Source organism: Leifsonia sp. Soil_N53 (assembly GCF_057655165.1).
Genome location: NZ_JBDGMM010000035.1, coordinates 1 through 54282, shown reverse-complemented (window position 1 = coordinate 54282; position 54282 = coordinate 1). Strand labels below are relative to the sequence as shown.

General features: G+C 67.4%; 63 protein-coding genes (1 of these 63 only partly in view). 40 read left to right on the top strand and 23 right to left on the bottom strand.

What is annotated here, in order from left to right:
- From AC3A3H_RS03060 to AC3A3H_RS03050, 3 genes are all read right to left on the bottom strand, one after another.
- Positions 1-3184, bottom strand: partial view of an AAA family ATPase gene (locus tag AC3A3H_RS03060; RefSeq protein ID WP_487613072.1) — the 5' portion only. It extends 581 nt beyond the left edge of the window; 3184 of the gene's 3765 nt are visible here — the first part of the coding sequence; its start codon is at positions 3182-3184; its stop codon lies beyond the left edge, outside the window.
- A 67-nt stretch (positions 3185-3251) separates the two neighbouring features.
- Complete coding sequence (locus tag AC3A3H_RS03055) at positions 3252-4523, bottom strand: MFS transporter (RefSeq protein ID WP_487613071.1); 1272 nt, start codon at positions 4521-4523, stop codon at positions 3252-3254.
- Positions 4520-5170 carry an ArsR/SmtB family transcription factor gene (locus tag AC3A3H_RS03050; RefSeq protein ID WP_487613070.1) on the bottom strand — a complete coding sequence of 217 codons (651 nt, stop codon included), beginning with the start codon at positions 5168-5170 and terminating at the stop codon, positions 4520-4522. The genes AC3A3H_RS03055 and AC3A3H_RS03050 overlap by 4 nt, the downstream gene beginning before the upstream one ends.
- Positions 5171-5264: 94 nt before the next feature.
- Between AC3A3H_RS03050 and AC3A3H_RS03045 the strand changes: the two genes are divergently transcribed.
- The 3 genes from AC3A3H_RS03045 to AC3A3H_RS03035 all read left to right on the top strand — a co-directional run bounded on the left by AC3A3H_RS03045 (position 5265) and on the right by AC3A3H_RS03035 (position 8827).
- Positions 5265-6710: an MFS transporter gene (locus AC3A3H_RS03045; RefSeq protein WP_487613069.1), complete on the top strand. Its 1446-nt coding sequence runs from the start codon at positions 5265-5267 to the stop codon at positions 6708-6710.
- Positions 6711-6813: 103 nt separating this feature from the next.
- Positions 6814-7560, top strand: coding sequence for a FadR/GntR family transcriptional regulator (locus AC3A3H_RS03040; protein ID WP_487613068.1), 747 nt, complete (start codon positions 6814-6816; stop codon positions 7558-7560).
- 10 nt (positions 7561-7570) lie between these two features.
- Positions 7571-8827: an alpha-hydroxy acid oxidase gene (locus tag AC3A3H_RS03035; protein WP_487613067.1), complete on the top strand. Its 1257-nt coding sequence runs from the start codon at positions 7571-7573 to the stop codon at positions 8825-8827.
- Positions 8828-8903: 76 nt separating this feature from the next.
- On the opposite strand, the gene AC3A3H_RS03030 is transcribed toward AC3A3H_RS03035, so the two are convergent.
- Positions 8904-9554 carry a class I SAM-dependent methyltransferase gene (locus AC3A3H_RS03030; RefSeq protein WP_487613066.1) on the bottom strand — a complete coding sequence of 217 codons (651 nt, stop codon included), beginning with the start codon at positions 9552-9554 and terminating at the stop codon, positions 8904-8906.
- 170 nt (positions 9555-9724) lie between these two features.
- Here AC3A3H_RS03030 and AC3A3H_RS03025 point away from each other — a divergent pair, with 170 nt between their 5' ends.
- Together AC3A3H_RS03025 and AC3A3H_RS03020 are read left to right on the top strand one after the other, a co-directional pair.
- The gene (locus AC3A3H_RS03025) at positions 9725-10549 is read left to right on the top strand and encodes a DsbA family protein (protein ID WP_487613065.1); all 825 of its coding nucleotides are present in this window, start codon (positions 9725-9727) and stop codon (positions 10547-10549) included.
- Between the two features lie 84 nt (positions 10550-10633).
- Positions 10634-10963, top strand: coding sequence for a hypothetical protein (locus AC3A3H_RS03020; RefSeq protein ID WP_487613064.1), 330 nt, complete (start codon positions 10634-10636; stop codon positions 10961-10963).
- On the opposite strand, the gene AC3A3H_RS03015 is transcribed toward AC3A3H_RS03020, so the two are convergent.
- On the bottom strand, positions 10960-11550 hold the full coding sequence (locus AC3A3H_RS03015; protein WP_487613063.1) for a TetR/AcrR family transcriptional regulator: 591 nt from the start codon (positions 11548-11550) through the stop codon (positions 10960-10962). The genes AC3A3H_RS03020 and AC3A3H_RS03015 overlap by 4 nt on opposite strands.
- Positions 11551-11716: 166 nt before the next feature.
- On the opposite strand from AC3A3H_RS03015, the gene AC3A3H_RS03010 reads away from it, so the two are divergent.
- From AC3A3H_RS03010 to AC3A3H_RS03000, 3 genes are read left to right on the top strand one after another with little or no spacing between them, the layout of a single operon-like run.
- Positions 11717-12313, top strand: a complete 597-nt coding sequence (locus AC3A3H_RS03010; RefSeq protein ID WP_487613062.1) for a DUF6230 family protein — start codon at positions 11717-11719, stop codon at positions 12311-12313.
- Complete coding sequence (locus AC3A3H_RS03005) at positions 12304-12801, top strand: DUF6114 domain-containing protein (protein ID WP_487613061.1); 498 nt, start codon at positions 12304-12306, stop codon at positions 12799-12801. Before AC3A3H_RS03010 ends, AC3A3H_RS03005 begins: the two co-directional genes overlap by 10 nt.
- Positions 12798-13526, top strand: a complete 729-nt coding sequence (locus tag AC3A3H_RS03000) for a hypothetical protein (RefSeq protein ID WP_487613060.1) — start codon at positions 12798-12800, stop codon at positions 13524-13526. Before AC3A3H_RS03005 ends, AC3A3H_RS03000 begins: the two co-directional genes overlap by 4 nt.
- 15 nt (positions 13527-13541) lie before the next feature.
- On the opposite strand, the gene AC3A3H_RS02995 is transcribed toward AC3A3H_RS03000, so the two are convergent.
- On the bottom strand, positions 13542-14141 hold the full coding sequence (locus AC3A3H_RS02995; RefSeq protein WP_487613059.1) for a DnaJ family domain-containing protein: 600 nt from the start codon (positions 14139-14141) through the stop codon (positions 13542-13544).
- Between the two features lie 72 nt (positions 14142-14213).
- Here AC3A3H_RS02995 and AC3A3H_RS02990 point away from each other — a divergent pair, with 72 nt between their 5' ends.
- Entirely contained in the window at positions 14214-15296 is a 1083-nt protein-coding gene (locus tag AC3A3H_RS02990; protein ID WP_487613058.1) for an epoxide hydrolase family protein, read from the top strand.
- 197 nt (positions 15297-15493) lie between these two features.
- On the opposite strand, the gene AC3A3H_RS02985 is transcribed toward AC3A3H_RS02990, so the two are convergent.
- On the bottom strand, positions 15494-15697 hold the full coding sequence (locus AC3A3H_RS02985; RefSeq protein ID WP_370054345.1) for a cold-shock protein: 204 nt from the start codon (positions 15695-15697) through the stop codon (positions 15494-15496).
- Between the two features lie 90 nt (positions 15698-15787).
- Here AC3A3H_RS02985 and AC3A3H_RS02980 point away from each other — a divergent pair, with 90 nt between their 5' ends.
- Positions 15788-16048 (top strand): helix-turn-helix domain-containing protein, encoded by a 261-nt coding sequence (locus AC3A3H_RS02980; RefSeq protein WP_487613057.1) that lies wholly within the window; start codon positions 15788-15790, stop codon positions 16046-16048.
- A gap of 15 nt (positions 16049-16063) precedes the next feature.
- On the opposite strand, the gene AC3A3H_RS02975 is transcribed toward AC3A3H_RS02980, so the two are convergent.
- Entirely contained in the window at positions 16064-16210 is a 147-nt protein-coding gene (locus tag AC3A3H_RS02975; RefSeq protein ID WP_487613056.1) for a hypothetical protein, read from the bottom strand.
- 282 nt (positions 16211-16492) lie between these two features.
- Between AC3A3H_RS02975 and AC3A3H_RS02970 the strand changes: the two genes are divergently transcribed.
- Positions 16493-16888: a hypothetical protein gene (locus tag AC3A3H_RS02970; RefSeq protein WP_487613055.1), complete on the top strand. Its 396-nt coding sequence runs from the start codon at positions 16493-16495 to the stop codon at positions 16886-16888.
- Positions 16889-16924: 36 nt separating this feature from the next.
- Here the strand turns inward: AC3A3H_RS02970 and AC3A3H_RS02965 are convergent, their stop codons facing one another.
- The 5 genes from AC3A3H_RS02965 to AC3A3H_RS02945 all read right to left on the bottom strand — a co-directional run bounded on the left by AC3A3H_RS02965 (position 16925) and on the right by AC3A3H_RS02945 (position 21187).
- Positions 16925-17266: a YciI family protein gene (locus AC3A3H_RS02965; protein WP_487613054.1), complete on the bottom strand. Its 342-nt coding sequence runs from the start codon at positions 17264-17266 to the stop codon at positions 16925-16927.
- A 52-nt stretch (positions 17267-17318) separates the two neighbouring features.
- Positions 17319-17846 (bottom strand): hypothetical protein, encoded by a 528-nt coding sequence (locus AC3A3H_RS02960; RefSeq protein WP_487613053.1) that lies wholly within the window; start codon positions 17844-17846, stop codon positions 17319-17321.
- Positions 17847-17950: 104 nt separating this feature from the next.
- Entirely contained in the window at positions 17951-18736 is a 786-nt protein-coding gene (locus AC3A3H_RS02955; protein ID WP_487613052.1) for an SDR family NAD(P)-dependent oxidoreductase, read from the bottom strand.
- Positions 18737-18788: 52 nt separating this feature from the next.
- Positions 18789-20237, bottom strand: a complete 1449-nt coding sequence (locus AC3A3H_RS02950) for an FAD-dependent monooxygenase (RefSeq protein ID WP_487613051.1) — start codon at positions 20235-20237, stop codon at positions 18789-18791.
- A gap of 23 nt (positions 20238-20260) precedes the next feature.
- Entirely contained in the window at positions 20261-21187 is a 927-nt protein-coding gene (locus tag AC3A3H_RS02945; protein ID WP_487613050.1) for a patatin-like phospholipase family protein, read from the bottom strand.
- 214 nt (positions 21188-21401) lie between these two features.
- Here AC3A3H_RS02945 and AC3A3H_RS02940 point away from each other — a divergent pair, with 214 nt between their 5' ends.
- Positions 21402-22127: an SDR family NAD(P)-dependent oxidoreductase gene (locus AC3A3H_RS02940; RefSeq protein ID WP_487613049.1), complete on the top strand. Its 726-nt coding sequence runs from the start codon at positions 21402-21404 to the stop codon at positions 22125-22127.
- Between the two features lie 12 nt (positions 22128-22139).
- On the opposite strand, the gene AC3A3H_RS02935 is transcribed toward AC3A3H_RS02940, so the two are convergent.
- Positions 22140-22274, bottom strand: coding sequence for a hypothetical protein (locus tag AC3A3H_RS02935; RefSeq protein WP_487613048.1), 135 nt, complete (start codon positions 22272-22274; stop codon positions 22140-22142).
- Between the two features lie 287 nt (positions 22275-22561).
- Here AC3A3H_RS02935 and AC3A3H_RS02930 point away from each other — a divergent pair, with 287 nt between their 5' ends.
- The 5 genes from AC3A3H_RS02930 to AC3A3H_RS02910 are packed head-to-tail and all read left to right on the top strand — an operon-like array spanning position 22562 to position 25879.
- Positions 22562-23431, top strand: a complete 870-nt coding sequence (locus AC3A3H_RS02930) for an alpha/beta fold hydrolase (RefSeq protein ID WP_487613047.1) — start codon at positions 22562-22564, stop codon at positions 23429-23431.
- A 46-nt stretch (positions 23432-23477) separates the two neighbouring features.
- The gene (locus AC3A3H_RS02925) at positions 23478-23996 is read left to right on the top strand and encodes a SixA phosphatase family protein (protein WP_487613046.1); all 519 of its coding nucleotides are present in this window, start codon (positions 23478-23480) and stop codon (positions 23994-23996) included.
- Positions 23997-24027: 31 nt separating this feature from the next.
- Positions 24028-24591, top strand: coding sequence for a dihydrofolate reductase family protein (locus AC3A3H_RS02920; protein ID WP_487613045.1), 564 nt, complete (start codon positions 24028-24030; stop codon positions 24589-24591).
- A 45-nt stretch (positions 24592-24636) separates the two neighbouring features.
- Positions 24637-25338: a VOC family protein gene (locus AC3A3H_RS02915; RefSeq protein ID WP_487613044.1), complete on the top strand. Its 702-nt coding sequence runs from the start codon at positions 24637-24639 to the stop codon at positions 25336-25338.
- A gap of 13 nt (positions 25339-25351) precedes the next feature.
- Positions 25352-25879: a DUF1990 family protein gene (locus AC3A3H_RS02910; RefSeq protein WP_487613043.1), complete on the top strand. Its 528-nt coding sequence runs from the start codon at positions 25352-25354 to the stop codon at positions 25877-25879.
- A gap of 22 nt (positions 25880-25901) precedes the next feature.
- Here the strand turns inward: AC3A3H_RS02910 and AC3A3H_RS02905 are convergent, their stop codons facing one another.
- Positions 25902-26129, bottom strand: coding sequence for an RNA-binding S4 domain-containing protein (locus AC3A3H_RS02905; RefSeq protein ID WP_487613042.1), 228 nt, complete (start codon positions 26127-26129; stop codon positions 25902-25904).
- A gap of 119 nt (positions 26130-26248) precedes the next feature.
- Here AC3A3H_RS02905 and arfB point away from each other — a divergent pair, with 119 nt between their 5' ends.
- Positions 26249-26686, top strand: coding sequence for an alternative ribosome rescue aminoacyl-tRNA hydrolase ArfB (gene arfB / locus AC3A3H_RS02900; protein WP_487613041.1), 438 nt, complete (start codon positions 26249-26251; stop codon positions 26684-26686).
- A gap of 212 nt (positions 26687-26898) precedes the next feature.
- On the opposite strand, the gene AC3A3H_RS02895 is transcribed toward arfB, so the two are convergent.
- Positions 26899-27786, bottom strand: a complete 888-nt coding sequence (locus AC3A3H_RS02895) for an alpha/beta hydrolase (protein WP_487613040.1) — start codon at positions 27784-27786, stop codon at positions 26899-26901.
- A 43-nt stretch (positions 27787-27829) separates the two neighbouring features.
- Positions 27830-28333 carry a beta-class carbonic anhydrase gene (locus AC3A3H_RS02890; protein ID WP_487613039.1) on the bottom strand — a complete coding sequence of 168 codons (504 nt, stop codon included), beginning with the start codon at positions 28331-28333 and terminating at the stop codon, positions 27830-27832.
- A 264-nt stretch (positions 28334-28597) separates the two neighbouring features.
- On the opposite strand from AC3A3H_RS02890, the gene AC3A3H_RS02885 reads away from it, so the two are divergent.
- The 7 genes from AC3A3H_RS02885 to AC3A3H_RS02855 all read left to right on the top strand — a co-directional run bounded on the left by AC3A3H_RS02885 (position 28598) and on the right by AC3A3H_RS02855 (position 37052).
- Positions 28598-28843 carry an SRPBCC family protein gene (locus AC3A3H_RS02885; protein WP_487613038.1) on the top strand — a complete coding sequence of 82 codons (246 nt, stop codon included), beginning with the start codon at positions 28598-28600 and terminating at the stop codon, positions 28841-28843.
- Positions 28840-29028 (top strand): SRPBCC family protein, encoded by a 189-nt coding sequence (locus AC3A3H_RS02880; RefSeq protein ID WP_487613037.1) that lies wholly within the window; start codon positions 28840-28842, stop codon positions 29026-29028. Before AC3A3H_RS02885 ends, AC3A3H_RS02880 begins: the two co-directional genes overlap by 4 nt.
- A 242-nt stretch (positions 29029-29270) precedes the next feature.
- Positions 29271-30362 carry an SRA domain-containing endonuclease gene (locus AC3A3H_RS02875; RefSeq protein WP_487613036.1) on the top strand — a complete coding sequence of 364 codons (1092 nt, stop codon included), beginning with the start codon at positions 29271-29273 and terminating at the stop codon, positions 30360-30362.
- A gap of 457 nt (positions 30363-30819) precedes the next feature.
- Positions 30820-31089, top strand: coding sequence for a hypothetical protein (locus tag AC3A3H_RS02870; RefSeq protein WP_487613035.1), 270 nt, complete (start codon positions 30820-30822; stop codon positions 31087-31089).
- Between the two features lie 192 nt (positions 31090-31281).
- On the top strand, positions 31282-33393 hold the full coding sequence (locus tag AC3A3H_RS02865; protein ID WP_487613034.1) for a site-specific DNA-methyltransferase: 2112 nt from the start codon (positions 31282-31284) through the stop codon (positions 33391-33393).
- The gene (locus AC3A3H_RS02860; protein WP_487613033.1) at positions 33393-35951 is read left to right on the top strand and encodes a DEAD/DEAH box helicase; all 2559 of its coding nucleotides are present in this window, start codon (positions 33393-33395) and stop codon (positions 35949-35951) included. Before AC3A3H_RS02865 ends, AC3A3H_RS02860 begins: the two co-directional genes overlap by 1 nt.
- 84 nt (positions 35952-36035) lie before the next feature.
- Positions 36036-37052, top strand: a complete 1017-nt coding sequence (locus AC3A3H_RS02855; protein WP_487613032.1) for a hypothetical protein — start codon at positions 36036-36038, stop codon at positions 37050-37052.
- 7 nt (positions 37053-37059) lie between these two features.
- On the opposite strand, the gene AC3A3H_RS02850 is transcribed toward AC3A3H_RS02855, so the two are convergent.
- Positions 37060-37635, bottom strand: coding sequence for a hypothetical protein (locus AC3A3H_RS02850; protein WP_487613031.1), 576 nt, complete (start codon positions 37633-37635; stop codon positions 37060-37062).
- A 519-nt stretch (positions 37636-38154) separates the two neighbouring features.
- Positions 38155-38391: a hypothetical protein gene (locus AC3A3H_RS02845; protein ID WP_487613030.1), complete on the bottom strand. Its 237-nt coding sequence runs from the start codon at positions 38389-38391 to the stop codon at positions 38155-38157.
- A 555-nt stretch (positions 38392-38946) separates the two neighbouring features.
- On the opposite strand from AC3A3H_RS02845, the gene AC3A3H_RS02840 reads away from it, so the two are divergent.
- From AC3A3H_RS02840 to AC3A3H_RS02830, 3 genes are all read left to right on the top strand, one after another.
- A complete protein-coding gene (locus AC3A3H_RS02840; RefSeq protein ID WP_487613029.1) occupies positions 38947-39261 on the top strand; it encodes a hypothetical protein in 315 nt (104 codons plus the stop codon).
- A gap of 281 nt (positions 39262-39542) precedes the next feature.
- The gene (locus AC3A3H_RS02835) at positions 39543-39959 is read left to right on the top strand and encodes a DUF7144 family membrane protein (RefSeq protein WP_487613028.1); all 417 of its coding nucleotides are present in this window, start codon (positions 39543-39545) and stop codon (positions 39957-39959) included.
- Positions 39960-40180: 221 nt separating this feature from the next.
- Entirely contained in the window at positions 40181-40414 is a 234-nt protein-coding gene (locus tag AC3A3H_RS02830; protein ID WP_487613027.1) for a hypothetical protein, read from the top strand.
- 47 nt (positions 40415-40461) lie between these two features.
- Here AC3A3H_RS02830 and AC3A3H_RS02825 read toward each other — a convergent pair whose 3' ends face one another.
- Complete coding sequence (locus tag AC3A3H_RS02825; protein ID WP_487613026.1) at positions 40462-40614, bottom strand: hypothetical protein; 153 nt, start codon at positions 40612-40614, stop codon at positions 40462-40464.
- 364 nt (positions 40615-40978) lie between these two features.
- On the opposite strand from AC3A3H_RS02825, the gene AC3A3H_RS02820 reads away from it, so the two are divergent.
- The 4 genes from AC3A3H_RS02820 (at position 40979) to AC3A3H_RS02805 (ending at position 46898) form a co-directional block, all read left to right on the top strand.
- Positions 40979-41224 (top strand): hypothetical protein, encoded by a 246-nt coding sequence (locus tag AC3A3H_RS02820; RefSeq protein ID WP_487613025.1) that lies wholly within the window; start codon positions 40979-40981, stop codon positions 41222-41224.
- 643 nt (positions 41225-41867) lie between these two features.
- A complete protein-coding gene (locus tag AC3A3H_RS02815; protein WP_487613024.1) occupies positions 41868-44474 on the top strand; it encodes an AAA family ATPase in 2607 nt (868 codons plus the stop codon).
- 506 nt (positions 44475-44980) lie between these two features.
- Positions 44981-46144 (top strand): site-specific integrase, encoded by a 1164-nt coding sequence (locus AC3A3H_RS02810; protein ID WP_487613023.1) that lies wholly within the window; start codon positions 44981-44983, stop codon positions 46142-46144.
- A gap of 157 nt (positions 46145-46301) precedes the next feature.
- Entirely contained in the window at positions 46302-46898 is a 597-nt protein-coding gene (locus AC3A3H_RS02805) for a hypothetical protein (protein ID WP_487613022.1), read from the top strand.
- On the opposite strand, the gene AC3A3H_RS02800 is transcribed toward AC3A3H_RS02805, so the two are convergent.
- Together AC3A3H_RS02800 and AC3A3H_RS02795 are read right to left on the bottom strand one after the other, a co-directional pair.
- Positions 46834-47136, bottom strand: coding sequence for a DUF2399 domain-containing protein (locus AC3A3H_RS02800; protein WP_487613080.1), 303 nt, complete (start codon positions 47134-47136; stop codon positions 46834-46836). The two genes, AC3A3H_RS02805 and AC3A3H_RS02800, sit on opposite strands and share 65 nt — an antisense overlap.
- A 291-nt stretch (positions 47137-47427) precedes the next feature.
- Positions 47428-48240, bottom strand: coding sequence for an alpha/beta fold hydrolase (locus AC3A3H_RS02795; protein ID WP_487613021.1), 813 nt, complete (start codon positions 48238-48240; stop codon positions 47428-47430).
- Between the two features lie 227 nt (positions 48241-48467).
- Here AC3A3H_RS02795 and AC3A3H_RS02790 point away from each other — a divergent pair, with 227 nt between their 5' ends.
- Positions 48468-48848 (top strand): DUF5655 domain-containing protein, encoded by a 381-nt coding sequence (locus tag AC3A3H_RS02790; protein WP_487613020.1) that lies wholly within the window; start codon positions 48468-48470, stop codon positions 48846-48848.
- A 73-nt stretch (positions 48849-48921) separates the two neighbouring features.
- On the opposite strand, the gene AC3A3H_RS02785 is transcribed toward AC3A3H_RS02790, so the two are convergent.
- Positions 48922-49302, bottom strand: coding sequence for a hypothetical protein (locus AC3A3H_RS02785; protein ID WP_487613019.1), 381 nt, complete (start codon positions 49300-49302; stop codon positions 48922-48924).
- 217 nt (positions 49303-49519) lie between these two features.
- On the opposite strand from AC3A3H_RS02785, the gene trxA reads away from it, so the two are divergent.
- From trxA to AC3A3H_RS02750, 7 genes are all read left to right on the top strand, one after another.
- Complete coding sequence (gene trxA / locus AC3A3H_RS02780; protein WP_487613079.1) at positions 49520-49909, top strand: thioredoxin; 390 nt, start codon at positions 49520-49522, stop codon at positions 49907-49909.
- A gap of 77 nt (positions 49910-49986) precedes the next feature.
- The gene (locus tag AC3A3H_RS02775; RefSeq protein ID WP_487613018.1) at positions 49987-50259 is read left to right on the top strand and encodes a metal-sensitive transcriptional regulator; all 273 of its coding nucleotides are present in this window, start codon (positions 49987-49989) and stop codon (positions 50257-50259) included.
- A gap of 4 nt (positions 50260-50263) precedes the next feature.
- Positions 50264-50617, top strand: a complete 354-nt coding sequence (locus AC3A3H_RS02770; RefSeq protein WP_487613017.1) for a DsrE family protein — start codon at positions 50264-50266, stop codon at positions 50615-50617.
- 150 nt (positions 50618-50767) lie between these two features.
- On the top strand, positions 50768-52288 hold the full coding sequence (locus tag AC3A3H_RS02765) for a multicopper oxidase family protein (protein WP_487613016.1): 1521 nt from the start codon (positions 50768-50770) through the stop codon (positions 52286-52288).
- 569 nt (positions 52289-52857) lie between these two features.
- Positions 52858-53106, top strand: a complete 249-nt coding sequence (locus AC3A3H_RS02760; RefSeq protein WP_487613015.1) for a hypothetical protein — start codon at positions 52858-52860, stop codon at positions 53104-53106.
- A 111-nt stretch (positions 53107-53217) separates the two neighbouring features.
- A complete protein-coding gene (locus AC3A3H_RS02755) occupies positions 53218-53706 on the top strand; it encodes a hypothetical protein (protein WP_487613014.1) in 489 nt (162 codons plus the stop codon).
- A 27-nt stretch (positions 53707-53733) separates the two neighbouring features.
- Positions 53734-54114, top strand: coding sequence for a VOC family protein (locus AC3A3H_RS02750; RefSeq protein WP_487613013.1), 381 nt, complete (start codon positions 53734-53736; stop codon positions 54112-54114).
- Positions 54115-54282 lie beyond the last annotated feature (168 nt).

Genomic DNA, 54282 nt, shown 5'->3' with positions numbered 1-54282 from the left:
AGAACACCACGCGGTCGCGGCTCTGGCCGACGGACTGCTCCAGCGTCACCACGCTGAACGGCTCCGGCCGGTCGCCGAGGATGAAGTCGGCCAGCTCGGTGCGCTTGGCGAACGCGGACAGCACCGCCTGGTTGACGCGCACCGCGTGCCGCTCGCTCGCGGTGATGACCATGAGGGACTCGCGCGGCCGCTCGGTCGCGTGCCGCAGCACCAGCTCGACCACCTTCGCCACCTCGGCGTCGGTGCTCTCGACGGCGCCGGTGTCGCTGTCCGGCATGCCCTGCCCGCCGGTCACGTAGTGGAGGGCGAGGCTGCCGTGGCCGAGGTAGGTGCCGGCCCAGGGCAGCGAGTCGATGTTGCCGCCGTAGAACCGGCGGTTGACGAGCTCGGCGAGGTCTTCGCCACCGGCCCGGTAGCTGCGCGCGAGCGTGTACACGGGCAGCAGCTCGGAGAGCCGGGCGAGGGCGGAGTCCGCGTGCAGGGCGTCGACGTCGGCGGCCTCCACCGTCGTGCCGTACTCGTGCACGCCGACATCGAAGCGGGACGGGGTCTGGGTGACCGGGTCGCCGAACGCCACCACCTGGCGGGCGCGGCGCAGCACGGGGACGTTCTCGGCCAGGCTGGACGCGCCGGCGTCGACGAGGACGACGGTGTCGAACGCGACCTCCGCGTCGATGGCGGGCACCTCGTACGGCGAGATCAGCCAGACCGGCGCGAGCGGGCGCGCCAGGTGCGGAGCCACCGCGTTGAGCGTCGCCGCGGTCGGCGTGGTCGTGGTCAGCAGCTTCTTGAGGGCCTTGGCCTCGTCCGGCCAGTCGACGATGCCGATCTTCCAGGTCTCGGCGAGCATCCAGGCGAGCTGCTTGCCGGTGGCGGAGGCGTGCGCCTCGTCCACCAGGCGGAAGTCGGCCTCCAGCCGGTCGAGCACGCTGGTGTTGCCGCTGAGCAGGGCGCGGTCGGAGGCCAGCAGCGCCTCCAGCACCGACTGCCACCAGGCCAGCTCCAGCTCGGCGCTGACCTGCGACTCGGGCACGTGACGCACCGACAGGTCGGACAGCAGCGGGTCCAGCCCGCGATCGCGGAGCTGCCCGAGCAGCGCGGTGCGCTCCTGCAGGTTGGCGAGCACCTCGGACTCGGCGGCGAGGCCGGCGATCTGGCGGGTCAGCTCGTCCACCGGCAGGGCGGCGAGCGACTGCGAGGTCCCGACCCGGCGCAGCGGGATGTCCAGTCGCGCCAGATCCTCAGCCACACGCTGGTAGGCCACCTGCACGTCGGCGATGCCCACGGGCACCTCCGGCACCACGCCGGCGACGGCGAACCGGTTCCACAGGATGCGCTGCTGCTGGATGCGCCGCAGCGCCTCGTTGAGGTCGGTGACGTGCACGCCGGGGCGCACGTACTCCAGGGCGAGCTTGCGCAGGCGGCGGCGGTTCGCCCCCGACATCGCCGGGGACTCGCGGCGGGAGGAGGTGGCGGCGATCAGCTCGGCGATCGAACGGTCGAAGACGGCCGGCGTGAAGCGGTCGAGCGTCTCCCGGACGTCGAGCAGCAGCCGCAGGTAGACGCCGAGTTCGGCGATCGACTCGAACGGCCGCATCCTGGTCTGGCCCATCAGCGCCTTCGCACGGTCGAGCAGCCGGGGCAGCTCGGCGCGGCTGAGCTTCTTTGCGAGGTCGTGGGCGGCCTTGCCCTCCTCGGTGGTGGCGAACGAGGCGCCGTACCAGGGCGAGTCGTTGGGGCCGTAGCGGAACTCGCCGAGGCGGGCGGCGCGGATGAGCGCGTCGGCCGCGGCGTCGCGGCCGGACGCCAGCACCTCGATGGAGGCCCGGCTGAGTCGCGCGGTCGTGGACGGCGGCGACGGCAGCAGCGCGAGCCGGGACAGCTCGCGCAGCGCGTCGAGCACCGAGACGTGCAGCACCGGGTCGCGGCGCGCGAGGGCGCTCCGGTAGTCCAGGAGCACCTTGCGCAGGCGCACGAGCGCGTCGTCGACATCGGTGACGCGCGGCTGCTCGGCCTTCTCGTTGCGGCCGATCGACTGGATGAGGTCGCGGCGGAGGCTCCGCGGGGTGACGGCGACGCCGGGGAGCCCGACCTTGGCGAACCGCTGGGCGATGTCCTCCAGGCTGGAGCGGCGCGGACCGACCACAAGGACGCGCTTGTGCTGGGCGACCAGGGCGCCGACCGCGTTGACGATGGTCTGGGTGCCACCGGTGCCGGGGAGGGTCTTGACGACGAGGGAGTTGCCCGCGGCGATCTGCGCGACCACGTTCTCCTGCTCCTCGTCGGCGTCGAGCAGCAGGGAGTCGGTGGCCGGCGGCCGCTCGTCCTGGCGGATCGGCTGGGCGGGGCTGAAGGCGCTCTCGATGGTCGTGCGGGCGGTCGGGTTGCCGGCCAGGGCGTCCAGCAGCGGGGCGTCCAGGTCGTCCGCCTCGGCGCGCAGCGCGGGGGCGACGTCCACGAACGACGACACCACCAGCCGCGGCTGCACGTTGAACCACGGCAGGTGCGAGGTGAGCCCGCGCAGCCGGTCGATCACGGGCTGCGGCTTGAACGCGCCGTTGTCGAGTGCGAGGGCGACGAACGCGCTCGCGTCCAGGGTGATCTGGAACTGCTCGGCCAGGGCCCGCGACAGCTCCGGGTTGAGGAACGGCTGGCCCTTCAGCTTCAGCTCGAAGTCCCGGCCGTAGCGGCGGATCGCCATCGGGCGCAGCAGGATCGGCGCCAGGAACTCGTCGGGGCCGTGCCGCCACTGGGCCAGCCCGATCGCGAGGTGCACGGACTCGATCCCGCGGACCGAGCGCAGCTCGATCCCCTTGGCCGTGATCGCGTTGGCCGCGGCCCGCGCGGTGCGCAGCGCGAGCTCGTCGCGGATCAGGCTGGAGAGCAGCGTGCTCTGCCCGGTGATGAACTGCGGGAGCCCGCCGGGATGCGTCGTGCTCAGCTCGATCCGGGTCCGCGGGCTGTCCTCGAAGTGCAGCAGCGGGGAGGCGCCGCCGATCGCAGCGATCTCGTCGCGCCAGCGCGTCCAGACCGGTTCGGCGATGTTGCCGGCCACGAGACCGGCCTCGCCCAGGCTGAGCGTGTGCGGCGAGGTGGTGTTGGCGGCGGGACGCAGCGCGTCGCCCTCGGGCACGTCGGACGTCATGTCGTCGTCGTCCTCGCTCTTCCTATCCAGTCGCCACACACCGACACCCTACGTGCCGAACGACCAAACTCCCGGCAATCGGCCGGGTTTCGCGCCAACTCGCCGATCAGGAGGGCGTCGCCCGGGAGGCGGCCGGCTCGGGCACGGCCTCCCTGCCTCCGCGGGCGCCGCCGAGGAACACCAGGGCCAGCACTCCGCAGAGCAGATAGAGGGAGGCCTGCGCGTCGAGGACGTGCACCGTCCCGGCAGACGAGGCGATCAGCCCCGCCAGCAGGAGGCCGACGCCCTGGGCCGCGCCCGACAGCGTCTGCACCGCCGCGATCACCCTGCCGAGCGCCGCCCGCGGCGTGACCGTCTGCACGAGGGTGATCTCCCCCGTCGCCGTCGCCACCGCGGGCAGGCCCATCGCGATGAAGAGCCCGGCGTAGACCCAGACGGCCGTGGTGACCGGCGCGAGGTTCCAGGTCAGCAGCGACAGGGCGCCGAACACCAGGTAGCCGCCGCCGATCAGCCAGCGCGGCGCGAAGCGGTGCACCAGCAGGCCGGCGAGGAGGCCGCCGAGCACGCCGCCGATCGCCTGGACCCCGCGCAGGAGGCCGACTTCGGTGTCCCCGGCGTGGAGGTTTTCGGTGACGTAGACGATGAAGAGGACGAGGAACACGCCCTGGGCCACGCTGCCGATGACGGCGATGACGGCGACCGTCGCCAGTTCGCGGCTGCGGACGATCGTGGCGATGCCCTCCACCCACTCCCGCAGCAGCCGGCGCTCGACGGCGGGCGCCGGCTCCTCGCCCGGATCCGGGACGCGCGGCGGCAGCGGCCGGGTGAAGGCGACCAGGACCGCGGTCACCGCGAACGACACCGCGTCGACGATCACGACCCCCGGGAGGCCGGACACCGCGAACGCCAGGCCGCCGAGCGGTGAGCCGATCAACCGGGCGAGGTTGTCGCTGATCGCGAGGAGCGCGTTGCCGCGGCCGAGCTCCTCCCGCTTCAGCAGCCGCGGCACCATGGACTGCCGGGCGGGGTTCATGATCGCGCCCAGGCAGGACTGCACGGCGGCGACGACGTAGACGATGGCGATACGGTCGGGCGCGGCGGCGAGCAGCGGCAGCAGCGCCACGCCCTGGAGCAGCGCGACGACGATCATGGTGCGCCGCGGATCCCAGCGGTCGACCAGCACGCCGAGGAACGTGCCGGCCAGCAGCATCGGGATGAGCTCGGCCAGGAACACGGTCGACGCCCCGAGCGCCGAGCCGGTGACCGAGAAGGCGAACAGCGGGAGGGCGATCATCAGCAGCCAGTCCCCGGTGTCGGAGACGAGGCCGGCCGACCAGATCAGGGCGTAGTCGCGGCGCAGCAGCGGCGAGCGGGTCACGGTTCGCGCACCTCCGTCTCGGCGGGCTTCTCGGCGGGCTGTTCGTCCGGATGCCGGAACGCGTTGAGGTTCAGCACCACAACCGCACTGTCGTCCGGGGCGTCGGAGCGGGTGAGCGCGATGTACGGCCGGATGAGCGCGTCGAGCCGCTCCCCCAGCTCGCGCAGTTCCTCCGGCGCGATCCGCAGCGCGTAGCCCGACAGGATGCTGGCCTCGCGCCACTCGGGCGGAACGCTGTCGCGCTGGGCGATCGCGCGGTGCAGGCGGGCCGCGTCCTCGTCGATCTGGTGGTCGGCGAAGAAGCGCTCGACCGTGTCGACGCCGAACTGCATGGCCGGGTCCTCGGTGCGGCCCAGGGTGAGGCCGGTCGCCGTGGACTGCCAGGGCCGTTCGCGCCCGTCCTCGGCCTCCACCCGCTCCACGAGCCCGAACCGGGCCAGGGCGCGCAGGTGGTAGCTGCAGTTGGACGGGGTGGAGCCGACCGCGTCCGCGCACTCGCTCGCCGTGCTCGCGCCGAATGCCATCAGGTGGTCGAGCAGCGCCAGCCGGAGCGGGTGCGCGAGCGCCCGGAGCGCGCGCGGGTCGGTGACCGTGCGGCGGTCTTCGCGCCGGCCTCGCGCGGGTTGCTCGTCCGATGTGAAAGACATGTTTCAGATTGTGCGCCCTCCGCTCTTTCACGTCAAGTCGCACGGATCCGTCCCGGACGGGAATGAACCCGACCAAGCGATGTTGTTCACATGGATGAACGAAATCACCCGGGCGAGCGTCGGCTTCCGCTCCGAGCGCGGACCGATCCTGATCGCACTGATGCTGACCACCGGACTCGTCGCGATCGACGCGACGATCCTGGCCACCGCCGTCCCCTCGATCGTGCGCGACCTCGGCGGCTTCGCACAGTTCCCGTGGCTGTTCTCGATCTATCTGCTGGCGCAGGCGGTGTCGGTGCCGGTCTACGCCAAGCTCTCCGACACGGTCGGCCGCAAGCCGATCGTCCTGGCGGGCATCGGCCTCTTCTTCCTGGGTTCCGTGCTCTGCGGTTTCGCCTGGAGCATGCCGGCGCTCATCGCGTTCCGCGCCCTCCAGGGCCTCGGCGCCGGCGCCATCCAGCCGATGTCCATGACGATCGCCGGCGACATCTACACGGTCGCAGAGCGCGCCAAGACGCAGGGCTACCTCGCCAGCGTGTGGGCTGTCTCCTCGGTCGTCGGCCCGACGCTCGGCGGGCTGTTCTCGCAGTTCCTGACCTGGCGCTGGATCTTCTTCGTCAACGTGCCGCTCTGCATCCTGGCGGCCTGGATGCTCATCCGCACCTTCCACGAGAGCATCGAGCGCAAGCGGCACCGCATCGACTACGCGGGCTCTGCGCTGCTCACCGCGGGGATGTCGCTGCTCATCCTCGCCGTGCTGGAGGGCGGCCAGGCCTGGGCGTGGGACTCGGTGTGGAGCATCGGCGCGTTCGCGCTCGGCGCGCTCCTGCTGGTCGTGTTCGCGTTCGTGGAGCGCCGGGCGGCGGAGCCTGTGCTGCCGCCGTGGGTGCTGTCGCGGCGGCTGCTGGTGACGACGACGCTCGTCTCGCTGGGCATCGGCGCCATCCTGATCGGCCTCACGTCGTACGTGCCCACCTACCTGGAGTCCACGGTCGGGGCGCCTCCGCTGCTCGCCGGCCTGGCGGTCGCGGCCCTGACGCTCGGCTGGCCTCTCGCCGCGAGCGTCTCCGGACGCTTCTACCTGCGCATCGGCTTCCGCAGCACCGCACTGCTCGGCACCAGCATCGCGATCGTCGGGACGATCATCCTGGCCGCCACGAGCGTGCACCCGAGCGTGCTCTTCGTGGCGCTGAGCTGCTTCGTCGTCGGGCTCGGGATGGGCCTCGTCGCGACTCCGACGCTGATCGCAGCGCAGTCGAGCGTCTCGTGGAGCGACCGCGGGGTGGTCACAGGGACCAACTTGTTCGCGCGTTCGATCGGCAGCGCCGTCGGCGTCGCCGTCTTCGGCGCCATCGCGAACGCCATCATCGTGTCGAGCGTGGGCGGGGCGCACTCGCCCGCGGCCGTGCAGGGCGCGTCCACGGCGGTGTTCACGGCCGTCGCCATCGTGGCGGCGCTCACCATCGTGGCGGGGCTGGCGATGCCGCGCTCGCGGGTCGAGGACGTCGAGTTCGGGCGCGCGGCCCCCGCAGTCGACTGATCGACCCGTCCTCCTCTGCGCGCTTCTCCGCGCTTGGGGGCGCGTGCTATCGTGTGGTCTGACCATATGGTCTGACCACACGCGATGAGCGGGAGCGGACGCGATGACGACGGAGCCGAAGGCGTGGGAGAGCGTGCTCGCCCGCATCGAGGAGCGCCTCGTCGACGGCCGCCTGCGACCCGGCGACCACCTGCCGCCCGAGCGGGCGCTCGCCGCGGAGTTCGGCATCGCGCGCTCCAGCGTGCGCGAGGCCGTGCGCGTGCTGGAGGCCATGGGCCTGATCCGCACGCAGACCGGATCCGGACCGAGCTCCGGGGCGATCATCGTCGCCCGGCCGCTCGGCGGGATGCAGGCGCTCATGCGCCTCCAGGTCGCCGCGAGCGGCTTCCCGGTCGAGGACGTCGTCAGCACGCGTCTGCTGCTGGAGTCGTCGGTCGCGGGCGTACTCGCCGAGCGCTCGCCCGACCTCGCCGACGCCCGTCAGCTCCTCGACGCCATGGACGACCCGGCCCTCACCGCCCCGGAGTACCTCGCGCTCGACGGGCAGTTCCACCTCGCCCTCGCCCTGGCGGCGGGCAACATGGTCGTCGCCACCACCATGGCCGGCCTCCGCAGCTCGATCGAGGGCTACGTCCTCGCCGGCGCGGAGCGACTGCCCGACTGGGCGGCCATGGCCGCCCGGCTGCGCGCCGAGCACCGCGGAGTGATCGACGCGATCGACGCCGGCGACGCGGCGGCGGCGCGCATCCGCATCCACGACCACATCAGCGGCTACTACCGCGATGCCGCACCATCCCCGTCCCACCCGTCCCTGCCCCACCAATCCCCGTCCGCCACCGACGCACGTTAGGCACACGAACATGGTCACCCGCCAATTCCCCAAGCCCGCCGAGCTGTTCGAGCTCATGTCGTTCAAGAAGCCGGAGTTCGACGCGAAGAAGCGCCGGCTGAGCGCGGCCCTCACGATCGAGGACCTCCGCGCGATCGCCAAGCGCCGCACGCCCAAAGCCGCCTTCGACTATACGGACGGCGCCGCCGAGGGCGAGCTGTCGCTGGACCGCGCCCGCCAGGCGTTCCAGGACGTCGAGTTCCACCCGTCGATCCTGCGCGACGTCTCCACCGTCGACACCTCGTGCGAGATCTGGGGCGGCCCGTCCGCGATGCCGTTCGGGATCGCGCCGACCGGGTTCACCCGGCTGATGCAGACCGAGGGCGAGACCGCCGGAGCCGGCGCCGCAGCTGCCGCCGGCATCCCGTTCACGCTGTCGACGCTCGGCACGACCTCCATCGAGGGCGTGAAGGCCGTGAACCCGACGGGCCGCAACTGGTTCCAGCTCTACGTGATGCGCGACCGGGAGATCTCCTACGAGCTGGTCCGCCGCGCCGCCGCGAACGGCTTCGACACCCTGTTCTTCACCGTCGACACCCCGGTCGCCGGCGCCCGCCTGCGCGACAAGCGCAACGGCTTCTCCATCCCGCCGCAGCTCACCCTCGGCACCGTGCTCAACGCGATCCCGCGGCCGTGGTGGTGGTACGACTTCCTCACCACGCCCAAGCTGGAGTTCGCGTCGCTGTCCTCCACCGGCGGCACCGTCGGCGAACTGCTCGACTCCGCCATGGACCCCTCGATCAGCTTCGCCGACCTCGACATCATCCGGAGCATGTGGCCGGGCAAGATCGTCATCAAGGGCGTGCAGAACGTCGAGGACTCGCGCAAGCTGGTCGACCTCGGCGTCGACGGCATCGTGCTCTCCAACCACGGCGGCCGCCAGCTCGACCGCGCGCCCATCCCCTTCCACCTACTGCCGCAGGTCGTGGAGGCCGTCGGCGACCGCACCGAGGTCGCGATCGACACCGGCATCATGAACGGCGCCGACATCGTCGCCGCGTACGCGCTCGGCGCGAAGTTCACCCTGATCGGCCGCGCCTACCTCTACGGGCTGATGGCGGGAGGCCGCGCCGGCGTCGACCGCACCATCCAGATCCTCAGCGACCAGGTCGTCCGCACCATGAAGCTGCTGGAGGTGCCCACCCTGGCCGACCTCACCCCCGCCCACGTCACGCAGCTGCGCCGCCTGGTCCCCGTCGAGTCCGCCGCCGCCCCGGCGCGGGTCTGACGCCGCCAGCGAGCCGGCAGGACGCGCCGCCTCCACCTGACGGGAGGCGGCGTGCCCTGCCGGCTGGCTGCAGGGCTCAGCGCGGTGCGCGGGCGAGGAAGACGAACTCGTTGTAGAGGAAGGCCTTGCCGGCGGCGCGCGGGAACGGGAAGCTGTACTGCCGCACGGGCGCGAGCCCGGTCGCCCGGGAGAGCCGGTCGAGGTCGGCGAAGTCGGTGAACGTCACGTGCGTGGCGTCGCTGGCGTAGCCGCGCTCCTGCGGCGTGATGAAGCAGACGGTGCCGCCCGGCTTGGCGTAGGGCAGGTAGTCGCGCACGAGCTGGACGGCGTACTCGCGCGAGACGTGCTCGATGACGTGCGCGAACAGCAGGGAGTCGAAGGCGCCCGGAACGGCGTAGCCGCTCGACGGGAACTCGTCGCTCGTGAACGCGGTCAGTCCCCTCCCCCGCGCGATCGCGATGGACCCGGCGTTGTGGTCGACCCCGACGCTGTCGTTCGCGAGATGCGCGAGGTTGCGGCCGAGCCCGCAGCCGACGTCGAGCACGCGGCCGAGCTTGAGGTGCCGCACGTTCCAGCGATACGGGGCCTGCACGTTGAGCACCCGGCGCCAGCGGGACTGGTCGAGGCGGGCGAGCCTCGCCGCGTACTCCGCTCCGGCGGTCTCGGACCCGGCGCTGCGCGCACCGTCGTCGACCGTCATCGTGCGCTCTCGCTCTTCATCACCCATCCCACGCTAGCCGGGTGTTCGGCACTTCCAAAGCTTTTGCCCATACGCTTGCACCTGGAGACTTGACCACTTTCTCGAATGGAATGACCTGAATGGCTGCTACGGGCAGAGGCGCGACGACCCCGACGAAGAACGATCGCCGAGCCGAGGCGCGCGAGACCGCTCGCCGGATGCGTGAGGAGGCCGCCAAGAAGGCCAAGCGGCGCAAGATCATCGTGCAGAGCTCGGTGATCGTCGGCATCATCGCGGTGCTCACGGTCATCGGCGTCATCATCTTCACCAGCGTCGGCGCGTCCAGCAGCGTCGCCAACCCGAAGAACATGCTCAGCGGCGGCATCCTGCTCACCAAGGCCGACACGGCCGTCACGACCCCGGCGATCGCGCAGGGCGCCAAGCCGACGCCGACCAAGCAGACCCTGGACGGCAAGACCGCGCACATCCAGATCTGGCTCGACTACCAGTGCCCGTACTGCGACCAGTTCGAGACCACGAACTCCGCCCAGATGAAGCAGTGGATGGCCGACGGCTCGGCGACGCTCGAGATCCATCCGATCGCCATCCTCGACTCCCCCACCAACAACACGTACTCGACCCGCGCCGCGGCCGCCGCGTCGTGCGTGGCCAACTACGAGCCCGACAAGTTCTTCGACGTCAACAGCGCGCTGTTCGCCAACCAGCCGGACGAGCAGACCGGCTCCGGCCTGACGAACGCGAAGATGCTGTCGCTGTTCAAGAGCGCGGGCGTCAGCTCCTCGGCGATCACGAAGTGCGTGAACGACCAGACGTTCGCGAAGTTCGTCACCGACCGCACGAACGAGGCGGTCGCGAACTCGCAGCTCAAGAACCCGTCCACCGGCAGCTTCGGCACCCCGACCGTGTTCGTCAACGGCGAGCGCTACCAGGGCGGCTTCACCGACGCCTCGCAGTTCGCGGCGTTCACCTCGTCGGCGGTCAAGGACGCCGGCTCGACCGGCACCTACACCTTCCCGAAGTAGTCCGTTCCCCCTCTCCTGCGGCACCCGCGTCCGGGTGTACGTTCGGCGCGGACAGCCCTGACCGCCGCAGGAGAGGAGACGCGCATGGACGACCGCATTCCCGAGGACGGCGCCGACGACCCGGCGATCGGCGACTCCGACGCGGGCGACACCGCCGGCTGGATCGACCCCCGCGACGGCGAGGTCGACTACGCCCTGGACGACCCGATCGCGGAGGCGGACTTCGCCGACGAGCTGGTGACGAACGACAGCGTCGGTGGCGAGACAGTGTGGGACGGGCCGGGCGACGGCAACTACGGGCCGACCGGCGGACAGCCCAGGGAGGCCGAGCCCGACTACGACGAGCACGACCCCGAGGGCAACCCGGACGACGGCATCCTGACCCAGGACGATGTCGACGAGGAGGGCATCTAGCCCGGAACGGCCGCCGCCACGCCGTTCGCGCTGCGCTCCAGGAACGCGACGATGTCCTCCGACGGGAGGTCGGTGCCGATCGCGCTGGCGACCAGCACGTCCTCGGCGAACGCGATCCACGAGCGCAGGCCGATCCGCAGCAGCGGGGTGTCCTCCGCGCCGAGCTCCAGGAACACGGCGAGGATGCGCTCCGCCTGCTCCGCCCTGGCCTCCTCGATCACCACGCGCACCTCCTGGTCGCCGCTCGCGACGCCGCGCACCAGCGAGTAGAACGTGCCGCTGTGGTCGCGCACGAACCCGACGATGCGGGTCAGCGTGTCGTGCAGCCGTTCGCGCGGCGGCAGCTCGGGGATGGGCTCGGTGGCGTGCAGCATGCTGTCGCGCGCGGTGCGGACGACCTCGCGGTGCAGCCCCTGCTTCGACCCGAAGTAGTGGAACAGCAGGGCGCGCGACACCCCGGCCTGCGCCGACAGCTCCTCGATCGTGAGCGCGTCCAGCGGGTGGTCGGCCAGGTGCGCGACCCCGAGCGCGACCAGCTGCGCCCGGCGCTCGTCCGGGGTGAGCCGGGTGCGCCGATCGGTGTCCATGGATCGAGCCTAGGCGCTACTCCCCTGGGTCGGCAGGCGCGGCGCGAGGGCCGGAACGGTCTTTCCGTCCCCCTTTCGGCCGACTATTGACAAGAGGTCAATAGCGTCTACTCTCGACCTGGGACCGACCGCACCGTCGCTGTCAAGCCCCCGAACAGGAGGATCGATGAAGTTCCGCAAGCTCGCCGGCTCGCACGCCGGACGCATCGTGCTCGCCGCCGTGCCCGTGGCCGTGGTGTCCACCGTGCTGATGACCGGGGTCGCTCAGGGGGCCGTGCCCGTGTCGTTCGCCGTCTCCGGCAGCCAGTTCCAGATCAGCGCATCCAAGCTCGACGGCACCGGCTTCTCGCAGTACGCCGGCGTCGCCCCCGACACCGCGGGCAAGCAGCACCAGGTCGCGATCGCCAACATCAAGTCGGCCACGCTCGCCGACCTGTGCCAGTCGGTCATCACCGACACCCCGCTCGGCAAAGTGGGCATCCTGATCACCGCGGGCGGCGGCGGCAACCCGGCGAGCGCCTCCGACCTCCAGATCGGGATGACGGACCTCGCCGGCGACGCCGAGTTCCACAACATCCGCATCGGCGTCGACGCCTCGACAGTGAACACGGCCGCGAAGGGCAGCGCGGGCGACTTCGCGCAGGACTCCGACACGGTGACCATCTCGCACCTGCAGCAGACCGCGTGGAGCACGCAGGCCTCGGTCTTCACGCTCACCGGCATGCACGTGCAGCTCACGGACGGGTCGAAGGGATGCTTCTGAGCGAGGAGGCTGTCGCCGAGGAGCGCCGCACGAGCCGGGAGCGGTTCCGCGACTGGCGCCGGCGCCGCCCGTTCGTCGGCGGACTGCTGACGGCGCTCGGCGGCGTCGAGATGTTCTTCTCCGGGCAGCTCGACGTCGGCCGGATCCACGTCCAGCTCGGCATCGAAGGGCTGCAGGCGACGATCATCCCGCTGCTGCTCGTGCTGCTCGGGGTCCTGGCCGTCGCCATGCCGGCGCACCGGATCTTCTACGGCGTGCTCGCACTCGCCATCGCGGTGTACTCCCTGGTCGGCGTCAACCTCGGCGGCTTCTTCATCGGGATGCTGCTGAGCTCGATCGGCGGCATCCTCACCGTGGCGTGGATGCCGCCGGAGCAGCGTGGCGAGCGCCTTCCCCGCGGTCGGCGCCGCCGTCGCGCCGCGAGCGAAGAAGAGTCGGACGAGGAACCAGCGGAGCCGGACGAGAACACAGCGGAGCGGACCGCGTGACGGGCCGCAGACGCGCTTCCGGCGGTGCGCTCGCGGCCGGCCTGGCGCTGGCCGGCGCGCTGACCGGGCTGGGCGCGGCCCCCCTACCCGCCGACACGGCGCGTACCGTCGCGCCGGCCGCGCTCTGCATCCCGATCGTCACCTCGTGCGACGCACCGTCGTCCACGCCGAGCCCGTCGCCGTCCTCCAGCGCGCCCTCCCCCGGACTGCCGCTGCCCGGCCTCCCCGCTGTGCCCGGCACCCCCGGCACCCCGGCGACCGGGCCCTCGACCCCGGCACCCGCGCCGACGCCGGCCACGCCGGACGGCTCCGCGCCCGTGTTCACCCAGCCGCCCGCGCAGCTGGGCAGCAACTCGCTGTCGTTCACCGGCCTGAAGGGCGTCAGCCCGGTGACGGTGCCGCTGGCGGACGGCAGCCGCGTCCCGGTCCTCAAGATCTCGGCGGACTCCATCACGATCCAGGGGTTCAGCCTCAACGTGCGCAAGCAGACCGGACCGGTGCTGCTCACGACCGCCGACACGATGACCCTGAGCGGGAACGTCCAGGTCTACCTCGACTCGGCGACCGCCACCCTCCCGGACGGCACGCCGCTCACCCTCGGCGCCTCGACGCCACCGCCGAACAGCGGCCTGCCGGCCCAGCTGCTGCGCGTCACGCTCGGCCTCGTGGGCGCCACCGCCGACTCCATCGTCTACACGAACACCAAGCAGCACCTCTCGGAGTGAGGGCGCGGGCTCCGCTCAGCGGCCCTTGCGCAACCGGCGGCGTTCGCGGCGGCCGAGCGCGGCCATCGCCTCGGCCTCCGCGCGCCGCGTGGCCTCGGCCTCACGGAGGCGGGCAGCGCGGCGCTCCGCCCAGCGCGCGACCTCCTCCTCCGCGTCGCGCGTGGGGGTGACGACCGGAGGTCCGCCCTGGAGCTGGCGCCGGGCCTCGACCACCCGGCGGTTGAAGTCGGCCACGTGCTCGCGCACCGCCCGCTCGGACGCGAGCCGGTCGAGCTTCGCCTCGAACTCGGCGTGCTCGGTGCGCAGGGTGAGCGCGGGCGGCCCGAGGCCGGTGAGCTGCTCGCGCTCGATCTTGCGGCGGATCCACCAGTCGGGGTCGTGGGTGCCGGTGAGTCCGGGCAGCGGCTTTCCCGCGCCGGGGAGGTCGTCGAACTCACCGCGCCGGATCGCCTGCTGGATCGCGTTCTCGATGACGTGCGCGCGCTGGTCCATCGTCGGCTGGCCCGCGTTGGCCTCCTCGACCTCCTCGCCGCGCTCCTGGGCGTCGCGGCGGAGACGATAGCGCACGGCCTCCAGCCGCGCGTCGGGCTCGGGGCGCGGGCTGTCGTCGGCCATGCCGCCAGCCTACGCCGCGAGCGGGCCGCACACCCCTGGCCGGACGTTGGCGGCGCACCGTAGCGTGGGCCCATGGAGCCGTTCCGCATCGCCGTGCCCGACGCCGTCCTGACCGACCTCGACCGCCGGTTGCGGGCCACGATCCTGCCAGGCAAGACCCCCGGGGCCGACTGGTCCAACGGCATCCCGCCCGAGGTGCTGGGCGGCCTGGTCGAGCGCTGGCGCGACGGTTACGACTGGCGGGAGGCCGAGCGGCGCCTCAACCGCTTCGAGCAGTTCATCGTGCCCGTGGCCGGCTGCGATGTCCACGTCGTCGTGGCCCGCGCCCGGAAGCCCGGCCGCCTCCCGGTCGTGGTCACGCACGGCTGGCCGTACTCGTTCGCGTCGATGCTGCCGCTGGTCGACGCCCTGGGCGGCGAGGTGGACGTCGTCGTGCCGTCGCTGCCCGGCTACGGCTTCTCCGGGGTGCTCCCCTCCCGCTTCTCCTCCGCGGCCGTCGCCGACCGCTGGGATGCCCTGATGACCGGCCACCTCGGCTACGAGCGCTACCTGACCTACGGGGAGGACGTCGGCGCAGGCGTGAGCGACTGGCTCGCCGGCGCGCACCCCGCGGTCGCGGGCATCGTCGCGAGCCACGCGTCGTTCTCCGGCCGGAGCCGACCCGGCGTGGAGCTCGACGCGGCCGAGCGGGCGTTCCTGGCCTCGGTCGCGACACCGGCCGAGTCCGGGTACGCGCACCAGATGGGCACGCGGCCGGACACGCTCGCGGCCGCGTTGATCGACTCCCCGAGCGGACTGCTGGCGTGGATCGGCGAGAAGGTCGCGGCCTGGAGCGACGGCGACGGGCTGACGGCGTTCGACCAGGACGACGTCCTCACGAACGTCATGGTCTATTGGGTCACCCGCTCGATCGGCACCAGCTTCCGGCCGTACAGCGAGTCGCCGGACGACGACGAGCTGCACCCGGTCGTGGCCGTGCCGGCGAGCATCCTCATCCAGACCCACGAGTCCGCCTACCCGCGGTCGTTGGCCGAGAAGAGCTACGCCGACATCCGCGCGTTCCAGCGGCTCGCCCACGGCGGCCACTTCACAGCGTGGGAGAACCCCACGGCGGTTGCGGACGCGATCCTGGCGCTGGAGGCCGTGGTCCGCTGATGCCGGCCCGGCTGCGGGTTGACAACCACAGCCAGCCGGATAGTGTGTGCACTAAGCGACCGGATGGCAGGCCGAACCGTATGGGGACGGGCGGCAGTACTGCGTTCCCGGTGGGTGATGGCCCGGCCCGTGGCAGGTCGGGCCGTCGCCCGGCTTCCCCCGCTACGGAGGGAAGCCGGACGCTCTCGTTGTCCGGCCTAGAGCGGGCGGATGTTCGAGGCCTGCATCCCCTTCGGGCCCTGGGTCAGGTCGTACTCGACCTTCTGGTTCTCCTCCAGCGTGCGGTAGCCCTGCGAGGCGATCTCGCTGAAGTGGGCGAAGACGTCGGCGCTGCCGTCATCCGGGGCGATGAACCCGAACCCCTTCTCCGCGTTGAACCATTTGACGGTGCCTGTAGCCATCGTGTCTTCCTTCGTTTTCTTCAGCCGCGTGCTCGATCGAGCGCACGGCACTGCCAGGCTACTCTCCGACGGCTTGTTAGCATTCATCGCGTGCAGTCCGAGACCAATGCGATCGCGGCGCGGATCGGCGAGAACATCCGCGGGAGACGCGAGCGGCTCCTCTATTCGCTGGACGAGCTCGCCCGGCGAGCCGACCTGCAGGAGCACACGCTCTGGCGCATCGAGCGGGGCACGACGATGCCGACGGTGCTCAACCTCGTGCACCTCGCCGACGTCCTGGAGTGCGGACCCGGCGACCTCCTGGACGGCGTGTCCGCGGCGCTGGCCGACGACGCCGACCGGCGCGGCTGAGCGGTCGGTCCGGGCTCAGTCGTAGCCGAGGATGACCACCTCGGCGTCGCCGCGGAAGCCGCCGTGCCCGCCGACGCCGAAGACGCCGCCGAGGGGCGCGCCGCTGTGCGCTCCGTCAGCGGGGCTCACCCAGGCACGGTCTTCGTCGACGATCGCGGTCATGTCATGGATGCTAGGCGGGCGGCGACAGCGCGAGCATCGACGCCGTGTCCAATCCGGATCCGTCGATCGACACCGCGTCCATCCCCTCCGGGCGTCGAGAGCGCCAGCCTGGAGACCCCGGTCACTGGGTCTGCGCCAGCGGTTCCATCAGAATTTCCCGACATTCCCGAATACCCCCTTCCTGGGGGTGGTCCAGTCGTGCCAGAATCACGGAACCCGCCGCTCGTCGGCGGTGCACCAAGGCCCGATCACGCTGACAACGACGCCACGAAGGAGAGCCTTATGACGGACATCATCGCCCCCGCGGCCGTGCGCGCCGCCCTGGATCACGCGGTCACCGCGGCCGGAGCGCGCCATCGGTACGCGTTCCCGGCCGACGGTCTCGTGCGGTTCACCTGGGACGCCGACGGCACCGAGCGCGGCGACCTCATCGGCGAGGCGCTGCGCGAACTGGCTCCCGACGTCTACGAGCACCTCGCGACCGTCGAGACCGCCGACCCCGGCCAGCCGGTGGAGTCGGTGCTCGACCTCGCCGCCCACGGGCTGAGCGTGCCGTTCGCCACGGTGGCGGCGCTCGACGAGGCCCGCGCGATCGAGGACGCCGGCGGCACGTGGGAGGAGGCGCTCGCCTGCTTCGACGAGGCCTACTTCCTCGACGCCGAGGCGCTCGCGGGCTGAGGCCGCTCTCGCGGGTCGGCCAAACGAGCGGTTCGGCTAGACGAGCGGGTCGTACTGGAACTCGCGGACCTCCTGCGCACAGCGGCAGGCCGTCGCGATCTTGGCGGCCCACTCCAGCGCGGCGTCGCGGGTGGGGAGGTCGAGGATGGTGAAGCCGCCGTCCATCAGGCGGGTCTCGGGGTAGGTCCCGGCCGCGATCGACCCGTCGGCGGACACCATCACCGGGCCGACGCCCTCGTCGATGCCGCCGCCGAAGACGTAGACGCCGGCCTCCTGGGCCTCCCGGATCACCGAGTGCGCCGCGTCGGACACCGCCGGCAGCTCCTCCTCGGTGACGTGCATGGCGCCACTGGGGAACGAGATCATGAATTTGGTCATCGCACGACTCCCTCTGGTCGGGACTACGGTCGAGACTCTACTCGCGGCCGGCTCAGGCCCGCGATTCCCGGGAGACCCGGCGGAGGGTGGTGAAGCAGCCCAGCACGGCGAACAGCAGGGCGAGCAGCACGGTGGGCAGGTAGGCCTGCCACATGTCCCCGTTGGTGAGGACGTTGTCGAAGAACAGCCGCCAGACTCGCGGGTCCGTGAGGGCGTCCCCGAGCGGGATCTTCAGCGTGGAGACCAGGTCGGTGAAGATCCCGGCGAGCAGCGACAGCACGACGGTGACGGCGACGATGGCGATGATGCCCCAGAACGCGCCGCGCGTGACGCGCGCCTTCGACCCGAGCCGGTACAGCCACACCGTCCCCAGCGCCACGCCCCAGGAGACGATGGAGGCGATGAAGCCGACGTTCCAGAGGACCGTCCAGACGATGACGCCGGCCGGGATGATCAGCAGCGCGAGCGCGATCCCGCGAGCCACCCGCTCGGCCTGGGTGAAGGGTGGCGGGCCGACGGGGACGTATGGCTCGGCGCCCTCCGGCGCAGGTTGGACTCGGTCGTCGGTCGCGTCGGTCACGCTGGTTCCCCCTCCGCGCGTCACCGTGGCGCGCGCTGGACAGCCTGGCACGGCGGGCCGGCGGAAATCGATCGCGCTGCGTCCCCCAGTTCGGGGCGCGCGCCTCACATCGTCGGCCGCATCCCGCCGTCGATGACCACATCCGACCCGGTCAGGTTGCCGAGGACCGGGCTTGCGAGCATCGCGACGAGCGCGCCGACCTCTTCGGGCGTGGTGAACCGCCCGGTGACCATGGCCTGCTCGGCGCCGTGCCGCACCTCCTCGGGAGTGCCTCCGCCGGCCGCCGAGACGGTCTGGGCGACTCCACCGGCGCCGAGCCAGAGCGCGGTCGCCACCGGGCCGGGGCTGACCGAGTTGACGCGGATCCCGCGCGGACCGAGCTCCTTCGAGAGCGACTTCGTGAAGCTGAGCAGGGCCGCCTTGGCCGCGCTGTAGTCCATCACCAGCGGGTCGGCGAGGATCGCGTTCTCGCTGACCACGTTGACGATCGCGCCGCCGTCCGGGATCAGGTCCAGCAGCGCTCGGGTGACCCGCACCGCGGCGAGCGCGTTCAGCTCGTAGGTGCGCAGCCAGTCGTCGTCCGTGATGGAGGCGAAGCCGCCCGGCCGCGGCGGAGCCGAGCCGACGTTGTTGACCAGGACGCCGACACGGCCTCCGGAGGTCGACGCGAGCTCGTCGCGCAGACGCCCGATCGCGTCGGGGTCGGACAGGTCGGCGGACTGGAAGCGGAACCCGCTCGAGTCCTCGAGCGCGCGCGACTCGTCGGTCGGGGTGCGCGCGACACCGATGACGGTCGCCCCCTCGTCGAGCAGGGCGCGGGCGGCCGCCAGGCCGATGCCGCGGCTGGCGCCGGTGACGACGGCGAGGGTGTCGGTGAGTCGAAGGTCCACGGCCGAAACGTAGCGCCTCCACGCCACCGGCCGCCAGGGGTGACCGTCGCCGTCAGTCCGTTCCGAACCAGCGCTGCAGCCGCTGTTCCAGCTCCTGCTGGTCGTCCCCGATCCACGCGACGTACCCGTCCGGCCGGAGCAGCACCGCGGCCTCCCCGATCGGGAGGGCGTCATCCGCGACGAGCCCGACCCGGTCGGTCCAGCCGGCGACCGTGAGCCGTTCCGTCCGGTCGAGCAGGAGCCCGCGACCGTCACGCAGCTGCTCGTAGAGCCGGCCGTGTGGCAGCGGGAGGTCGCGGAGCCGTCGGCCGAGGAGCTCCGGCCCCGCGCCGAGGTCGTAGCGGATGCCGGTGCCGCTGACCTGCTCGGCGAGGAACAGTCCGACTCCGTCGACCTCCATCAGCTCGGCGAGCAGCGTCCGCACGGCCCGCGGCCCCGGCTCGGGGTCGACGAGCACGCTCTGCGCCCGGGTCAGCGTGAGCACCTGCTCTGCGACCGGGCGCCGCTCGGTCTCGTAGCTGTCCAGGAGGCCCTCCGGGGCGCGCCCGGCGACCTCCGCCGCCAGCTTCCAGCCGAGGTTGAAGGCATCTTGGATGCCGAGGTTGAGCCCCTGCCCCCCGAGCGGCGGGTGCACGTGCGCGGCGTCGCCGGCGAGCAGGACCCGTCCCGCCCGGTAGTGGTCGGCGAGCCGGGTGGCGTCGGTGAACCGGGACAGCGCCCGCGGCGAGCGGGCGCCGAAGTCGGTGCCGGCGTAGGCGCGCAGCTGCGCCCGGAACTCGTCCAGCGTGGGCGGCACGGTGCGGTCCTCGGCGACGGAGGCCGCGGGCACGACCGCGCGGAACAGCCCGTCGGCGGCCGGCCCGATGCCGAACCCGCGATGCGTCCGGCGCACCTCCTCCGAGATTGCGGTCACCTCCTCGGCGCTCATCGTCACCTCGACCTCGCCGAGCAGCCATTCGGTGCGGGCCGCGTCGCCCGGGAACCCGACGCCGAGGAGCCCGCGCACCAGGCTGCGCCCGCCGTCGCAGCCGACCAGCCAGCGCGACCGCAGCCGCCCGCCGTCGGCGAGCTCGATCGTGACGCCGTCCGCGTCCTGTTCGAAGCCGGCGACCGCGACCCCGCGGCGCACTTGCGCGCCCAGCTCGACCGCGTGCTCCTCCAGCAGCCGATCCGTGACGGTCTGCGGGATGCCGAGGATGTACGCGTGTGCGCTGTCCAGCTGCACGGGCCGCGCCGGCGCGATCCCGGCGAACGTGCCGACACCGCCGGGATACCGCTGGCCCAGCGCCAAGAACCGGTCCAGCAGACCACGCGTGTCGAGGATCTCGACGCTCCGCGGGTGCAGGCCGAGCGACCGGACGAGCGGGCTCCGCGCCTCGTCGCGCTCCAGGACGACGACATCGACGCCGCGCAGCCGCAGCTCCGCCGCGAGCATCATCCCGGTCGGGCCGCCGCCGGCGATGGCGACGTCGTGCGTATGCTGCTGCGTCTGCGGACTCACGCCCCGACTCTACCGACACCCCTTCAGACTCCGAGCGTCGTCTCCCTCCAGAACGCCGCGAGCCCCACGACCGCTGCCCTCCCCTGGTCGTATCCCGCGCGTGCGGCGGCCGGCCGCCGCGAGAGGTCCATCATGCTGTCGCCGAACGCGTCGAGCGACGCCTGGTCGGGGACGATCGTCTCGACGCTGCTGCCACCGGCGGTCAGCTCCTCGACCTGCGCCGAGAGCTGCATCCCCCACTCCAGTGGATGCCGGGTGCGGCCGCCGAAGGGCGACAGCACGAGCACCCGCCGGTAGCCGGCCGCCAGGTCGGCGTTCTCGTTGCGCCGGTAGCCGCCGTCGATGTACCGCTCGTCGCCGAGGGCATAGGCGAACCCGCTGGAGCAGCTCGCGGCGACCGCGTCGGCCAGCGGGACGCCGCTGTCCCGGTCGAAGGTCACGCCCTCGCCCGTGCGCGCGTCGACCGCGGTGATGACGACGTGCTGTTCCGGCCACTCCTGACGGGGCAGGCGGGAGACCACGGTCGCGCGCCACTGGGACTGACGCTCGGGGTCGGCCCCGTCGGCGAGCCCGATCGCCCACGCGCCCATCCGCCGGCGCATGTCGGCGGCGTCGGAGGACTCGGCGATGATGCGGCCGGTGACCTCCAGCTGGCCGGCGACGGAGCCGGCCACGCCGCGCGCGACGCCGTCGCCACCGGGCCTCCCGGCTCCGGGCCGCTGCGGCGGCGGAGCATCGACGATGGCGGCGAACAGCTCGCCGGGCGGCGCGCTCGTGATCTGGGCGGCGGCCGTCGATCCGGCCGACGTGCCGACGATCAGGTCTGCGCGGGTGACGTCCAGCCCGCCGTCGAGGAGGCCGGCGATCACGCCGAGCTCCCAGGCGTTGCCGGAGGACCCGCCGCCGTGGAGGACGAGCGCGCGGGCCGAGGGAGAAGTGTGTGCGTTCATGGGAGTCGCCTTTCGCGAAAATGCCTGTCGGGCGCTCCCGGCGCCGGCTAGCGGCGTCGCGCGATCGTGTGCTGCAGGGGAGCACCCACTGCGGTTGTTGCGTTCATGGGTCTCACCTCCTGCGTTCGGATCACGATCGGGAGAACGTTAGCACGCCCAAGGTGGTAACGGCGGGGCCTGGTTCGTCCGCGCGCCTCGCCGCAGCATGGAAGGCGTGAACACCACCACCACTGCACTCGTGACCGGAGCGACCAGCGGCATCGGGAAGGAGATCGCGCGACAGCTCGTCGCCCTCGGCTGGACCGTGCTGATCGGCGCCCGTGACCCCCGCCGCGGCGAGGACACGGCCGCCGAGCTCGGCTGCACCGCCCTCCCGCTCGACGTCACCGACTCCGCCAGCGTGGAGGCCGCCGCGGCCGCCGTGCCGGAACTGGACGTGCTGATCAACAACGCCGGCATCTCGCTCGACACCGAGAACCTCGTGACCGACGTCGAGGTGGAGGTGTTCCGTCGGACCTACGAGACGAACGTGTTCGGCGTGGTCGCCGTGACCAACGCGTTCGTGCCCGCTCTGCGCCGCTCCGCGCATCCCCGCGTCGTGAACGTCTCGAGCGGCACCGGCTCGCTCACCTGGAGCACGGGCCCGAACCCGCAGTTCGACCACCAGGCCGCAGCCTCCGGCCGGGGCGCCGCCTACCGCTCGTCGAAGGCCGCGCTCGACGGCCTGACCATCTTCTACTCGCACGCGCTCGCGGCCGACGGGGTGAAGGTCAACGCGCTCGCCCCTGGCCTGCGCGCCACCGGGCTCAACGCGCGCGCCGCCGCGGCGGGCGGGGACCCGGCGGAAGCGGCTGCGGGCGCCGTCCGGCTCGCGACGCTGCCCGACGACGGTCCGACCGGCCTGCTGTTCTCCTGGGATGGAACCGTCGCGCCCTGGTGAGCGGCGGCGCCGTCAGAGCACGCCGTACTGCGAGCGCCCGAACAGCTCCACCCACTCCGCGTAGGTGTGATCGTGACCGATCGGGCACGAGCAGCCGACGCTGATCGTCCTGCTGTCGCCCTCGCCCGACCCGGGGATCGTCTCCACATGCGCGACCGGCGCCGGCGTTCTGAGGGGGGTTATCGCTGCACCCATGGTCATTCCTGTCTCACTCGATTCCCCCGTCTTCGGAAGCGTAGGTCGGCGACCTTGGATGGGAGCTGTGGATCAGCGAACTCGAAGCCTGGGCCTCGCCCCAGTTGTCGGGTAGACGGACGGGCATAGCCTCGGGCGGGCGGCGCGCGAAGGCGGGATCGGCGGACGGCGGTGCGCGTCCCGTGCCGTGCGCGTAGCATCCAGTGCGGGAATCGTTCGCCGACGGAGACGAGTCAGACATGGAAACGCACAGCGTCAGCACGCCCGGAGCCGAGGTCGTCTACGACATCGCCGCTGCGGAGACCGAGGCGGGCGGGCATCCCCCGCTGGTGATGATCGGCCAGCCGATGGACGCGAGCGGCTTCCGCGCGCTGGCGTCGCACCTGCCGGAGCGCGTCGTGGTCACCTACGACCCACGCGGCCTGGGGCGGAGCACCCGCAGCGACGGCGACGTCACCAACACCCCGATCGTCCAGGCCGAGGACGTGCACGCGGTCATCCAGGCGCTCGGCGCCGGTCCCGTCGACCTGTTCGCCAGCAGCGGCGGAGCCGTGACCGCGCTGGCGCTGGTGACCGCCCATCCCGGCGACGTGCGGACCCTCGTCGCCCACGAGCCGCCGCTACCCGGCGTCCTCCCCGACGCGGAGGCGGCCGAGCGCGCCCTGGCGGCGGTGCACGCCGCCTACGACGCGCACGGTTTCGGGCCCGGCATGGCCGCGTTCATCGGGATGACCTCCTGGCGCGGAGAGTTCACCGACGACTACTTCGCGCAGCCGGCGCCCGATCCCGCGATGTTCGGGATGCCTACCGCCGACGACGGCTCGCGCGGCGATCCCCTCCTGTCGCAGCGCTCGGTCGCGATCACCGACTACCGCCCGGACGTCGCCGCGCTGAAGGCCGCGCCGACCCGCATCGTGGTCGCCGTCGGCGAGGAGTCGGAGGGCATCTTCACCGGCCGCACCTCGGCTGCTGTCGCGGCATTGCTCGGCACGGAGCCGGTCGTCTTCCCGAGCCACCACGGCGGTTTCGCGGCGGAGGACTCGGGGTATCCGGGCAAGCCGAGAGAGTTCGCGCAGCGGTTGCGCGAGGTGCTCGACGAGCGCGGCTGACCCGTCGCCCCTGGCCGAGGCGGCGCGACGGGCATAGCCTGCGGGGGTGGACGACGACCCGGTAGTGAGCAATCCCGAGCAGCGCACTCTCCTCCTGCTCCGCCACGCCAAGTCGGACTGGTCGGGGTCCGTCCCGGACTTCGACCGCCCGCTGGCCGAGCGCGGCCGGACCCAGGCTCCACTCGCCGGCCGCTGGCTCGCGAGCCGTTCGCGGATCGACCTCGCGATCGTCTCCCCCGCCCGGCGCGCCCGTGAGACCTGGGAGCTGGCCTCCGCCGAGTTCGAACCCGCGCCGCCCACCCGCTTCGACGACGGCGTTTACGCCGCGCCCGCGGGTCGACTCGTCGACATCGTGCGCGACCTGCCGGACGACGTCCGCACAGTGCTCCTGCTCGGCCACAACCCCGGCATGGAACAGCTGGCGTCCCTCCTCACCGGCGGGGATGTGATCATGCGCACCGCAGGCATCGCCGAGCTCGCCATCTCCGGACCGTGGGCCGACCTCGACGCCGCGACCGCGCGGCTCCGCGCCGCGGGACGCTCCGACGGCCACGACCTCACCTGAACCGCGCCGCAGCCATTCACGGGAGAACGAGATGAGACCCCTGCGCTACGCGATCAACGTCACACTCGACGGCTGCTGCCATCACGAGGCGGGCCTCCCCGCCGACGAGGAGTCGATGCGCTTCTGGACCGCCGAGCTGGAGCGATCCGACGCACTCCTCTTCGGCCGGGTCACGTACGGGATGATGGAGTCGGCCTGGCGTCGGCCGGCCTCGGGCACGTGGCCCGAGTGGATGGGCGACTGGCAGCTCCCCTTCGCGGAGGCGATGGACACCGCGAAGAAGCACGTCGTGTCCCGCACCCTGACCGCCGTCGACTGGAACGCCGACCTGCTGCAGGGCGACCTCCACCAGGCGGTCGAACGTCTCAAGCAGGAGCCCGGCGAGGGCGTGTTCGTCGGCGGGGTGACCCTCCCCCTGGCTCTTGCGAACCTGGGCCTGATCGACGAGTACACGTTCGTTGTGCAACCGGTGCTCGCCGGCCACGGGCCGACGCTGCTGGCGGGCCTGCGCGAGCGGGTCGAGCTGGAGCTGGTGGAGCGGCAGGAGTTCCGGTCGGGGGTGACGGCGCTGCGGTTCCGGCCGCGGGCCGCGTGATCGAGCCTGCTTGCCACCCGCCACGGGAGGGATACTCTCCCCTTCATGGGCCTTCGTTTCCACTCCGTCACCTTCCTCTCCGCCGACCCGGACGGGCACGCCTCCTTCTGGGGCGCGGTCCTGGGCCGGTCGCCGCGTGAGGACGACGGCGGCATCCTGCTCCCGGGCGACGACAGGCAGGTCGGGCTCCGCTTCGCCGCCGGCGCCTCACACGGCGCGGAACGGAATCGGCTCCATCTGCACCTGAGCCGCGCGGAACGGCGCCAGGCCCAGTCGATCGCGGCCTGCGTCGAGCACGGGGGTCGGCTGCGCGGCAACGGGCACGTTCCGCCGGGCGGCTATGCGGCCATGGCCGACGTCGCCGGGGACGAGTTCTGCGTGATCGCGGACGAGGACGCCTACCTGGCGGGGTGCGGGCCGCTGGGAGAAGTCACCTGCGAGGGGACGCGGGCGACCGGGATGTTCTGGAGCCACGCTCTCGGGTGGCCGGTGGTCTGGGACCAGGACGAGGAAGTGGCCGTCCAGGCGCCTGCCGGCGGAACGAAGCTCGCCTGGAGCGGCGAGCCGATCACCGCAGGCAAACCCACAGACCGTCAGTTCTTCACCCTGACCGCGCCGAAGGCCCGGCTCGACGACGAGCTCGACCGGCTGGTGGGACTCGGAGCGACGGACGCCGTCTCCAACGGATCGGGCGCGGCGACAGCCCTCGATCCCGACGGAGTCCCGTTCGTCGTGCAGGCTCGTTGACGGGAGCGGGTCAATGGCAGAACGCGGGCCGGCACGGGGTCGGGATGACTCTCCACGGGAGACGGCAGCGCCCCTTCCACCCGCCTGGAGCGCAAGCGATCCGACGTTCCGTCGATCCGAGCTCTCCGCGGTGGTCGGGCGTGGCGAGGACACCTGGCGTCGCGTGGCGGACGACGTCCTCCACTGGCGGGTGAAGACGCGCAGCGGATTCCTGGTCGACTCCGACACGCCGGTGCGAGCGGGTCAGCGCGAGCGGATCCGGGTCCGGGTGCTCGGCGTGACGATCGTCGAGCCGGTGGAGGTCGTCGCGGTCGTCGAGGACTCCGACCGGGTCGGCTTCGCGTACCGGACCCTGCCCGGGCATCCCGTCGACGGCGAGGAGGCGTTCGTCGTGCACCGCGACACCGCCGACGGCGACATCCTGCTCACGGTGCGCTCGCTCACCCGTCCGGCGCCGCAGCAGCCCTGGCGCGCGCTGCATCCGCTGCTTCGCATCGCGCAGGTCGTGGCGCGACGCCGCTACCTCCGCGCGCTCCGCTGACCCGTCACGTCACGCGTCATCCTTACGGGCGGACGCGGACCCGGCGTCCTTCGAAACCGACGACATCGCCGAGCTGGAGCTGCCGTCCGCGCCGGCGATCGACCTCGCCGTTGACGGTCACGTAGCCGTCGATGATGGCTTCTTTCACGTTCCCGCCGGAGTCGAGGAGCCCGGCGAACTTCAGGAACTGCCCGAGCCGAATGACGTCACCACCGATCGGGACGTCTTCGATCGGAGCCGAGTTCGTCATCCCGAAAGGCTATCCCACGTGAACAGCCATCGAGCTGTCGCCATCGATGCCCCCGCTCTCCAGGCTTGTCGAGTGACGACCTTCTGCGGCGAACTCGACCGTGAGAGGATGATGGACCCATGCCCACCGTCCACCGCCCCGGCCTTCGGATCGACTCTGGACTCACCATCCCCGAGTCCGAGCTGTCGTGGCGGTTCTCGCGGTCGTCCGGTCCCGGCGGCCAGGGCGTGAACACCGCCGACTCCCGGGCGGAGCTCGCCTGGGATGTGGCGGGCTCCACCGTTCTCTCGACGGTGCAGCGAGACCGACTGCTCGATCGCCTGAGCGGTCGCGTCGTCGACGGAGTGCTGACAATCGCCGCATCCGAGCACCGCGCGCAGTTGCGCAACAGGGAGGCCGCGCGCCTCCGGCTGGCCGAACTCGTCGCCGACGCCCTCCGGCCGCCCGCGCCACCGCGACGGCCCACCCGGCCGACCAACGGCTCCAAGCAACGGCGTCTGAAGGCGAAGCAGAGGCGCACCGAACTCAAGCGATTGCGCCGCCCGCCCCAGGACTGAGCGCCGAACGAGCACGCCCGCGTGAGCCGCCCCCTAGCGGCTGACGGTGATTCGCCGCCGTCATACCTCCGCGCACAAGGCCATCATGATCGTGACCTCTGGACACGGCGAGTCGCGGCGGCCGCCCACGGCAGCTGCACCCCACAACCGGGCAGCTCGGCGACGCGACGAATCCGGCGAGCCGGCAGGGAAGCCACGAAGCTATCGCGGAATCACTGCACCCTCTCGCGCAGGAATCGTCCGATCCGCTCCGTCGCGTCGGCTGCCTCCGGCGTGCCGAGCATGAGTTGGTACACGTGGGGCAGCCCCTCGCCCACCTCCAGCCGAACGTCGACGCCGGTCGCCACCGCGGCTTCCGCCAGGCGCTCGGCGTCGCTCAACAGCAGATCGGCCGTCCCGACCTGCACGAGCATCGGGGGCAAGCCGCCGAGCGTCGCGAACAGCGGGGAGGCGAGCGGTGTCCTCGGGTCGACCCCGTCGAGATAGTCGGAGGCGAGCTGGCGGAGCAGGTCGGGAGTCGAGATCGGATCCTGGTCGACACGGTCCGTCATCGACGACCCGGAGCTCGTCAGGTCGACGGTCGGCGACATCAACACGGCGGCCGCGGGGAGAGCTCCCCCGGCGTCGCGGGTGGCGACGAGCAGGGCGACGGCAAGTCCCCCGCCCGCGGAGTCGCCGGCCACTGCGATCGAGTCGGCTGCCGTTCCCTGCTCATCGCGGAGCCACTCCCAGACCGCGCGGACATCGTCGATCGCCGCCGGGAAGGGATGCTCCGGCGCCAGCCGGTACTCCGGAAACAGCACCCGCATCCCACCCGCCCGTCCCAGCCGGGCGGCCAGCTCGCCGTCACTGGCAAGAGACCCGAACTGGAATCCCCCGCCATGCAGGAACACCAGGACACGGCCGGTGTCGGCGCCCGGAGCATCCAGCCAGTGCGCCGGCACTCCGGCAGCCGAGACCTCGGTCACGCGCACGTCGTCCGGTATCGGATGCACGGGCCCGGCGGGTGCGAAGCCGGCTCGCGTCTCCGCCACCGTCTCGGCCGGTTGCTCGGCCGCGGCGCGCTGGCGTGCGTGGAGCGATTCGATCAGTTCGTCCATCGCGGGACTCGGCATCGTGACTACCTCCTCAGCCGCGACGACGTCAGTCCGGGACGACTTCGCTGAGCCGACCGGTGTGGACGTCGAAGACGAATCCTCTGACGGGGAGGTCGGCTGAGATCCACGGATGGGTCTTCACCTTGGCGATCTGCTCTTTCGTGTTCTGCTCCACATCGGTGAAGCTGTAGAACCGGGCGGGTGCGATCGGCGTCGCTCCGGTCTCGGCTCGCAACCGGGCCTCCAGTTCCTGGTCGGTGAACTTCGACATCCCGCAGTCGTTGTGATTGATGATCATGATCTCCTGGGTGCCGAGGAGACGGGTGGAGACGACGAGGGATCGGACGGAGTCGTCGTCGATCACGGTGCCCACGTTCCTGATCAGGTCGACGTCCGCATCGGCCAGGCCGAGCATCCTCACGATGCCACTCAGCCGCGGATCCGCGCAGGTGACGATCGCGATCTTGGGCGCCGGCGGAGCCCCGTTGCGCGCATCGTAATCGCCGACGTTCGCTGCGATGGCGCTGAGCGCCTCATCGATGATGGTCATGACCCGTCCTCAGATTGTCGAAATCAACTCTTCACGCACGACGAAGGTCGGTGACTGGGCAGATCCGAGGAGGCGTCGCGATCGCAACGGCGACCGACGTCGACGACGGGTGGGACAGACAGGGCTGATTCGCTGAGCGTGCGAATGCGCGCAGTTCCCTTTCGCGCGCGTGCTCATGGTAGAGGTGGGCGGGTGATCGATGCCACCCCGTTTTGAGCAGTGGCAGACTGGACCGAATATGTCGAGGACCGAGAGACGACACGAATGGCACACGCCCAGAACAGCATCGCGATCGACCGCTCGCCGGCAGACGTCTTCGCATTCCTCGCGGACGGCCTCAACAATTCCAAGTGGCGTGAGGGCGTCCGGACGATCGAACTGACCAGCGGCGAGCCCGGCCAGGTCGGTGCGGTTACCGGCAGGTCCTCGCGGGCCCCGGCGGACGCCCCATCGACGGCGACTACCGGATCACCTCCGCCACCGCCGGCTGGGAGCTGTCCTTCCAGGTGATCGCCGGGCCCGCCCGACCGACCGGCACATACACGCTCACTGCGAACGGCGACGGGACGACGGTGCTGTCCGCACTGGACCTTGCGCCGAAGGGCGTGATGAGGCTGATGAACTCGATGATCACCAGGACGATGGAGATGGAGGTCGCTCAGCTCGGTGCGTTGAAAAGGACGCTCGAAGCCTGACGCGATGGCTCGGCGGCCACGAAGGATGACCGACGGTCCGTCAGCATAGCCCGGTCGCGCCTGCGGCAGTGGGTAGCCCCCCTGAAATTGCCCCTGACCGGCAATCTCATCTCACGGCGGCTGCTGCCACGGCGACGCAAGTCTCCCGGCACGGCGCCGGCCGGCGACGGGCATGGCCCGTCCGAATCGGTGACCCGCTGTGGGGATTGTTTGCAATGCTTGCATTTCAGTACCTTCAGGGCATGCCCGAGATCACGCCTGCGCAACTTTCGCTCGAACTCAGTGTCGATCAGAGACGCATTCGAGAGGCGCTGAGATCGCGGTATAGAACCCTTCCGATCGGAGTTACGCGCTGGCGTCTAACCCATGAGCAGGCCGATGACGTTCGGGCCCAGTTCCACAGCGGAGGCGTTCCACAGCGTGTTGCCTGGACGCTAGAGCCTGGCGACACGGTTCTGAGGCGAGAGTTGCACGCGGCCTACGGCGGAAGCCAGCAGAACGGGATCGTGACTCTGAAGTCCCTGCCCGACATCATCGCATTCACGGACCCAAAGAGCGGTGCCGCCTATGGCTACGGCCTGTTCGAAGGTTTGCAGCCAGACGGCTCGTATCACTACACGGGTGAGGGCCAGCAAGGAGACCAGGAGTTTGTCCGAGGGAACCGAGCGATCCGTGACTCGAGCAAGACCGAACGCCCGATTCGCTTGTTCACCGTTCAGGGCACTTCCGTAACGTACGTCGGCGAATTTGCGACGGGAAAGCCAACCTACTGGGAAAAGTCGATTCCGGGCAGAGACGCCGTTCCACGGAAAGGCATCATCTTCAATCTCGTGCCAGTTGAGGCGGACCTGTCCGTCTTGGGACCGGCGCTTCCGGCCCACGCGTCGCCCGCCGTTATGACGTGGTCACCCCCAGACGCTTCCGACGTCGTGATTGCGGGCCAATCGTCAGAGACCACGAACGGCCGATCCGTGTCCCGCCTCGAATTCGCGCTCCAGGCCAACTTTGGCGAGTGGCTGAAGGCGCAGGGTCACGAACCTAAACGACTTCGGCTTCCCTGCGATGGGACAATCATCGAGCCTGACCATTTCGTGGAGTCCCTGGGATGGATCGTCGAAGCGAAGAAGTCGATAGCGCGCGAATACATTCGGGAGGCCATCGGCCAGGTGCTCGATTATGTGCACGTGGCCGAGAGTTTCAGGATCATTGCCGCCCCCGTGATTCTTCTACCCGGTAGGCCGAGCACGGATCTCGTCGACCTGTTGCATAGGCACGGCGTCACTCTCGCCATTCGCGACGGCGACGGATTCGAAACCCTCTCGCCGGCCCGCTAGAACTGCGGCACTGTGGTGCCCCTGGAGGGACTCGAAAACTGCGACCACCCTTTAAGCGCCGTTCGCGTAATGCTAAAACCCGCGGAATTCCGCGGGTTTCGACCCCATTGAAATGACTGCGATCACATAGGAACTCACTCGATTGTGGGCAAAATGTGGGCAAATTTGGTCATCTGTCAAACCTGACATCTAACCTTTGTCCGATGAGCCACTCTGCATAAGCGTTTCGATGCTACGTCCGCCGCGCAATTCCTGGCAGTACCCGCAACTTCCGCTGGTGGGCGAGCAAGTCGGCTACGAACGGGTGAATGTGCGCAAATCGGGGATATGCCGTCTGGCAGCTTACCGATAGGGCGTCGGGGTCGATAGGGATTTGTGGCAGCACGAGCAGCTATTCTCTATCGACAAGGCGAGCGTGAAACTAGCATTTCTAAAGACCCTTCCGCAGACACTCGGCATGGTCCTCCTCATCTTGTCGATGTTCGTTCTACTCGCAACCCTTCGGTCCTCGCCGATCACCAAGGACAATGTCGCCCACATCCTCGTCGGGTTCGCCATTTTCACCGCTTTCATCGGCGCCGCCCTCGGCGCAATGAGCTTGGCCCTTCACGGCCGGCCGGGAAAGTATCGGGAGAGTCTCGCCAAGCACTACGCGGTTGGCAGTGGCGCATACTTGCTCATCAGCGCCACTATCGTCGTCGCAAACTGGTTTGTAGGCGCTCAATGACTACTCGATTCGACATTGGCCCTTTCGGCCGTGTTGTCGCGTCGAGAGCACCATGGCGCCTAGCGCAGAACACAAAGGAGCCTACTGCGGCGCGCTGTAACCCGTATGTACTCGGCGCCGATAAGCTGAGCCGAAAGTTCGCCGTCCACTTGCATGGGGCGGCGAACTCTCATTGTGTGAAGGAGTATCAGCGTGTCGCGGCTAACAGACTTGCTCCGAGCTGCGAAGCAACTGGATCCACAACTCGGCGAAGATCTCGAATCCGAACTACGCCCCCTTCAGAAGCGGTTGCCGTTCGGGCTCAACTTTGAACGGCACGCGCCCGAGGCGGTCGAGCTAGCTGGCCACCGGATTCGAAGGACAAGCAAGGTCAGGGTTCTGCCTCCGAGGGGCTCCACTTCGCGCGGGGACCAGCGCGTCTGGCGGGTTGAGTCGATAACAGGAGATAACGCGACGATATCCGTTCTCGATGGAACCGACGATGAGACCAAAACAGTCGCCCTTGATGATCTGATCCTGGTTGCCGAGTTCCGTGATCGCATCTATCCAGGCCTACGACCCGATGGCACCGTGGAGCGCGGCGGAGCCAAGCCTTTTCACACCGTTATCAACGGCGAGAACTTTCACGTGCTCGAGCAGCTTACGTTTACCCACGAGGGTTCGGTCGACGCGATCTACATCGATCCGCCTTACAACACCGGGGCTCGTGACTGGAAGTACAACAACGACTACGTCGAAGGGGACGATCTTTATCGCCACTCCAAGTGGTTAGCATTCATGGAACGTCGACTGAAGATTGCAAAGCGACTTCTCAAACCCGAGGATTCCGTTCTTATCGTCACGATCGACGAGAAGGAGTACCTCCGACTCGGCCTTCTGCTTGAACAGACCTTCCCCGAGTCACGAATCCAGATGGTAAGTATCGCCATCAATCCGGCAAACGTAGCTCGGCGTGGCGCATTCGGCAGGTCCGACGAGTATTGCTTCTTTGTAATGATGGGTGAGGCCGCACCTCAAAGAGTTCGGCTCGGTCAGGAATGGGTCTCCGCCAAGGGGCGCACATTCACCGGATCTGCGCGATGGGACCTTTTGCGGCGATCAGGTACCAATGCCCTGCGCTCAGACCGACCAAATCTGTTCTATCCGATCGTCGTCGATCCAGCTCGAGGACAGGTTACCTCGGCTGGCGACTCCATCGCCTTGGCAGCAGAGCCAGATACGACTGCCGAGAAAGGCAGTGTGGTGGTGTGGCCCATCCGAAAGGATGGGACGCACGGCACCTGGCAGCTGGGTCAGACCGCTCTGATGCGGCACGTCGACGAGGGAAGGGTGCGCCTCGGCGGTAGTGCCGAGAAGGGATATGTCGTCTATTACCTAAAGGGCGGCGAGTACGCGAAGGTATTGAGCGGCGAATACGCGAGTCGCGGACGAAAGCCTGACGGCTCATTAGACCTGGAGGAAAGCACGCAGCTTGACCACCTCCTGGTGCCGGGAACGCAGTGGCGGATCCCAGGCCATGATTCGACGCAGTATGGCTCTCGCCTGCTATCCCAATTCCTGCCAGGTAGAAGGTTCCCGTTTCCGAAATCGCTCTACGCAGTGGAGGACGCGCTGCGCTTCTTCATCAAAGAAAAGCCAAACGCTGTGGTGCTTGATTTCTTCGCCGGGTCTGGCACCACTGCTCACGCCGTAATGAGGCTCAACCATCAAGACGGAGGTCGAAGGCAGTGCATTTCCGTCACGAATAATGAGGTGTCCGCCGACGAGCAAGCAGTTCTCCGAGCTAGAGGATTGCGCCCCGGAGACGAGGACTGGGAGCTTCACGGCATCTGCGAGGACATCACAAAACCGCGAATCAAGGCGGCAATCACTGGTGAAGTGCCAGCGGGGATGCCCATAAAGGGTGAATATAAGTTCGTCGACGAGTTTCCGATGGCTCAGGGTTTCGAAGAGAATGCTGCGTTCTTCACTCTGACCTACGAGTCACCGTGGATTGTGGGCACTGACCGCGCTTTTGCTGCAATCGCTCCAATGCTCTGGCTACGTGCAGGAGCTGTTGGAAACCGCATCGACGAGCTCTCGGGCGGCTGGGCTATCGCCGAGGCGTATGGAATCTTGAAAGAATTGGATCAAACATCAGATTTCGCGGCGGCCATGATCGCCTCCAGTAGCGCGCGCATGGCATTCATCGTTACGGACGACGAAGGCCGCTACCAGCAGGTTGCGAACGAGTTGCAGGGCATCGAGACAGTTCGCCTCTACGAGGACTATCTCCGCAATTTCGAGAGCACAGGTGACTTCTAATGCGGTTTACGCTCAAGGACTACCAGTCCGATGCTGTAGGAGACACGCTTCGTGAGCTCGCGGATGCAAGAGAGATCTATCAAGGCTCACGAAAGCGTGTGAGCTCGGTTGCGCTCACAGCAGCTACTGGCTCGGGCAAGACCGTCATGGCAGCGGCAGTGATTGAATCCTTGTTCTGGGGAAGTGACGAATTCGAGACCGAACCTGACGCTGGGGCGGTCGTTCTATGGTTCAGTGATGACCCATCGCTCAACCAGCAGACCAGGCACCGGCTCGAACAAGCCTCAGACCGACTGCGTAACCGGCTAATTACAGTGGAGCACCCCTTCCGCTACCCAAAGCTTGTAGCTGGGAACGTGTACTTCCTCAATACATCCAAACTGTCTCGGAACAGCCTTCTGGTACGTGGACATGACGATTCGAACGTCCTAGCCGGCATCGAATCGCATCCAGACTCCGTTCCATTCACCTTCTGGGACACACTTCAAAACACCATCGAGGATCGCAACCTCACTCTGTACATGGTTCTCGACGAAGCCCACCGCGGGATGGGCAAAGGCGCGTCCGACACGCCAACGATCGTGAAGCGACTAATCAACGGGCACGCAGGGGTCCCACCTATGCCGATCGTTTGGGGTATTTCGGCGACTGTGCAGCGCTTCGAGGAGGCAATGCACGCCGCCCAAGTAGAAGAGAATCGGCTACATCTCCGTACGGTCGCGGTCGATCCGGTGCGCATTCAAGAGTCTGGGCTGCTGAAAGATGACATCGTGCTCGATTTCCCAGAGGAAACGGGTGATTTCAGCACGGTGCTGCTTCGCAGGGGTGTTCGCAAGGTCAAGGCTTTGTCTGAGGCATGGAAGGCGTATGCGCGCGCTCAGGGAGAGGCAGAGGCGATTAAGCCTCTTCTTGTCCTTCAGGTGCCGAATAAGCCGGCACCAACTGAGGTTGCGGCTGCGATCGACGTGATTCGGGACGAGTGGCCCGAGTTAGAAGCCGACTTCATTGCACACGTATTCGGCGAGCATACGGCTCAGGCTTTCGGTCCATACAGCGTTCCATACATTTCGCCAGAACGCGTGCAGGATGCGACCTATGTTCGGGTGCTACTCGCCAAGGATGCGATTAGCACCGGCTGGGATTGTCCCCGCGCTGAGGTAATGGTGTCGTTCCGCACGGCAAAGGACGAGACGCATATCACGCAGTTGTTAGGACGAATGATTCGCACGCCGCTTGCACGTCGAATCGAAGGCAACGACGTGCTGAATAGCGTTGAGTGCATATTGCCGCGCTTCAACAAGGCAACGGCGAGTCTCGTTCTCGAGAAGATCATGGGCAACGACACGCTCGATGGTGAGTCGGGAGGTGGGCAGCGAGTGCTTGTCGACCCCAAGACCATGCTCCCAAACAACGCTGTGCCGACCGAGGTTTGGCAAGTCTTCGCCCAGTTGCCCGCGGAAACGCTTCCGCGAAAGCATGCTAATCCGATCAAACGAGTCACCTCGCTCGCCCACGCACTGGCCGGAGACGGGCTCGTTGCGGAAGCCGGGCAAATCGCGCACGAGCGTCTCCATGGAGTCCTCAACGGGCTAGCTGCTCAGTATCCAAAGGAGGTCGCGAAAGCCCAAGATGACGTCCTAACGGTCGAGGGTGGGACAGTCCGAGCGAGGCGCGGCCTGATTGCTGACGGCTCCTGGACTGAGCTGGCAGATGATCGCGCAATTCAGGATGCGTACCGTCAGGGCGCCCGAACCATAACGCCGGATATCGCTCGCACGTATGTAGACCATCTCGCCAGCGAATCGGAGGACGAAGAGGTTCTCCGCGAGGCACACGTGCGCGTTGCCGCCCTCGCTATGCTGCCGCAAACCCGGCCAGCCTTGGATTCCGCCGCAGATCAACTTGCCAAGGAATGGCTCGATCATTTTCGCGTCGCCATGAAGTCGCTACCGGAATCGCGGCAAAGTCTCTACGCCGATATCACGGCGATGAGCACCGATCCTCAGTTGATCTCGATGGCACTACCAAGAAACCGTCAGGAAGAGACTAAGCGTGCCGTCGGGGCTTTCGAGCAGCTAATGGAACGAAGGCCCTTGCATCTTCTTGCAGACGAAGAAGGCATGTTTCCGGTCGGGAAACTCAACCCTGACGAGCTGCAGGTCCTGGACGCCGAGAAGGCTCGCGGGGACCTACTTGCCTGGTATCGCAATCCAACGGCCGGCAGGGATTCAATGAGCATTGCCTATCAGGACAAGCACGGCGATTGGCGAACGCTTCGTCCCGATTTTCTCTTTTTCGTGCACAGCAACGCCGGCGTCAAGGTCAACATCGTGGACCCCCATGGCTCGTGGCTACCTGACGCGATCGCCAAGCTGCGCGGGATGGCTCGCTATGCACAGGTCTATGGAGAGAACTTTCATAGGATCGAATCCATCTCCCGTATTGATGGAGAGCTACGTGTCCTAGATTTCACCCTGGCGGAGGTCCGCGAGACGGTATTTGGCGCCGTTGACGCCGACACTGCTTATCGGCAAGCATCGCTCGCGTTTGACGGGTAGAGCGCAGGGTCGCTTATGACTGCGATACTCTCTCTAAATGCTCGAAGCAGCGGAGGCCTCCTTGCAGATCGCTCATACTTTCGCATGTCCCCTGCGCAGTTTGGCGATTGGGTTCGCGAACACCACCGCACTCTCATCTCTTCGCTAAAACAAGCCGGGGTTTCCTACGACGCCTTGGGCCCAGCGCTCGTCCCATCAACTGGCAATCGCCACGAAATGGCGCTGCTGTTCAATATCGACATGATCGATTCTGGCTTTTATGGCAGGGCCGTGGCGAAGAAGTTATTGCCCCATTTGGGTAGAAATTCGACGCTGAGTGTCCTTTCCGGAGATATTGGACTGGCTCCGTCCACGACTCGTGCAATAGCGCGACTCTCCGGTCTCGTGCCCGGCATGTTCGACGACTGGGGCCAGCAATATATCTACTGCGTATATTTGACGAACATGTCGCCCTCGCAGCGCGAGGGTATGCACAATGCCTTTCTGGCGGAGAGGTCGTACCTGGGATACGTTCCTACGACGTACAAATCGCATTTTCGAACCGTCGTAAGCACAATGTTGCCAACCGCATTTATCAAGCACAAAGGAATCGTTATCCTCGACCACGGATCCGACGAGCCCTGGGTCAGCAACCAAAACGAGATTGGCTACCCGTTCCCGAATTTCGGGCTGGAGGTCGTGAGCGTAAACAGCCAACTGCATTCGCCCTTGCTTTCATACAAGATCCAGTCGGAGCTTCTGCCGTCGTACCAGGACGACGTTCTGATATCGCTAAATGCGATATCGGACGAACCGATGGCGCTTGACGACTTCGAAGTCGTCTTCCCCGACGGCAAATTCGAGTATCTTCACCGTGAATCGAAAATCGGCCTTCTACAGCTCGCAGGTCTAGACCGACTAAATGATGTCGAATTGGCAGCAGTAATCCGTGCCGAGATCAACAACGACTACATCTATCGGCTCCAGCAAAACGTTGATGGGACCGTTCAGTTCAACATCGTGCTCGAGCTCAAGCGCTCTGGCAATCCGGCAGTGAAGCTGGCAGTAGGTCTGAAGTATTTCCCCGAAACGTCTTCTCTGAACTTCGTTACCTTGGCTTAGCTGGCAATCAATTGCCCAGGGCGCGTCTCCAAGCCCAGCGAAATATGGCCACGCCACCGATCATTACCCCCGTGTCGCGGAACTGGTGCAACCATCGCTTGGCGACAACGCTCTTCGGTACAACGAAGTCGGGCTGGAATGGGTCCCTGGCTAGCTCGGCCGAAAACCATTCACGACCACGGCTTCCTTGGTGCCACTCGGCGAGCTGGAGTGCCAAAGAATGAGCGACGCCAAGCGCGCCCTTATCGGTCGGCTGTAGTTGCATGCGCTGAACTTGGCGCGCGACCCAAATCGCGATGGCTTGATCGCTAGAATCCAGCTCCAGGATCAGTCGCGGAAGGACCAAGATGACTTCCATTTCCGACCGAGTCCAGAGCCTGCTGAGTGGATATAGAGCGTAAGCGCGCGATGCCCGCTCGACAGTATCGAGCACCCGCGATACAACCTCTTGCCGGGCCGCAAGTCGAGCTTCCTTCCTCTGTCGTACCCACTGGAGCTGGAACAGCGCGACCGTGACGATCACGCCCAGGCCGGTAACAATCACTCCGAACGCGGGCGCATTCGCGACGAGATAGTCAAACATCGCCATCCTTCTGTTACCCGTTGCGGCTATTACCTTTCTCAGGCGCAAACGTATCTGTTGCCTCAGACACATCCACTAGAAGTGGAGCTGCCACGCCGACGCCCCAGCAGGAATATCGGTTCAGCCGGGATCGCGCGGACCAAGGAGATAGAGACCAGCCAACAAGGAGACGAAAGGACTGAGACGAGACAATAAGTCAAGAGCAAAGACGTGAAGGGCCAAGGCCAAAGGAAGAAGGGGCCCCAAGAGATCGAAGCCAAGAGCGATGCACGTAGGCACTTAAGTGGAATGGCTTTGTTATGCCTCAGGACATAGGTGACGAATCTGCCTCAGGACATCGGTGACACAAGGGCTCTGTTTGGTGGTGACACTTCTCCTCGATCTTTGAGGAATGAGCCGTGTCGAACCCGTTGATCCCCGTGTCCGTCTCGCGATCACCCAGTGGCCACCGGATGCACGGCGCGCGACGAAGACCGGCTTCTGCCGGGCGCCGAGCTCCAGAATTACCGTGGGCGCCGCTCAATGATCATTCGTGGCGAGCTCGACAAGCTTGCTAACCGCTTCAGGAAGCGTGGAAGCGATGATCGTCAGTCCCGGTTTCCACCAGGCCGTCACAACGAACCCCGTGTCCGATCGCGTGATCGTTCCCAAGCCCTCTGCCCCGTCGCCATCCTCCTCAAACAGGATGAAAGAACCGCCCTCGTAAAGAGTGAAGCGTCTTCCTTGCACCTCGAATTCATCAACCTTGCTCAGCATGAGTCCCCGCCTTGCTGTTCACGTGCACGGCTGGGCCGGATGAGGGGACTCTCGCGGAGGGTTCGGGCTCGATACGACTCGGTCGCGTCTACCTACGTCACGAAGAATACGATCGCGCCCGCGAGATGGAAAGCCCGGGCCGAAGCGGCTCGCGTCACGGAAACCCCTGTCGCCGTGACGCGAGCCGACCGCCGGCTGCGATCATCCACCCCGCTTCAACCGCGGGTCCAGGTCGCGTGGCGGCCGCCGACCCTCATCCCATCCCGGGCCTCAATGGATCGGCCGACTCAGTTCGAGTGTCGCACCAGCGAGCACGCCGGAAGCAGGGCTTAAGACCCTGCGGCAATTGCCAACACCGCCATATCGTTGTTGTTGGCGGGCAAGCGAGCAGCACACGGCCAAGGGCCCAGGCTGCATGCTTACCTTGCTTGCCGCCACGAACGGCGATGCACGTCTACCTACGTAGCATCGCCGTTCCCGTTACCAATCGCCTGAGGCAGACACTACGGCGCTGTTTGGTGGTGCCACTTCTCCTCGATCTTTGAGGAATGAGCCGTGAAAGCCGAATCACCCAGGCCACCCGCCCACGACTCCCGCCTCGGTCGACGCGACGAGGGCATCCGCGTCAAGCTCGTCGACCGCGGCGGCAGCGTCGAGTTCCACGGCATCCGCTTCGGCATCAGCCGCGACTACAGCAAGAAACGCATCGCGATCCTCGACACCGGCCCCACCATCATGTTCTTCGACCTCGACGGCACCCTCATCATCGAACAACCCTGGCCCTCACCCGGCGTCAAATACGTCAGCAACGGCCGACCCCGCGGCCGCCGACCCAACCCGCGACCCGACGAATTGTCACCGATGTCCTGAGACACCAACCGCTTCCGATGTCCTGAGACACTTCCGCTTCCGATGTCCTGAGACAAGACATACGTGGAATGGCTTCCGTTACGACCTGATTCACACCATCTCGATCGAGCCGTTGGTCGCCAGATCTTGGACTTCAGACGCGCGTTCAAACGGCCATCCCGGGCGGTCACTGAAGCCGCCCTTAGAGCATAAAATGCCCCATTGCCACACCTCGGATGCGCGCATCATGATTCGGCTGACAGCAGTTTCGCGCTTCACCTGCACACAGGAAGTTGGCAATCATGTCTCAAACACAGACTCGGGAACCAGCGCAACGAACCGGCTGGGTCGGTTGGATCTACTTCGCTGGGGTCGTGCTGCTCATCGGAGCCGCCATCGACATCTTCTACGGGATCATGGCCATTATCGGGCCGAACACGGCGTACTTCGTCGGCCCGAACGGCAGAGCCGCATCGTTCAACGTTGCCGCCTGGGGATGGTGGTCCCTGATCGTCGGTATCGCCCTGATCGTCGCGGCCGCCTGCCTGCTGACCGGAAAGACCTGGGCTCGCGTGCTCGTCGTCATCATCGTCGCGATCAATGCGGTGTCCCACCTGATGTCGTTGCCCGCGCAGCCGTGGTGGGCGATCATCATGGTCGCCCTCGACGTGCTCGTGATCTACGCGGTCACCGTGCACGGGCGCGAACTGCGGTCCTGACCCGTCGGCTCGCGCGGTCGGCAGCGAGTTCGCGTGCGGCGTCGGGTTTCCCACGGTTACAGGTGTTCCGTGGACGCGCTGGTGGCGCACGCGAGCTGCGAGACGATGACGTCTCCGATGGGGCTGGCCAATCCGGAGAACACGAGTCACACTGTGCACACCCGGCACTTCCGGCACTTCGCGAGCGAGGACCAGTGCCGGCGGTTTGGGGAGGTACAGCCGTGACCATTCGAACATCCGTCGCCCACCAACCGCACCCCGACGAGACCTCACCGGTTCCGTATTTGCGAAACGGCCAGCTCATCTCGCTGATCCGGTGGAACCGGGTCGCCGGCGACTGGAAGTACACCACCCTGCTCGTCGAATACGCGGGCCGCGACGACAAGCACTGGCAGGTCATCGCTCACGGTCAGCCGACAACACTCGACCGTGCCGAGTGGGCCATCTTCAACTAGCCCTGCCACATAGCTGTCACGATCGCGATCGCACTGCGACCGTTGCGTTACGGCGTGCCGTCGCCCGATCGTGGGACGGCGCCGACTTGTGGCGCCAGCACCACCTTGAGCAGCTCGCCGAGCAGCAGCAGCAGCAGCACCACCCCGGGCACGAGACAGATGCCCCACTGAGCGGCGGTGAGCGGAACGGTGGCGAACATGCCCTGCAGCACCTCGGTCTGGGTGATCAGGATCGAGCCGAGTACTGCCCAGGCGAACGCGCACAGTGGCGACGTGGGTCCGGTGAGTTGCAGAGCGCGTGGAGGAATCGGGCTTGGATTCGACTGCGCCGAACCGTTCTCGTCAGGGACGTGAGTGTCTTTCCGCCGCCCGATCGTAGCTCCCTCCCGGTGCTCTGTGCCGGGCTTTCGCGGCGTATCCTCCTCTGCTGCGCTCCCCCGGTACTCCACGGTCCCGGCACTCCGCCCCGTCCGCTCGCTCTCGATCACCCGCCGGAAAGGCACTCAAAACTGATCGACCTTGGGAGTGAGCGGGATGCGTGTTTTCATCATTGACACCAGCAACATGGCACCCGAGTTGCAAGGCGGACTCATCGGCGTGGAAGGGTCCTCGAACCCGGGCGCAGCCGAGAAGCAAGACTGCGTGGAGACCGTCAGCCAGTACGTGATGGACGGGTGGGCGATCGCCTCCGACCCGATCACCCCGATCGGCTGGCTCGCGGCCCTCACGGCGGAAGCAGCGTGCGTGCCCTTCGTCAACTTCACCCGGATCGCTCTGAAGGAGCCCGTGCTGCGAGCGGTTCGCGTCTGAGTCAGCGACCATCGGCCAAGCTGTATTGCCGAACGATTCAGCATCGTGGGAACCCGCATGCCGTCCGCTGGGATCTGGTCGCGAGCGAGTGATTTCTGCGAATTTCGGATTTGCGCGTCAAATCCGGCTGGGAAACACAACGTGTAGGTATGAGGGCAATCGTTTCGGACACCGCACCGCAGCGCAGCTCGCCGGCGAGACTGTCGGACGTCTCCAACGTGAGCTGCCGTGGCCGCGAAACGGACGGTTCTGCACTCAATGAGCTCGTCGAAGTCGTCACGGCTAGGAAATTCACAGCCGAGGGCGGACTGCCTGCTCAAACCGCCGGAAACACAGGCCACATTCGGCCGCTCACCGCTGTCGGGACAGGGAGCGGATTCGGTGAAAAGCAGCAGCGCGCGCCAAATGCGCGCCAAAACGCTCGCCGAACCGGAAGTAATAAGTAGAGGGAGTTCTTTTTCCGAAAGGACAAGACTGTCGAGTTTCGGGAAGCCCGAGACAGGTTAGCGGGAGGTGAGTGCAGGTGCGAGGTGGAGTAGCCAGATGGAAGCGGGGACAGTCCTCCCATGGGGTCAAGCAAGCGGTCAACTACGCCTTCAGCGGGGTCTGTGACGCCACCCTCACCGCCAAGACCGCCGACGGGGTGATCGCCGCCGCCGGCTACGCCGACGCCGTCATGACCCGGTACATCGTCGAGAACGGTGCCATCCGCGACGACCTCCTCACCCGAGTCCAGCTCAAGGACTGGGTGGACGGCCTCGACCCCCTCACCGGTGAACGCCGCGGCCGGGACCTGGAGGTCCCCGTGGCGGACCTGATTCTGGATGCGACGATCAACGCGCCGAAGTCGTTCTCGATCGCCGCCATGCTCGACCCCGAGTTGGCCGCCGCCTACGAAGACCTGCAAGACCGACTCCGGGATCGGATCATCAAGCTGTGGCAGTCCGAGCTCAACGCCCGTCGCGGCAAAGGCGGCGTCATCCGCGAAGACCTGGCCCGGATCGAAGTCGTCGAACTCCGCCACGAACGATCCCGCTCCCTGGACCCGCACAAGCACCGCCACCTCTGGCTGAACGTCAAAGTCCAAGGCCAAGACGGCAAGTGGTCCAACGTCGACACGAGGGTCACGTTGCGGTTCCAGAACGTAATCAACGCCGAAGGCGACCTCGCCTCCCGCACCGACCCCACCTGGATCAACGCCCTCGCTGCCAGAGGGTTCACCCTCAACGACGAAGGGGAGATCAGCCAGTTGCAGCATCTGGTGCGGCCGATGTCCAAGCGATCGGCGCAGATCGAAGCCAACAAGCTCTCGCGGATCGCCTGGTGGAGCCAGCAGCACCCTGGGCAGGAGCCCTCCCATGACGTGCTCAGTCAGATCGACCACTGGGCGTGGGCCGTCGGCCGACCCAACAAGCCGGGCGAACTGGACGAAGACGACTGGGCGGCGCTCGTCCGTGAAGAACTCTTTACCGCCGACCCTGTGCTCGGACTGAAGCACTCCCCCGCGCCGCTACCTAACATCGCCGTCCAGGACCTCGACATCGGGTTGCTGGCAGCCCAGGCTGTTGTCGACGCGGATGCCCGCTCGACCGGCAGCGGCGGCCGCTTCAGCTGGATGGACGTGCGCGCCGGGGCGCTCCGCGCGATCGCCGCGACAGGCGTCGTCGCCAACCGCGAAGACCTCGCGAAACTCGCTGAGGAAGTCATAGCGCACTCCCCAACAGTGACGCTGATCTCCGAGCCGGACGCTCCGAAGCACGTCAAGCACCTCATGGCGGTCTCCACCGCCACGCTGAAGGCCACGCTCGCGCAAAAGGTCGACGCGTTCTCCGCGCCTGGGCAGATCCTCGACACTGTCGAGGTCGCCGCGATCGGCCACGCAATCGAACCCGACCGAGTTCTGGATGATGGGCAGCTCGATGGCGCGGCAGCGATCGGTGGCACCTCGCCTAGTGTCGTCATCTCCGGCCCGGCCGGCACCGGCAAGACAACGATGCTCAAGGTGGCTGGGGCAGCGCTGCGGCGTCGGGGTCACAAGATGATCATCGTCGCACCAACCAAGAAGGCTTCCGCTGTCGCCGGACGCGAGACGATGAGCGCATCGTCATCCCTCCACCAGCTCCTTCACGATTTTGGATGGCGCTGGGCAGCTGATGCGTCCGGGGCAACCGTGTGGAAGCGCCTCTCGATTGGCGAGAGGGATCTGGTGACGGGGGCAATCTACAACGGCCCACGGATCCGCATCGATCGGGGTGACCGCATCGTCGTTGACGAGGCTGGCATGCTGGACCTCGAGGCCGCGTCAGCCCTCCTCGATGTCGCGCACGCCACCGGCGCGGGAGTCGCTCTCGTCGGCGACGAGCAACAAGCCCTCCCGGTAGGGCACTCTGGTGCCATGGCGCTCTTCTGGCGCCGGTCACCTCAGCGTGTTGAGCTCACGACTACGCATCGATTCAAAGATCCCGAGTGGGCGGAACTTATGCTTCGACTTCGGGATCCCGTAGACCAGGCAGCCATGTGGGGCGTGGCCACCAACATCGTTCGTACTGAGCACGCTGTGATGGCAGATAGCGACCTCGCCGCGCGCGCGGCGATGGTCGAAGGATGGTTCGACGCCGCACGCGATCGAGAGACGATATCCCTAGTCACGGCGACTCACACTGAAGCGCAGGAGATCAGCGAAGCGATCCAGGCCCGCCGGATCGCATCTGGCGCGATCTCCACGGGACGCGCGGTTTCCGGACAGGGTGGACAGACAATCTTTGTCGGCGACGTAGTTCAGTCGCGCCGGAATGACTCGGTCGCCAACGTGCAGAATCGCCAGAACTGGATCGTGAAGACCATCAGCAAGGACAGCGTCATCCTTGCCGCCAGCAGCGATACGACCGACCTTCGGAAAGTCAGCCTGGCCTACGCCGCGTCGCACATTCACCTCGCATACGCCACAACCGTCTACGGAGTCCAAGGCGAGACGACCGACCGCTCCCTCGTCGGTCCGGGAGTTGACGCAGCGGGCCTCTATGTCGGTCTTACTCGCGGCAAGGAGCACAACTCTGTCGTGCTCGTTGCTCCGACAGAAGACGCTGCGAGATCAGAACTGGTCGAACTGATGCAACGCCGAACGGTAGAAGAAACGATGGAGAAGTCTCGAGCGGCCGCCAGGTCGGAACTGCGGCGCGCTGCCCAGTCAGCCGCTGGACCGCTCGTCGAGGCTCCTGCGCGGCACGCCGCTTCGGTTGGCATCGAATGATCAAGCTGAGGGCTCTACCGGGCGAGCCCCGTCGCCCACAGTTGGCGGCCAAGGATATTGACGCCGTCCAACGTCCCGCCCCGCGGATCGAACCCGAATATCGCGATACCCAGCTGATCGGCGCGATCAATCGCTCCGGGACGAACGCCGCGACGAACAAAGATCAGTCCCCGACGTCCGTCGGACGTGACGAGCGACGCCGCACGCTCAACGAGTTCCAAGCCGATGTTCCCCCGCCCGTTCTCAACCCACCCGAGGTAACGAGAACCATACAGATCGCAGATCCGGTGCGGTTCACCTCTGGCCACGACCGCGTCTATCTCACCGAGGTATCGCATCCACTCGGCGCAAAGCTCGACAGCTTCGTCGTCCGATGCTCCCCGCGGTCTTGGTTCTGGTGTCGCTCGCACAGGTCCAGAGTGCACCCATCCTCGGATAGCCGTCGAACTTGGAGATCCTGGAAAACGCCTCCCGGCGTCGTCGGTGGGGAGAGTTAGGTTCTGCCAATGGGAAGCATCGACGCTTACGAGTCGGCCAAAGGCCGGCGCTATCGTGTGCGCTGGCGTGACCCCGAGCACCAGCAGCGCGAGAAGCGAGGGTTCCGCACAAAGCGTGAAGCGGAGCTCTACAACGCAACCGTCGAAGTATCGATGGCGAGGGGGACTTACTTCGAGGCGTCTCAGTCCAAGATCACTGTCGGTGAGCTCGCTGAAGAGTGGCTCGCAAACAAGGAACAAGCCCTCAAACCATCAAGCTTCTCCCCCATCCGAATCGCTTGGCGCGTCTACGTCGAGCCACGCTGGGCCGCGACCCCGATCGGCGCGATCCGGCCATCCGCAGTCGAAAAGTGGATCCGGGAGCTGAGCCAGGGCAAAGCTCTGACTGTACGAGTCCGCCAAGGCAACGCCGGCAAGCCACGATCGGCCGGGGTCGTCCTCCGAGCGGTCGGGATCCTCGCGGGGATCCTCGACGTTGCGGTACGCGATGGCAGAATTCCCGCGAACCCGGCACGGGGCGCGAGCAATCTCCCGCGCAAGGCGAGCAAGAAGCGTCGCCGGTATCTGACCAACGAGGAGGTCTTCCGCTTCGCGCGGGCTGTACCCGACGACAAGCGCAGCGTCCTTGTGCTGACATTGGCCTACACCGGTATCCGGTGGGGCGAAGCCGTAGCGCTCACCGTGGACGACATCGACCTCGAACGCTGCCGTCTTGCTATCCACCAAACCGCTACTGAAGTTGACGGACTCATCCACGTCGGACCACCGAAGAGTTGGGAAGCCCGTTCGGTCCCCTTCCCAGCGTTCCTCGCCCCAAGGCTCGAGTCGCTCATCGAAGGGAAGAAGCGCAGCGACCTCGTGTTCCCAGCCCGTGCTGGCGGTTATCTCGCGCGCCCCGATACCGCTTGGAACCGGCAATCCTGGTGGCTGACAGCGCTGCGCGACGCAGGTCTTGAGCACATGACCCCACACGACCTCAAGCACACAGCCGCCAGCCTGGCTGTGAGTGCCGGCGCCAACGTCAAAGCTCTCCAGCGCATGCTGGGACACAAGTCCGCTGCGATGACGCTCGATACGTACGCAGACCTCTTCGAGGATGACCTTGGCTCAGTCGCTGATCGGCTCAACGAGAGGGTTCTTTCCGAAAGCGGTGGTAGTTTGTGGAGCACGTGACCTCTCCCACGTTCAAGCCGAGAGCTTGGAACGCGCCCTTGATTCAGGAGGGAGCGCTCCCCAGCGTCTGAAGGCCTATGTGGACTTGATTGCACATCGCTCATTGATCAACTCAATGAGCTCCTGACAGGTCTGCGCACCTAATACTCTGCACTACGTGGAAGACGAGGCTGCGCCCAAGCCCGAGTGGGCGGCTCTGCCTGCCGGTGCGCCCATCCGAGTTCGGGAATGGGCGATTCCACCTTTGTTCCTCCTTGGCCTGGCTGCAATTGAGACGTGGGCTGCGCTCAGCGCCGGCTCTCGGGGTGTGCCGCTGTTCTCGGCGTTCGCGGTCTCCATCTGCATCGTCGCTGCCAGCGTCCTGACGATCTTCGGCTACCTCGCGTATCGCGATCTCACAGCTCGGGCCGCCGAGCAATACCTCACATCAGTGATGGCCTCGCTCTTCCTGGCCGGCGCTCTGATGTCGCTTGGCTACGTCGGCTGGATTTTGCTGGCGCTGGTGGGACGCATGGCCGCCGACCGGACGTGGCGGCCACTCCGGCTGTTGCGCACGATCATGCCCAGACGCCGCTGGCAGCGCGTCGCGATCATCGCCGCCACGGTCGCGGTCATCGGCCTCGTCCTGCTCCCGATCGCGCGAATCCTGGACTCCATACCGCTGATCACGCTAGCCATCACAGGGCGAATCATCGGGCCCCTCGTCTTCGGCTTCGCGACTCGATTGCGACCGGGCGCGACGGGGCTGTTCTGAGCGACGAAAGCTCAAAGGTGTTTCGTCGCCACTCGTGCTCGAACGATCGTTTGCGAGTGGCAACCATGGGCCTCTTCGTGCCAAGGTTCGAGCGATCGAGATCCCGCCCGCGTCGAAGTCGCCGAAGGCTAGAACCGTCCTCGCCCAGTCGCGTCAGCAAGCGGACCACAGCGGCTCCAGTCTGTCCGTTGACGCAAACGAGCGGTGGCGCAGCGGCCCGTAACGGTCCGCGGCAGATGCGACCACCCCGGGGTTCTCACATGCCCAGACGACCTGCGGACAAGTGCCGATGCCATCGACCGCGAGCTGCCGATAGGTCAAGATCGCTGGCTGGCCTGACTCCGACAGGGCGGCGAGTGCTCGGGCCATCGGCGACGTCGCGCCGCTCGGAAGTCCGAGTGCGATGACCGTCGATGAGAGCTCGGCCGGACCGACAACCGGACCGGCGAAAGTTACGACAGCAGACTCGAGGTCCTCGGGCCACGCAGCTCGTGACAATGCGCTCGTGACCGCCCGGGTACGACGAGCCTCACGCAGCCTCAAGGAAGTGCAACGCTTCTTGGATGCTCCTGCGATCAGTTTGCGTCGCGGCGTGACCTTTGCCGGGATAAAGAACCAGCCGCCCGTTCGGGAGGCCGGAAGCGGTATCCCGAAACACTTCCGCACCGTAGAACCGGTCCCGTCCGCCCCCGATCACCAATGTGGGTGTGGCGATGTCCGGCAGCCGGGCAGTGAGGTCGAAGGCGTTCTCGGCGTCGATGGTGATGAGCATGTCACTCACGCTTTCGCCCTTCAGCGTCGGCCCCAGCAGCCAACCGAAGGCGGCCAACAGCCTCTGGTTGAGTGTGCTCGCCGCCAGCATGGACATCATCTGCGCGTTCGCCTGCCGTGTATTCCCTTCGCGTACGTTCTCGGCGATTCGGCGTTCGGCTGCCAGACCCGACGCTCCGAGACGGCATGCCGATGACAAGAGCACGAGCCTTCGAACAATGCCCGGGTGATCGGCGGCGAGCTGCAGTGCGACGGTTCCCCCCGTCGAGGATCCGATGACGTCCACCGGACCGTCGAACACATCGCCCAGCGCGGCCGCATAACCGCCCGCGATACCTTCCATTGTGGTCCCGGGCGACAACCCTTCGGGACGTTGCACCCACCACACCTCACGGTGCGAACTGAACGGCTTCACCTGGCCGACCTGGAACCAATGATCCATTCCTCGTGGCTGCCTGTGATGAGTTGTCAGCCCAGGCAAGTAGACAATCGGTCTGCCCGCTCCCACACGAAAGTACGCGAGACCGGCTCCAAGCGCTCCCCGTTCAGTTGGAGGGATTCTGTTACTCATCTGCATCTCCCCGCTGCGCCATTGCCCAGGCTGCCCATTCCTCGAGTCTTGCTCGTGCCCGTAACGCGCCGAAGGGCAGTTGGTCCCCTCGATCACGAGACTGATCCATGCTGTGAGGGCGCAGCCACAGGCAACCCCTTCGAGAGGCGACACGACTGGCACGGGCTCGCTTCTGCAGATCGGAGCGTACTGTCGTGGCATCGCCGGAAGCATCGGGAGGAAGAGTTGTGCTCGACTTCGATGTAGAGGACGCCCGGAACCTGGAGACCCTTTTTCCGGCCGGCACGCCAGGCCACCAGATATTCGGCTGCATCAGCGCTGCGATCGAGGAGCTCGGAGCGTCCGATGTTCACGTCACGAAGAGCGAAGCGGCATTTCGGCGCCGTCGCGGGTTCGCCTACGTGTGGCGACCAGGTCAATATGTGAACTCGGCGGTCCCCGCGGTGCTCTCGATCGCTCTTCGCTCGCCTCTCGAATCGGCTCGCTTCAAGCAGATCGTGCAGCCCTCCCCCAACGTCTGGATGCATCACCTCGAACTCAACTCGCCACAAGAAGTGGACCAGGAAGTACGGCACTGGTTGGCCGCCGCATTCGACGCGGCACGCTGACCTCCCGTTGGGGACTCCGTGCTTCGCGAGCGAGAAGGAGGACCGGGCTGGTCGCCGGCCCGGCGCCTGCAAGTCACGCAGTGGGTTCCCACACGTGCCCAACGGCGAACAGCGCCCAGAACACCGTCGGTAGTGCGGCCACGACCAACGCGGTCCACGAGACCCAATGACGGTCGCGCCGCACGACCGCCCAGACCGCGTCCGTCACACCCGCCACCGACAGCACAACGGAGATCTGCGCCGAATTGAACGCCGACCCCACGGCACCGGGAAGCTCGAGAGGAAGGAACAGTGCGCTTGCCAGCACCAGCACTGCCGCGAGACCGAGACCAAATGCCGCCCATGAGATGGCACCGGGTTTGACCGGCCTCTTCGAGCCCAATCGACGGCCCAACAACCATCCCAGTGCGAGCCCGATCGCAAGACCCAAAACGACTCCGACCGTGAGACTCATGGGTGGTCCCCTCTCGTGTCGAGCTGCCCGCTAGGGATTTGATGCTGCGCTGGGCAGGTGAGGGTTTCAAGGGCGAACGTCCCGCGAAGGCACTGGGCGACCGGCCCATCTACCCGAAGACAAGAGCCGCGACATTGAGAGCGATGAAGCCTCCTATGATCACCACGGCGACCACGGCAGAAACCCGAGCGCCAGGCTCGTCCACGGCAGCCGCCCGATTGCTGAAACGCACGGTCACAGCAAGCGGGAAGAAGAGGACCTCGCCCTGACCGCCGACACCCTCGGCGCCCGACTGCAGGAGAGCGACATCGTGCTGGTCGACTTCTGGGCGGCCTGGTGCGGCCCGTGCCTCATGTTCGCTCCGGTGTTCGAGGCCGCCTCCGAAAAGCACCCCGACATCGTCTTCGGCAAAGTCGACACCGAGGCCGAGCAGGCCCTCGCCGCCGCCGCCAGTATCACCTCGATCCCGACCCTGATGGCCTTCCGGGCCGGTGTCCTGGTCTTCGCACAACCCGGCGCGCTGCCCGCGGCCGCCCTCGAAGACCTTATCCAGCACGTCCGCGCAATCGACCCCGCCGAGCTCGCGAGTGCGAGCGTGACCCAATGACCACCCCGCGATACCCTGGAGGGTACCGAGGTGCGCCTTCGAGCCCGCCACCGGCACCCCGCAGAAAGAAGGAAACCGTGGCAGAGAATCCCACCCCCGCCGACATCAAGCCGGTGCTGAACCGGCTGCGCCGCGCGCAAGGCCAACTCAACGCCGTGATTGCCGCCGTCGAGAACGGGGGCAAATGCCGCGACGTCGTCATACAGCTCGCGGCCGTATCCAGCGCACTCGATAAGGCCGGCTTCCAGATCATCTCTACCGCTATGCAGAAATGTCTGAACGATCCGGAGGACACCACCGACCCGATGACCGTCGAAGAACTCGAGAAGCTCTTCATGACCCTCGCCTGAACGCATGGCAGACGCGGTGACCCCTGGCGTAGTCGTCCACCTCGACGAAGCAGAACCCGGCAAGCACCACTCGGTGCTGCGCAACGTGAGAAACCTGATGGACGCCCTCGGCCACGAGACGCACATCGAGCTCGTCACGCACGGCCCTGGCATCAGCATCCTCCTGGAGGACAGCCCGCAGCGCGAGGCCGTGCAAGCGCTCCACGACCAGGGCCTCGTCGTCACCGCGTGCAGGAACACCCTTCGCAGCGAAGACATCCCACCCGAACGGCTCGTCCCCGGCGCGGTCATCGTCCCCTCCGGCATCGCGCACCTCGTGCTGCGGCAACGCGAGGGCTGGTCGCACGTCCGACCGTGACGCGACCGAATGAACAGCTGCTGCTATGAGCTTCGCACCGTCCGCCCCCCAGACTGCGGGCGCCGTCGCCTCTCCCCCCACCCCGCGACGGCGTCGCCATCCCCCCTTTCTGTCCCGCCCGTGTCAGGGCGATCTCGCTGAGGCCTCCCGATGAACCCTCCACGCATCACGCGTCGCAGCCTCCTCCTCGGCGGCGCCGGCGTCGCCTCCGCGTTCGCCCTCGCCGCCTGCACCGGCGGCCCGAACCTCCTCACAGCGACCAGCGGCCCGGTCACCACGGCTGAGGAAGCACGCCGACGCACCGGACACGCCGCCCGCGTCCAACTGACCGCGGGGAGGACCGACATCGATCTGGCAGGCCGCACCGCCTCCACGTGGGCCTACAACGGCCAGATCCCTGGACCAACCATCCGCGCCACTGCTGGGGACACCATCCGGGCTCATGTGGTCAACCAGCTGCCGGACGACACCTCTGTGCACTGGCACGGCATCGCGCTACGCAACGACATGGACGGCGTGCCTCCCATCACCCAGCAGCCCATCCGCCCCGGAGCATCCTTCGACTACGACTTCACCGCCGACACTCCCGGAACCTACTGGTACCACCCGCACGTCGGCCCGCAACTCGACCGCGGCCTCCAAGGCCCGCTGATCATCGAAGACCCGCATGAACCGCTCGGCTACGACCACGACTGGGTACTCGTTCTCGACGACTGGCTCGACGGGGTCACCGCCACCCCCGACCACGTGCTCGCCGACCTGAAGAAGGGCATGAGCGGAATGGGAGGCATGGGCGGGATGATGGGCGGCGGCAAAGACGGCACCCCCACCCGCAACGGCAACCTGCTCACCGGCACCGGCTCCAGTCTGCTCGGCGGCGACTCCGGCGACGTCTACTACCCCTACTACCTCATCAACGGCCACCCAACAGCAGACCCCGCGACCTTCACCGCCAAACTCGGGCAACGAGTACGCCTGCGAGTGATCAACGCCGGCGGCGACACCGCGTTCCGATTCTCCGTCGGCGGCCATCGGCTCACCGTCACCCACACCGACGGATACCCGGTCAACCCAGTCCAGGGCGACAGCATCCTGCTCGGAATGGGCGAACGCTACGACGCTATCCTCACCATCGGCGACGGCGCCTTCCCGATCCTCGCCGAAGCCGTCGGCAAAGCCGCCCGCGGCTTCGCCGTCCTTCGTTCGAACCCCAGCAGTCCCACACCCAGCGCCGACGGCTCTGTGCCGAGAACGTCGCCGATCACCGCGTCAATTCTCACCGCCACCCCCGCCGACGTGCTGGGACCCCGCACCGCCGACCGTCGCATCGACATCGCCCTCACCGGAGGAATGATGAACTACGACTGGGGCATCAACGGCAAAGCCTTCGACATGAACAACCCCCTCGACGGCGCCTACGCCGTGCGGCAGGGCGAACGCGTCCAACTCACCATCGCCAACCAGACCATGATGTGGCACCCCTTCCACATCCACGGGCACACCTTCCAACTCGACGGCGGCCCCCGCAAAGACACCGCCATCGTGCTCCCGCACCGAACCCTTAGAGTTCTCCTCGACGCCGACAACCCCGGCCTCTGGATGACTCACTGCCACAACACTTACCACGCCGAATCCGGCATGATGGCCGTCCTCGGCTACGAGAAGACCTGAGATCGTGGAGCCCTATCGCGGCGTGGTGATCAGCCTCGCGGATCCAGAAACCACGAAGCCGGCGTATTCCGCGAGTAGAGCCAGTCTTCGACAGCCTCAATCCCTGGGCCGTCTTGCGCGAGTTGATCGAGGACATGCCTGGCGCCACCAGACGGCAGTGCTTCCTCCGCAGTCCGGGGGCCGCCGTTCCGGGTGAGCACGATCACCAGAGAACAACGATCCCGATCAGCAGAAGTGGGACAAAAAGCCACGAGGCCCAACAGAACGGCCACGCATCGTCCATCATCCACCCGAACACCGAGCGCTCCCTGCACTCGTAGTCTCCGGAGACCACAATCGAGGCAACCCGAGCAGCCGTGTTGGGTCATAGGTCCCTCGGGCAGCCGTCCGCACTACAGGCTCACGGGTTTCGATCCGCGGCGATAGCAGGAGGTCGAAGTCCGTTGCCCCCTGCGCGCGGTGAATCTATCCTGCTGTCAAGACGTGGGTCCACGACCGAGTAGGTCGGGCCGGCGAACACTTTCCCGAGTCCTCCCGCCCCTTCTGCCCAGCCGTGCGTGCTTGGGGTGATGACGATGTTGCTGAGGAAAGTCGACGAATTCGAAGTGGACGGACGACGCTTCACTCTGTACGAGGGCGGCTCTTTCGTGCTCTTCGAGGAGGATGGCGACGATGCGGAGGGCATCGGAGTGATCGAGCGATCCGATCACGAATTCATCGCGACGGCGTGGTGGCGGCCAGGGATGACGATGGCTGCTCCCTCTCTGCCGGCAGCGATCTGGGAACTGATCGCCCTCGACCCGCCGGGCCGCGGCTGACGGGTCGAGGGCGTCCGTCACCATCGAGCGCGTGACTCCGATCGGATTGCCGCTCGGCCCACGTGACTTTCGGCCCACGCGTCCAGTCCGTCGCACATGCACAGTGTGTACATGCAGCATGAGTCGTCGTACTCACCCCACACGATCACCGAAAAGGAGTCGCGCGTCCGGGTGCTCGGGGCGCGGGTGCTGGCCGTCGGCGGAACCGTGCTGATCGGTGCTCCGCTCGCCGCGCCGGTTGTGCTCATGGTCGCGGCGCTGATCGTGGATGGCCGGCCCCGGTTCGACTACCTGATCCCGGGTGAACTCGTCGCCGTCGTCTTCGCCGGCGCGGCCGGCCTACTCGCAGCAGCGATCCTGACGCGTCGATTCCGGTGGGCCACCGCCACCGGCTTGGCCCTCATCGTGGCCCTGTTCGCACTGATCGGTCTCACCGCGAACAGCACCGGTCTGGCATCTGGCGAGGCCCAAGCGGAGGGCTGGCCCCTGGCGCTCGTCGCGGGCACGTATTCGCTGTACGTGCTCGCCGTGCTCGCCGACACGGTCGTAGGGGTGCTGCTGTGCCGTCGTGTATTCACAGTCGGCAATGGACGAACGTGAGCGACCCGGGCTCGTAAGGAGAAGGTCATGTCCCATCCCGTAATCCACTTCGAGTTCGGGGCACCGGACGGCGGTGCGCTCGCCGACTTCTATGGCCGATTGTTCGGCTGGGAAGTCCGGCCCTCCGGCCCTGAGTACTGGCTCATCTCACCAGGAGAGGGTGCGCTCGCCGGAGGTGTCCTGCAGACCAGCGGCGGCATGCCGCCCTACTTCACCGTCTACGTCGCTGTCGACGACCTGGAGGCGACCCTGGCCAACGCGGAGAAGCTCGGCGCTTCACGAGTCGTCGAGCCGACGAGCGTGCCCGGTGTAGGGACGTTCTCGATGATCCGCGATCCCGCAGGCAACATGATCGGGATGATGGTCCAGGACGCAGGGGCATCCGACAGCGCAAGCGCTGCGTCCTGACAGGCGGTCGTCCTGACACGCTGTAGAGGGCTCACGAGCGATCCGCGCTCCCGGACGAGGTCGCATCGGATGCGGCATCGGCCCCGTCCTCAGGCTGCCTCCGACGCCGGAGCGCTCGCCCGATCAGGAACGCGCCTGCCCCGATCACGGCGATCGGCCAGAGCACAT

Bases quoted from the DNA above. Each gene is read 5' to 3' on its own strand.
- AC3A3H_RS03010 (WP_487613062.1), top strand. From the start codon at position 11,717: ATGAAGTTCCGCAAGCTCGCCGGCTCGCACGCCGGACGCATCGTGCTC.
- AC3A3H_RS02990 (WP_487613058.1), top strand. From the start codon at position 14,214: ATGGAGCCGTTCCGCATCGCCGTGCCCGACGCCGTCCTGACCGACCTC.
- arfB (WP_487613041.1), top strand. From the start codon at position 26,249: ATGCCCACCGTCCACCGCCCCGGCCTTCGGATCGACTCTGGACTCACC.
- AC3A3H_RS02760 (WP_487613015.1), top strand. From the start codon at position 52,858: ATGACGATGTTGCTGAGGAAAGTCGACGAATTCGAAGTGGACGGACGA.
- AC3A3H_RS02855 (WP_487613032.1), top strand. From the start codon at position 36,036: ATGTCCCCTGCGCAGTTTGGCGATTGGGTTCGCGAACACCACCGCACT.
- AC3A3H_RS02835 (WP_487613028.1), top strand. From the start codon at position 39,543: ATGTCTCAAACACAGACTCGGGAACCAGCGCAACGAACCGGCTGGGTC.
- AC3A3H_RS02910 (WP_487613043.1), top strand. From the start codon at position 25,352: ATGGCAGAACGCGGGCCGGCACGGGGTCGGGATGACTCTCCACGGGAG.
- AC3A3H_RS03025 (WP_487613065.1), top strand. From the start codon at position 9,725: ATGCGTGAGGAGGCCGCCAAGAAGGCCAAGCGGCGCAAGATCATCGTG.
- AC3A3H_RS02825 (WP_487613026.1), bottom strand. From the start codon at position 40,614: ATGTTCGCCACCGTTCCGCTCACCGCCGCTCAGTGGGGCATCTGTCTC.
- AC3A3H_RS02785 (WP_487613019.1), bottom strand. From the start codon at position 49,302: ATGAGTCTCACGGTCGGAGTCGTTTTGGGTCTTGCGATCGGGCTCGCA.
- AC3A3H_RS02905 (WP_487613042.1), bottom strand. From the start codon at position 26,129: ATGACGAACTCGGCTCCGATCGAAGACGTCCCGATCGGTGGTGACGTC.
- AC3A3H_RS02870 (WP_487613035.1), top strand. From the start codon at position 30,820: ATGGTCCTCCTCATCTTGTCGATGTTCGTTCTACTCGCAACCCTTCGG.
- AC3A3H_RS03045 (WP_487613069.1), top strand. From the start codon at position 5,265: ATGAACGAAATCACCCGGGCGAGCGTCGGCTTCCGCTCCGAGCGCGGA.
- AC3A3H_RS03050 (WP_487613070.1), bottom strand. From the start codon at position 5,170: ATGTCTTTCACATCGGACGAGCAACCCGCGCGAGGCCGGCGCGAAGAC.
- AC3A3H_RS02895 (WP_487613040.1), bottom strand. From the start codon at position 27,786: ATGGACGAACTGATCGAATCGCTCCACGCACGCCAGCGCGCCGCGGCC.
- AC3A3H_RS02770 (WP_487613017.1), top strand. From the start codon at position 50,264: ATGGCAGACGCGGTGACCCCTGGCGTAGTCGTCCACCTCGACGAAGCA.
- AC3A3H_RS02890 (WP_487613039.1), bottom strand. From the start codon at position 28,333: ATGACCATCATCGATGAGGCGCTCAGCGCCATCGCAGCGAACGTCGGC.
- AC3A3H_RS02915 (WP_487613044.1), top strand. From the start codon at position 24,637: ATGGGCCTTCGTTTCCACTCCGTCACCTTCCTCTCCGCCGACCCGGAC.
- AC3A3H_RS03015 (WP_487613063.1), bottom strand. From the start codon at position 11,550: ATGGACACCGATCGGCGCACCCGGCTCACCCCGGACGAGCGCCGGGCG.
- AC3A3H_RS02750 (WP_487613013.1), top strand. From the start codon at position 53,734: ATGTCCCATCCCGTAATCCACTTCGAGTTCGGGGCACCGGACGGCGGT.
- AC3A3H_RS02845 (WP_487613030.1), bottom strand. From the start codon at position 38,391: ATGCTGAGCAAGGTTGATGAATTCGAGGTGCAAGGAAGACGCTTCACT.
- AC3A3H_RS03020 (WP_487613064.1), top strand. From the start codon at position 10,634: ATGGACGACCGCATTCCCGAGGACGGCGCCGACGACCCGGCGATCGGC.
- AC3A3H_RS02860 (WP_487613033.1), top strand. From the start codon at position 33,393: ATGCGGTTTACGCTCAAGGACTACCAGTCCGATGCTGTAGGAGACACG.
- AC3A3H_RS02995 (WP_487613059.1), bottom strand. From the start codon at position 14,141: ATGGCCGACGACAGCCCGCGCCCCGAGCCCGACGCGCGGCTGGAGGCC.
- AC3A3H_RS03005 (WP_487613061.1), top strand. From the start codon at position 12,304: ATGCTTCTGAGCGAGGAGGCTGTCGCCGAGGAGCGCCGCACGAGCCGG.
- AC3A3H_RS02965 (WP_487613054.1), bottom strand. From the start codon at position 17,266: ATGACCAAATTCATGATCTCGTTCCCCAGTGGCGCCATGCACGTCACC.
- AC3A3H_RS02755 (WP_487613014.1), top strand. From the start codon at position 53,218: ATGCAGCATGAGTCGTCGTACTCACCCCACACGATCACCGAAAAGGAG.
- AC3A3H_RS02820 (WP_487613025.1), top strand. From the start codon at position 40,979: ATGGCACCCGAGTTGCAAGGCGGACTCATCGGCGTGGAAGGGTCCTCG.
- AC3A3H_RS03035 (WP_487613067.1), top strand. From the start codon at position 7,571: ATGGTCACCCGCCAATTCCCCAAGCCCGCCGAGCTGTTCGAGCTCATG.
- AC3A3H_RS03030 (WP_487613066.1), bottom strand. From the start codon at position 9,554: ATGGGTGATGAAGAGCGAGAGCGCACGATGACGGTCGACGACGGTGCG.
- AC3A3H_RS02920 (WP_487613045.1), top strand. From the start codon at position 24,028: ATGAGACCCCTGCGCTACGCGATCAACGTCACACTCGACGGCTGCTGC.
- AC3A3H_RS02945 (WP_487613050.1), bottom strand. From the start codon at position 21,187: ATGAACGCACACACTTCTCCCTCGGCCCGCGCGCTCGTCCTCCACGGC.
- AC3A3H_RS02875 (WP_487613036.1), top strand. From the start codon at position 29,271: ATGCCCGAGATCACGCCTGCGCAACTTTCGCTCGAACTCAGTGTCGAT.
- AC3A3H_RS02930 (WP_487613047.1), top strand. From the start codon at position 22,562: ATGGAAACGCACAGCGTCAGCACGCCCGGAGCCGAGGTCGTCTACGAC.
- AC3A3H_RS02810 (WP_487613023.1), top strand. From the start codon at position 44,981: ATGGGAAGCATCGACGCTTACGAGTCGGCCAAAGGCCGGCGCTATCGT.
- AC3A3H_RS02970 (WP_487613055.1), top strand. From the start codon at position 16,493: ATGACGGACATCATCGCCCCCGCGGCCGTGCGCGCCGCCCTGGATCAC.
- AC3A3H_RS02795 (WP_487613021.1), bottom strand. From the start codon at position 48,240: ATGAGTAACAGAATCCCTCCAACTGAACGGGGAGCGCTTGGAGCCGGT.
- AC3A3H_RS02765 (WP_487613016.1), top strand. From the start codon at position 50,768: ATGAACCCTCCACGCATCACGCGTCGCAGCCTCCTCCTCGGCGGCGCC.
- AC3A3H_RS02885 (WP_487613038.1), top strand. From the start codon at position 28,598: ATGGCACACGCCCAGAACAGCATCGCGATCGACCGCTCGCCGGCAGAC.
- AC3A3H_RS02985 (WP_370054345.1), bottom strand. From the start codon at position 15,697: ATGGCTACAGGCACCGTCAAATGGTTCAACGCGGAGAAGGGGTTCGGG.
- AC3A3H_RS03040 (WP_487613068.1), top strand. From the start codon at position 6,814: ATGACGACGGAGCCGAAGGCGTGGGAGAGCGTGCTCGCCCGCATCGAG.
- AC3A3H_RS02975 (WP_487613056.1), bottom strand. From the start codon at position 16,210: ATGACCGCGATCGTCGACGAAGACCGTGCCTGGGTGAGCCCCGCTGAC.
- AC3A3H_RS02850 (WP_487613031.1), bottom strand. From the start codon at position 37,635: ATGTTTGACTATCTCGTCGCGAATGCGCCCGCGTTCGGAGTGATTGTT.